The organism is Burkholderia anthina, from assembly GCF_001547525.1.
In the GTDB taxonomy this organism is placed as follows: domain Bacteria; phylum Pseudomonadota; class Gammaproteobacteria; order Burkholderiales; family Burkholderiaceae; genus Burkholderia; species Burkholderia semiarida.
Window position 1 is genome coordinate 2,055,266 of the sequence record NZ_LNJP01000003.1, and the last position, 57,671, is coordinate 2,112,936.

44 protein-coding genes and 2 pseudogenes (2 of these 46 running past the window's edge) are annotated in these 57,671 nt (G+C 65.9%); 26 read left to right on the top strand and 20 right to left on the bottom strand.

Features of this window, described 5'->3' with window-relative positions; genetic code table 11:
- Positions 1–207: the 3' portion of a DUF1488 family protein gene (locus tag WS64_RS29060; RefSeq protein WP_006486743.1), read on the top strand. The gene continues 81 nt to the left of window position 1, outside the view; the window shows 207 of its 288 coding nt (coding positions 82–288); its start codon lies beyond the left edge, outside the window; it ends in the stop codon at positions 205–207.
- Positions 208–447: 240 nt separating this feature from the next.
- Here WS64_RS29060 and WS64_RS29065 read toward each other — a convergent pair whose 3' ends face one another.
- Positions 448–1,749, bottom strand: coding sequence for an NCS2 family permease (locus WS64_RS29065; RefSeq protein WP_060968497.1), 1,302 nt, complete (start codon positions 1,747–1,749; stop codon positions 448–450).
- A gap of 822 nt (positions 1,750–2,571) precedes the next feature.
- On the opposite strand from WS64_RS29065, the gene WS64_RS29070 reads away from it, so the two are divergent.
- The gene (locus WS64_RS29070) at positions 2,572–2,850 is read left to right on the top strand and encodes a hypothetical protein (RefSeq protein ID WP_060968498.1); all 279 of its coding nucleotides are present in this window, start codon (positions 2,572–2,574) and stop codon (positions 2,848–2,850) included.
- 158 nt (positions 2,851–3,008) lie between these two features.
- On the opposite strand, the gene WS64_RS29075 is transcribed toward WS64_RS29070, so the two are convergent.
- The 5 genes from WS64_RS29075 to WS64_RS29095 all read right to left on the bottom strand — a co-directional run bounded on the left by WS64_RS29075 (position 3,009) and on the right by WS64_RS29095 (position 7,663).
- Entirely contained in the window at positions 3,009–3,383 is a 375-nt protein-coding gene (locus tag WS64_RS29075; RefSeq protein ID WP_059585091.1) for a DUF2917 domain-containing protein, read from the bottom strand.
- 250 nt (positions 3,384–3,633) lie between these two features.
- Entirely contained in the window at positions 3,634–3,921 is a 288-nt protein-coding gene (locus WS64_RS29080; RefSeq protein ID WP_059525440.1) for a hypothetical protein, read from the bottom strand.
- A gap of 79 nt (positions 3,922–4,000) precedes the next feature.
- Positions 4,001–4,906 (bottom strand): metal-dependent hydrolase, encoded by a 906-nt coding sequence (locus tag WS64_RS29085; protein WP_060968499.1) that lies wholly within the window; start codon positions 4,904–4,906, stop codon positions 4,001–4,003.
- Positions 4,907–4,935: 29 nt separating this feature from the next.
- Positions 4,936–6,723: an SDR family oxidoreductase gene (locus tag WS64_RS29090; protein WP_060968500.1), complete on the bottom strand. Its 1,788-nt coding sequence runs from the start codon at positions 6,721–6,723 to the stop codon at positions 4,936–4,938.
- 40 nt (positions 6,724–6,763) lie between these two features.
- Entirely contained in the window at positions 6,764–7,663 is a 900-nt protein-coding gene (locus tag WS64_RS29095) for a M24 family metallopeptidase (RefSeq protein ID WP_060968501.1), read from the bottom strand.
- Positions 7,664–8,168: 505 nt separating this feature from the next.
- Between WS64_RS29095 and WS64_RS29100 the strand changes: the two genes are divergently transcribed.
- Complete coding sequence (locus WS64_RS29100) at positions 8,169–9,446, top strand: HAD family hydrolase (RefSeq protein ID WP_059584514.1); 1,278 nt, start codon at positions 8,169–8,171, stop codon at positions 9,444–9,446.
- An 87-nt stretch (positions 9,447–9,533) separates the two neighbouring features.
- On the opposite strand, the gene WS64_RS29105 is transcribed toward WS64_RS29100, so the two are convergent.
- The 3 genes from WS64_RS29105 to WS64_RS29115 all read right to left on the bottom strand — a co-directional run bounded on the left by WS64_RS29105 (position 9,534) and on the right by WS64_RS29115 (position 13,010).
- A complete protein-coding gene (locus WS64_RS29105; protein WP_059584516.1) occupies positions 9,534–10,307 on the bottom strand; it encodes a slipin family protein in 774 nt (257 codons plus the stop codon).
- Positions 10,304–11,854, bottom strand: a complete 1,551-nt coding sequence (locus tag WS64_RS29110) for an NfeD family protein (RefSeq protein WP_060968628.1) — start codon at positions 11,852–11,854, stop codon at positions 10,304–10,306. Before WS64_RS29110 ends, WS64_RS29105 begins: the two co-directional genes overlap by 4 nt.
- Before the next feature lie 121 nt (positions 11,855–11,975).
- Positions 11,976–13,010, bottom strand: coding sequence for an AraC family transcriptional regulator (locus WS64_RS29115; protein ID WP_059584518.1), 1,035 nt, complete (start codon positions 13,008–13,010; stop codon positions 11,976–11,978).
- 137 nt (positions 13,011–13,147) lie between these two features.
- Between WS64_RS29115 and WS64_RS29120 the strand changes: the two genes are divergently transcribed.
- The 6 genes from WS64_RS29120 (at position 13,148) to WS64_RS29145 (ending at position 20,673) form a co-directional block, all read left to right on the top strand.
- Positions 13,148–14,281: an acyl-CoA dehydrogenase family protein gene (locus tag WS64_RS29120; RefSeq protein ID WP_060968502.1), complete on the top strand. Its 1,134-nt coding sequence runs from the start codon at positions 13,148–13,150 to the stop codon at positions 14,279–14,281.
- A gap of 198 nt (positions 14,282–14,479) precedes the next feature.
- Positions 14,480–16,186: an AMP-binding protein gene (locus WS64_RS29125; protein ID WP_060968503.1), complete on the top strand. Its 1,707-nt coding sequence runs from the start codon at positions 14,480–14,482 to the stop codon at positions 16,184–16,186.
- A 112-nt stretch (positions 16,187–16,298) separates the two neighbouring features.
- The gene (locus tag WS64_RS29130) at positions 16,299–17,828 is read left to right on the top strand and encodes a CoA-acylating methylmalonate-semialdehyde dehydrogenase (RefSeq protein WP_060968504.1); all 1,530 of its coding nucleotides are present in this window, start codon (positions 16,299–16,301) and stop codon (positions 17,826–17,828) included.
- Between the two features lie 18 nt (positions 17,829–17,846).
- On the top strand, positions 17,847–18,746 hold the full coding sequence (gene mmsB / locus WS64_RS29135) for a 3-hydroxyisobutyrate dehydrogenase (protein WP_059640845.1): 900 nt from the start codon (positions 17,847–17,849) through the stop codon (positions 18,744–18,746).
- A complete protein-coding gene (locus WS64_RS29140) occupies positions 18,746–19,537 on the top strand; it encodes an enoyl-CoA hydratase (protein ID WP_059584526.1) in 792 nt (263 codons plus the stop codon). The genes mmsB and WS64_RS29140 overlap by 1 nt, the downstream gene beginning before the upstream one ends.
- A complete protein-coding gene (locus WS64_RS29145; protein ID WP_060968505.1) occupies positions 19,534–20,673 on the top strand; it encodes an enoyl-CoA hydratase/isomerase family protein in 1,140 nt (379 codons plus the stop codon). The genes WS64_RS29140 and WS64_RS29145 overlap by 4 nt, the downstream gene beginning before the upstream one ends.
- 52 nt (positions 20,674–20,725) lie before the next feature.
- On the opposite strand, the gene WS64_RS29150 is transcribed toward WS64_RS29145, so the two are convergent.
- Positions 20,726–21,646 (bottom strand): LysR family transcriptional regulator, encoded by a 921-nt coding sequence (locus tag WS64_RS29150; RefSeq protein ID WP_059584529.1) that lies wholly within the window; start codon positions 21,644–21,646, stop codon positions 20,726–20,728.
- 177 nt (positions 21,647–21,823) lie between these two features.
- On the opposite strand from WS64_RS29150, the gene WS64_RS29155 reads away from it, so the two are divergent.
- Positions 21,824–23,362 carry an MFS transporter gene (locus tag WS64_RS29155; RefSeq protein ID WP_060968506.1) on the top strand — a complete coding sequence of 513 codons (1,539 nt, stop codon included), beginning with the start codon at positions 21,824–21,826 and terminating at the stop codon, positions 23,360–23,362.
- Between the two features lie 37 nt (positions 23,363–23,399).
- Here the strand turns inward: WS64_RS29155 and WS64_RS29160 are convergent, their stop codons facing one another.
- From WS64_RS29160 to WS64_RS29185, 6 genes are all read right to left on the bottom strand, one after another.
- A complete protein-coding gene (locus WS64_RS29160) occupies positions 23,400–24,782 on the bottom strand; it encodes an efflux transporter outer membrane subunit (RefSeq protein WP_060968507.1) in 1,383 nt (460 codons plus the stop codon).
- 6 nt (positions 24,783–24,788) lie between these two features.
- A complete protein-coding gene (locus WS64_RS29165) occupies positions 24,789–26,867 on the bottom strand; it encodes a MacB family efflux pump subunit (protein ID WP_208606875.1) in 2,079 nt (692 codons plus the stop codon).
- Positions 26,864–28,060 carry an efflux RND transporter periplasmic adaptor subunit gene (locus WS64_RS29170; protein ID WP_060968630.1) on the bottom strand — a complete coding sequence of 399 codons (1,197 nt, stop codon included), beginning with the start codon at positions 28,058–28,060 and terminating at the stop codon, positions 26,864–26,866. Before WS64_RS29170 ends, WS64_RS29165 begins: the two co-directional genes overlap by 4 nt.
- 278 nt (positions 28,061–28,338) lie before the next feature.
- Positions 28,339–29,067: a class I SAM-dependent methyltransferase gene (locus WS64_RS29175; protein WP_060968508.1), complete on the bottom strand. Its 729-nt coding sequence runs from the start codon at positions 29,065–29,067 to the stop codon at positions 28,339–28,341.
- A 51-nt stretch (positions 29,068–29,118) separates the two neighbouring features.
- Positions 29,119–29,700, bottom strand: coding sequence for an HD domain-containing protein (locus WS64_RS29180; RefSeq protein WP_060968509.1), 582 nt, complete (start codon positions 29,698–29,700; stop codon positions 29,119–29,121).
- A gap of 78 nt (positions 29,701–29,778) precedes the next feature.
- Positions 29,779–30,345, bottom strand: a complete 567-nt coding sequence (locus tag WS64_RS29185; RefSeq protein ID WP_060968510.1) for a helix-turn-helix domain-containing protein — start codon at positions 30,343–30,345, stop codon at positions 29,779–29,781.
- Positions 30,346–30,731: 386 nt separating this feature from the next.
- Between WS64_RS29185 and WS64_RS29190 the strand changes: the two genes are divergently transcribed.
- The 3 genes from WS64_RS29190 to WS64_RS29200 all read left to right on the top strand — a co-directional run bounded on the left by WS64_RS29190 (position 30,732) and on the right by WS64_RS29200 (position 33,662).
- Entirely contained in the window at positions 30,732–32,135 is a 1,404-nt protein-coding gene (locus WS64_RS29190; RefSeq protein WP_060968511.1) for an HdeD family acid-resistance protein, read from the top strand.
- Between the two features lie 96 nt (positions 32,136–32,231).
- Positions 32,232–32,804 (top strand): hypothetical protein, encoded by a 573-nt coding sequence (locus WS64_RS29195; protein ID WP_060968512.1) that lies wholly within the window; start codon positions 32,232–32,234, stop codon positions 32,802–32,804.
- Between the two features lie 126 nt (positions 32,805–32,930).
- A complete protein-coding gene (locus tag WS64_RS29200; protein WP_060968513.1) occupies positions 32,931–33,662 on the top strand; it encodes a ribonuclease T2 in 732 nt (243 codons plus the stop codon).
- Positions 33,663–33,818: 156 nt separating this feature from the next.
- On the opposite strand, the gene WS64_RS29205 is transcribed toward WS64_RS29200, so the two are convergent.
- A complete protein-coding gene (locus tag WS64_RS29205; RefSeq protein ID WP_244166673.1) occupies positions 33,819–35,336 on the bottom strand; it encodes an FAD-dependent monooxygenase in 1,518 nt (505 codons plus the stop codon).
- A 14-nt stretch (positions 35,337–35,350) separates the two neighbouring features.
- Between WS64_RS29205 and WS64_RS29210 the strand changes: the two genes are divergently transcribed.
- Positions 35,351–36,172, top strand: coding sequence for a TetR/AcrR family transcriptional regulator (locus WS64_RS29210; RefSeq protein ID WP_244166674.1), 822 nt, complete (start codon positions 35,351–35,353; stop codon positions 36,170–36,172).
- Positions 36,173–36,219: 47 nt separating this feature from the next.
- Here WS64_RS29210 and WS64_RS29215 read toward each other — a convergent pair whose 3' ends face one another.
- Entirely contained in the window at positions 36,220–36,855 is a 636-nt protein-coding gene (locus WS64_RS29215) for a cysteine hydrolase family protein (protein WP_060968515.1), read from the bottom strand.
- A 712-nt stretch (positions 36,856–37,567) separates the two neighbouring features.
- Here WS64_RS29215 and WS64_RS29220 point away from each other — a divergent pair.
- The 10 genes and pseudogenes from WS64_RS29220 to WS64_RS34695 all read left to right on the top strand — a co-directional run bounded on the left by WS64_RS29220 (position 37,568) and on the right by WS64_RS34695 (position 54,110).
- Positions 37,568–39,277, top strand: coding sequence for a ShlB/FhaC/HecB family hemolysin secretion/activation protein (locus tag WS64_RS29220; RefSeq protein ID WP_060968516.1), 1,710 nt, complete (start codon positions 37,568–37,570; stop codon positions 39,275–39,277).
- A 90-nt stretch (positions 39,278–39,367) separates the two neighbouring features.
- The gene (locus WS64_RS29225; protein WP_060968517.1) at positions 39,368–40,270 is read left to right on the top strand and encodes a hypothetical protein; all 903 of its coding nucleotides are present in this window, start codon (positions 39,368–39,370) and stop codon (positions 40,268–40,270) included.
- A 72-nt stretch (positions 40,271–40,342) separates the two neighbouring features.
- Positions 40,343–49,786 carry a two-partner secretion domain-containing protein gene (locus WS64_RS29230; protein ID WP_081103957.1) on the top strand — a complete coding sequence of 3,148 codons (9,444 nt, stop codon included), beginning with the start codon at positions 40,343–40,345 and terminating at the stop codon, positions 49,784–49,786.
- A 16-nt stretch (positions 49,787–49,802) separates the two neighbouring features.
- On the top strand, positions 49,803–50,240 hold the full coding sequence (locus WS64_RS34685) for a hypothetical protein (RefSeq protein ID WP_155720497.1): 438 nt from the start codon (positions 49,803–49,805) through the stop codon (positions 50,238–50,240).
- A gap of 657 nt (positions 50,241–50,897) precedes the next feature.
- Positions 50,898–51,356 carry a cysteine peptidase family C39 domain-containing protein gene (locus WS64_RS35710; RefSeq protein ID WP_081103958.1) on the top strand — a complete coding sequence of 153 codons (459 nt, stop codon included), beginning with the start codon at positions 50,898–50,900 and terminating at the stop codon, positions 51,354–51,356.
- Between the two features lie 9 nt (positions 51,357–51,365).
- A complete protein-coding gene (locus tag WS64_RS34690; RefSeq protein ID WP_155720498.1) occupies positions 51,366–51,719 on the top strand; it encodes a hypothetical protein in 354 nt (117 codons plus the stop codon).
- A 143-nt stretch (positions 51,720–51,862) separates the two neighbouring features.
- Positions 51,863–52,072 (top strand): annotated as a pseudogene (locus tag WS64_RS35715) (hypothetical protein); the annotation flags it as partial.
- Between the two features lie 114 nt (positions 52,073–52,186).
- The gene (locus tag WS64_RS33915) at positions 52,187–52,429 is read left to right on the top strand and encodes a hypothetical protein (RefSeq protein WP_244166675.1); all 243 of its coding nucleotides are present in this window, start codon (positions 52,187–52,189) and stop codon (positions 52,427–52,429) included.
- A gap of 177 nt (positions 52,430–52,606) precedes the next feature.
- Positions 52,607–53,627, top strand: a pseudogene (locus tag WS64_RS33920) (IS30 family transposase).
- Between the two features lie 66 nt (positions 53,628–53,693).
- Positions 53,694–54,110, top strand: a complete 417-nt coding sequence (locus tag WS64_RS34695) for a hypothetical protein (protein ID WP_155720499.1) — start codon at positions 53,694–53,696, stop codon at positions 54,108–54,110.
- Positions 54,111–54,421: 311 nt separating this feature from the next.
- Here WS64_RS34695 and WS64_RS29240 read toward each other — a convergent pair whose 3' ends face one another.
- Entirely contained in the window at positions 54,422–55,336 is a 915-nt protein-coding gene (locus WS64_RS29240) for a glutaminase (protein WP_059584555.1), read from the bottom strand.
- 220 nt (positions 55,337–55,556) lie between these two features.
- Between WS64_RS29240 and WS64_RS29245 the strand changes: the two genes are divergently transcribed.
- Together WS64_RS29245 and WS64_RS29250 are read left to right on the top strand one after the other, a co-directional pair.
- Positions 55,557–56,267 (top strand): response regulator, encoded by a 711-nt coding sequence (locus tag WS64_RS29245; protein ID WP_059584557.1) that lies wholly within the window; start codon positions 55,557–55,559, stop codon positions 56,265–56,267.
- A 64-nt stretch (positions 56,268–56,331) separates the two neighbouring features.
- Positions 56,332–57,462 carry an ATP-binding protein gene (locus WS64_RS29250; RefSeq protein WP_059584559.1) on the top strand — a complete coding sequence of 377 codons (1,131 nt, stop codon included), beginning with the start codon at positions 56,332–56,334 and terminating at the stop codon, positions 57,460–57,462.
- A 95-nt stretch (positions 57,463–57,557) separates the two neighbouring features.
- On the opposite strand, the gene WS64_RS29255 is transcribed toward WS64_RS29250, so the two are convergent.
- Positions 57,558–57,671 carry the 3' portion of a patatin-like phospholipase family protein gene (locus tag WS64_RS29255; RefSeq protein WP_060968632.1) on the bottom strand. 2,286 nt of this gene lie beyond the right edge of the window, so 114 of the gene's 2,400 nt are visible here — the last part of the coding sequence; its start codon lies off the right edge, out of view — the gene reads right to left on this strand; its stop codon occupies positions 57,558–57,560.

Consider the following 57,671-nt stretch of genomic DNA (forward strand, 5'->3'; position numbering starts at 1 on the left):
GAGCGCGTCCAGTGCCAGATCACCGCCGAGGCGCTGGAAGACCACTTCGGCGCGGCATCGCCGCGCTTCGAGGACATGGTCGGCGCATTCGATCAGCACCGCGAGCGCATCGAGGCGGCCGCACGGCGCCTGCTGTCGGAAACACGTGCGCAATGCGTGACGCTGCGCAGCGGCTACGTGCGCTTCTACGAGGCCAACTGGCGCTGACGACACGACGCCCGTCCGCCGGCGCGCGCAACCGCGCGCGCACGCGAGGACGTTGCCTTCACGCAATGCCGTTCGGCGGGGCCGCGCGGCATTTTCGTATGCGGGCCGTGCGGGATCGCCCGAGCGTCGGCGCGCTCGGGCACGTCGATTCATGAGGATCGCAGAGCAATCGTGCGAAAACGAAAACGCCACCCGAAGGTGGCGTTTTCATCGTGCATTGCGTCGGTGCGCGGTCCGCGATCACTCGCTGCCGAGATAGAAGAAGCGGAACAGGAACACGGCCGCGATGATCCATACGATCGGCTTGACCGTGCGGCCCTGGCCCGTCAGCAGCTTGAGGCCGCCGTACGCGATGAAGCCGAACGCGACGCCGTTCGCGATCGAGTACGTGAACGGCATCAGCAGCGCGGTCAGCGCGGCCGGCACGGCTTCCGTCGCATCGTCCCACGGCACCTCGACCATCTCGCGCAGCATCAGGCACGACACGTAGAGCAGTGCCGGTGCGGTTGCGTAGCCCGGCACGACGCCGGCGAGCGGCGCGATGAACAGGCACGCGAGGAACAGCACCGCGACGGTGATGGCCGTCACGCCGGTGCGGCCGCCCGCCTGCACGCCCGATGCGCTTTCGATGTACGCGGTGGTCGACGACGTGCCGAGCACCGAGCCCGCGACGATCGCGGTGCTGTCGGCGAGCAGCGCCTTGTTCAGCCGGTTCATCTTGCCTTCGACGAGCAGGCCCGCGCGGTTCGCGACGCCCATCAGCGTGCCGGTCGCGTCGAACAGCTCGACGAGGAAGAACACGAGGATCACGTTGATGATGCCGGTCGACAGCGCGGCGCCGATGTCGAGCTTGAACAGCGTCGCGTCGATCGACGGCGGCGCGGAGAACACGCCGTGGAACTGGTTGCCGGCGAAGAAGAACGACAGGATCGTCACGCCGATGATGCCGATCAGGATCGCGCCGCGCACGCGCAGATGGTCCAGCGTGACGATCGCGAAGAAGCCGACGATCGCGAGGATCGTCTCGTGCTTGTGCAGATCGCCGAGCGTGACGAGCGTGGCCGGGTTGCCGACGATCACGCCCGACGTCTTCAGCGAGATGATGCCGAGGAACAGGCCGATGCCGGCGGTAATGGAAATCCGCAGCGATTTCGGAATGCCGTTGACGATCGCCTCGCGCACGCGGAACAGCGTGACGAGCAGGAACAGGCAGCCGGAAACGAACACCGCGCCGAGCGCGGCCTGCCACGTGAATCCCATTCCCTTGACGACCGTGTACGCGAAATATGCGTTCAGGCCCATGCCGGGCGCGCAGGCGATCGGGTAGTTCGCGTACAGCCCCATGATGATCGACGCCAGCGCCGCGACGAGGCAGGTCGCGACGAACACGGATTCCTTCGGCATGCCGGCGTCGCCGAGGATCGCGGGGTTGACGAAGATGATGTAGGCCATCGTCAGGAACGTGGTGACGCCCGCGAGTATTTCGGTGCGGAAATCGGTGCCGGCTTCAGCGAAGCCGAAATACCGCTTGATGGATTCCATGAAGGCGTTTCTCCGGTCGGGTTGTCGTGTTGATTGTTGTGCCGAATTGTTGTACAGGCAGCGCGGCCGGCTAACTGTAACCAGCCACTATTGTCCGGCTATCGGCGGATTGTAATAGCGTGGATAGCTCGGACGATATAGTTGGAGGGCAGGATCGGTTGCCTGCGCGCAAACGGTCCGGCAGCCCGCCGCGCGACGAAGGCGCGCATTTTACCGGTTCGTGCGGCACCGGCCGGCGGAAATGGCCGAAACGGCGGGAACGAAGGAAACGAGCGGAAGGGGCGCCCGGCAGGCGGGCGAAACCAGCCGATGCGTGCGCAACGGCATGCCGGCTGCGTCGCGCGCAGCCGGTGCACGACGACATGCGACTGAAACGGAGCGCCCGCATGCTGCACGAATGCGGTGCAGGCGGCGCGTTCGTGCGAACGCACGTGTGCCGCCGGTGCGGACACACGACCCGGCAACCGCGTGCGGCGGCCATTCGTCTGTCCAGGCGGCGGCAGGGACCGGATTATCGTGCGCCGAAGCCGTCCCGTCCGCAACTGTCATTTCGCGATGCGGGGGCGACTGTGGTTTCTGTGTAAAAGAATGCAAGACCCCATCGCGTAAACCGGCAAGTCTTTCTAGGATAGATACACCGCTCGCACACACGCCGGCCGATCATTGCCGACGCGGGGGAGTCGCAGTCCGTGCAGGCCAGGCGGTGAATGGCGGTCAAGGCCGTTGCGCGTTTGGGCAGGCGCGGCCAGTCACGCACGGCCGGTCAGGCACGGCCGATTGCGATTGCCCGATGCGGGTTCGTCCGTAATCACGGAGGTCAGCATGTTGAACTGGATCAGCCGTTGGGCGATGCGACACGCCCCCACGCCGGAAAAAACCGCCGCGTCGATGCTCGTGACGGCGCGCATGGAACTGTTCGCAGCCGAACAGCGCGTCATCGATGCGAAATTACAGGCGGATTACTGGCGCACACGTGTGTCATTCCTCGAAGAGGTGCAGAAGCAGGGCATCGATCCGTGGGTGACCTCGCAGGCTGCGCAACGCCCCGACCTCGATTCCGCTCCACGAAGCACGGGCCCGCGTCTCGCCGCCAGCACCTGATGCACCTGCGGCATCCTCTCGCTGCGCATGGCGCGCGATCGCTCGCGGCACGCATCGGCGTGCCGCGTTCTTCGATGCGCACCCGCGGCGCATTGCGCCGCGGGTGCGCCCGTTTCCGGTCGCGGCCGTTCCGCGTTTCGCGCGTGTAACGGCGCGCGTCATCCACTCCTTCTCCCTACCTTCACGAGCAAACGTTGCACTTGCGCGAGCGTGCGCCTGACGCGTTCGCCGTGCCGTACGTACGCGGTCGTGATCGATGCCTGCGCCGGTTGGTCGCCGTCGGTGCCGATCCACACGCGTTCGCCGCGTTGCACGCGCAGCACGTCGCCGGAGCGGATCCAGTAATCGTCGACGCTGCCGAGCCGCGTGATCCACAGCGTCGCATCATGCACGCGGATTTCGGCGTCGTGCTGCGCGCGCCACGTCAGCGTCTTGCGCGGCGCGACCGTGAAATGCAACTCGACTCTCGGCAACGAGATCGTATCGGTGCGGCACCGATCGGGGCAAACAACCAGCCGGCTTGCTTGGTCCATCGTCATCTCCATCGTTGAGCCGGGCGGGATGACGCGCACCAAAACAAAAAGGCCTCATCCGTTTCCGGCGAGGCCTCGTGACATGCATGACTGCATCTCGATGCTAATGCACAAGCGCCCCCGGCGATCGCCACGTATGGGCGTTCACTCGTTTTTGATGCGCGATGGCGATGGGCTTGAGCATAGGCATGCGAACGAGTGTGTCGTGGCCGCGGGGCCCTGTCAACGGAAATTTCGAGATACGTGGCAATTACGCGTCGCGTTGCGCGAGGCCGTTCACGAGCAGCTCGGACAGCAGGCCCGTCATCCCTTCCGGGTGCGTGGCCGCGCGTGCCTTCAGCTGTTCGACGAGCTCCGCGTTGAGCTTGCACGCGAACGGCACGAGACCCTGTTCCTGGTCGAGCTTGCGCTGCGCGCGGCGGTCCAGCTTGGCCGCTTCTTCGGCGCCCTTGCCGAAACGCGCGGAGCTCGACTGTTTCATCGCGTGCGTCAGCTTGAGCGCCTTGTTCTTTTCGAGATCGGTTTTCTTCATGGCCATCGCGGCACCTCCGGGAAATTGAAGCCGCGATTGTACGCATTTCGGCGGGCGCCGCCCGCCGAACCGGCCGGCAACCCGGTCACGTGCCTTTCGTCGTGCCCCAGTTGCCGCCGTGCGCGGCCGCCTGCGCGGCCGGCGAGCGGGCGAGATAGGCGAGCGCCTGCTCGGTCGAGCCTTCGTGATGCGGCGTATAGCCTGGCTTGAAATAGCGCAGCGCCGCGCCGATCACCTTCCAGAACGACGGCAGGTGCCCGCGCCGCGAACCCCGCCACCACGCGAGCACGAAGCCCGGGTAGCGGCCGGCGTCCGGATCGCGCCGGTACATGAACTTCGCGCCGGTCGTGATGTAGTGGAGCAGCAGCAGGATCACCAACGCCATGTGCACGCAGCGCTCCGGATAGGTGCCGCCCAGGTGCCGGTAGATGTCGAACGCGACGGTGCGGTGCTCGACTTCCTCGGCGCCATGCCAGCGCAGCAGGTCGACCATCGTCGGGTCCGCATGGCCTTCGTCGAGGCCGTGCGCGTTGAGCACCCAGTTGCCGAGATAGCCGAAGAAATGCTCCAGCGACGCGATCACGGCCAGCTGCTGACGCAGCCAGAAGCGCGTATGGCCGATCTTCAGCCCGAGCGGCCGTTCGCCGAGCACGCGCGTGAACAGCCAGTTGAGCTTTTGCGTGAACGGCTTCGTGTCGATGCCGTGACGATCGTAGTAGTGCTTCAGCACGCCGCCGTGCGAGCGCGAATGCACGGCTTCCTGGCGCAGGAAGCCTTCGGCTTCGTCGCGCAGGCGCGCATCGGCGATCAGCGGCAGCGCCTTGTTGTAGACGCGGCAGAACCACAGCTCGCCTTCCGGGAACAGCAGGTTCAGCGTGTTGATGATGTGCGTGCTGCCCGGATCGTTCGGCACCCAGGTGACCGGCGTGTCGCTGAAGTCGAACTTCACGTGCCGGGCCCTGATCTTGTGGTAGTTGGCGGTATCGGTCATGTCGTCTCCCTGTGCGGCGTCGTGCGCCGTCAATGCGATGCCATGCTGACGCGGGCGATCATCCGGCCCAGCCACGGCATGAAGCGGCCGACGAAGCGCATCGCGTGCGCTTCGCCGCCGACCGCGACGACGGGGCGGTTGCGCAGCACGCCGTCGATCATCGCCTGCGCGACGGTTTCGGGTTTCAGGCCGCGCATCTGGTACAGCCTGGTCGCGCGCTTGCGCAGCCGCGCTTCGTCCTGGGCGCTCGCGCCCGCGTAGTGCGTCGACGCCATGATTCCCGTTTCCGCGAACCCGGGGCACACGGCCGTCACGCCGATGCCTTTCCCCGCGAGTTCCGCGCGCATGCATTCGCTGAGCATCAGCACCGCGGCCTTCGTCGTCGCATACGCGGGCAGGTCGCGCGACGGCCCGAACGCGGCGGCCGACGCGGTGTTGACGATGTGCCCGCCGGCGCCGCGCTCGGCCATCTGCTGCGCGAACAGCCGCGAGCCGTGGATCACGCCCCACAGGTTCACGTGCAGGATGCGTTCCCAGTGCCGCGTGCTCGTGTCGAGGATGCCGCCGGCCATGCCGATGCCTGCGTTGTTGATCACGACGTCCGCGCCGCCGAGTTCGCTGCCGACCCAGGTCGCGAGCGCTTCCATTTCGTCGGCGGACCCGACGTCGACGCGTTTCGCATGCGCGTGCGCACCGGTCAGCCCGATGAGCAGCGCGGTGCGCTCGGCGCTCGCGAGATCGATGTCGCATGCGACGACCGTCGCGCCTTCGCGTGCGAAGGCCAGCGCCGCGCAGCGGCCGATGCCGCTGCCCGCGCCGGTGACGACCGCGACCTTGCCGCTGAAGCGCCCGCTGGTCGCGCGGCGGCGCGCGTTCGCGAGCGCGGGCGGTTCGTTGCCGGATTCGACTGCATCGATCAATTGACCGGCGAGATCCGCGAAGCGCGCGGGATCGGCGAGCGGCAGCCAGTGGCCGGCCGCGACTTCGCGGCGGTAGTAGCGCGGCACCCAGCGCGACAGGTTCTCGGACAGCGCGGGGCTCACGTACTTGTCGCCGAGCGGCACGAGGGTCTGCACCGGCGCATGCGCATAGCGTTCGCGCGGCGCGAACAGGCAGCGGATGAAGTTCGCACGGTAGAGGCGCACGCCGCGCGCGCCGTCGTCGGCCTGCGTCGGGCGCGGCGCGGCGGGCGTTTTCTCGATCCGGCGCAGCAGGCCCGGCCATGCGCGGCCGAGCCACAGCCGCCAGCCGAGTTCGGGGAGGAGCGGCAGGTGGAACAGGTAGACGTACCACGAGCGCACGAGCTGGCCGCCGAGCCTGGCCAGCGACGCGGGCGTCGGGTGCAGCACGCGTTCGCGCAGCCAGAAGCCGACGTGGTCGAGGCACGGGCCCGAGCACGACGTATATGACGCGATACGGCCGGCCAGGCGCGGATCGGTGACGAACTCCCAGCCCTGGATCGCCCCCCAGTCGTGCGCGACGAGGTGCACCGCGCGGCCGGGGCAGAGCGCGTCGATCACCGCGACGAAATCGTCGGTCAGCTTCGCGAGATGGTAGTCGGCCGTGCGCGTCGGCACGCCGGACAGGCCCGCGCCGCGCACGTCGTACGCGATCACGTGGTGTTTGCGCGCAAGCAGCGGCGCGACGTGCCGCCAGACGCTGCTGTCGTCGGGATAGCCGTGCACCAGCACGACCGGCGAGCGGGCCGGGTCGCCCCAGGTGCGCACCGCGAGCGTCAGGTCGCCGGAGGCGACCGCCGTTTCGCTGTGAACCGATTCGAACAGGGCCAGCGGCGCTTCGTCGGAAAGAGGCTGCATCGTGAGTCCGTCGTTCAGGGGGAAGAGGGGCGTGGAGGGGTCAAGCGGCGGCCGGCACGTTCGCCGCGGCCTGCGCGCGCTCGGCCTGGCGGCGCTGCCAGCGGCGCACGTGCGGCAGCTCGTCGTCGAGCCAGTACGCATCGTCGTCGGTGATCACGAGCAGTTCCTCGAATTTCGCGCCGACGCCCGCGAAGCCGAGATGCGGCTCGACGGCCCACAGGCCCGGCACCGGCGCATGCTCGGAGCGGCGATCGATCGACCACAGCGGCGACCAGCCCTGCTGCTTCGCCGCGCGGCCCTGGTCGAGCAGCAGGTTGCGCGTCGCGTTCAGCCCGAAGCGCGCGACGAAGCGCGGCTTCGACAGCTTGTGGATCTTCGCGACACGATGCGCGAGCACCTTGAACGGATAGGCCTTGTGGCGCGGGTCGACGCCCTGGCGGCGGCACAGCGCGTCGACTTCCTGCGCGACTTCCGCCATCGACCGGCGCGCCTTCACGAGCCGCACGATCATGTCGCGGTGGTCCATCAGGTCGTCCTGCAACTGCTCGAGGATCGGGTTGCGGCCGACGCAGTGCGCATAGCCGACATCGGCGACGATGCCGTCGAGCACGGGTGCGACGTCGAGGATCACCGGCATGTCGGCTTCGAGCTGACGGTTGCTCGGGAAGAACGCGAGATTGAAGCCGCCCATGTGCTTGAGGCCCGAGAAGCCGTCGAACGCGGTGCGGTCGCCGAACCACGCGAACGGCTTGTGCAGCCAGTCGTGCACGCCGTGGTCCTGCAGCCATTCGGTCAGCAGGCGCGCCGCTTCCTTCTCGGTGATGCCGGGGTAGAGCATCGCGCCGACGGTCTCGACGCAGCGGTAGGCCAGTTGCTGGACCGCGCGGAATTGCGGCAGCTCGTCGAGGTGGACTTCCGGCAGCGGGTGGTGGGCGGTCATGATGCGTCTCCATGTGTCGGCCCGCGTTTGGGTGTCGGCGCGATGCGGGTCCTTGTGCAAGGCTGGGCGCTGATCCGGATCGCTTCCGCCGGTGATTCGGAGGCGGATTATTCAGTCAGCATTTAATGTGCCATTGTGTGATGTAACGATAATAGCCGGTTCGACGTCGCGCGCCAGCCCCCGGAGATGAGGGCTTCTCCTAATGAAGGGCCGAAATGGAGGGGTTGCTCTAGGTTTCCGGCGGTGGGGGCCGGATGGCCATCGCTGCGCACGTGTTTCGAAGGGCGGGAGCCGGCCGGGGAGCGCCGCGCGGGGTTTCGCGCGGGCCCAGGATGTCGCGCCGGATCAACTCTCCGTCGCGTCGCGGCGCGACGCTGTCAAATTGCCGAAATAATTTCGTCACATCACCCGCCCGATCCGACGCCTTGGCGGCTTCGCGGGGCCGGTGTGTCGCGCGTCGCGCGGGGCGATCGAAGCGCATTCGACATTTCCACGGAGAGAGACCATGCAGCGCCGCCGGTTCATGAACACCCTTGCCGCGGCGACCGCCGCGACGCCGCTGATGCTCAAGGCCGGCACGTCCGGCGCGAAGAGCGTAGCCGCGCCGGACGCGCTGGACCCGGGCCGCTGGTCGCCGTTCAACGCCGCGCGCCTGCAGGCGGTGCTCGACCGGCATGGTGTCGCGAGCGCGCACTACGACGGAAAGCGCCGCCCGTATGCGGTGTTCGACTGGGACAACACGTGCATCATGAACGACTGTGAAGAGGCGTTGCTGATGTACCAGATCAACCATCTGCAGTACAAGCTGACGCCGGATGAATTCGTCGGCGTGATGTGGAAGGACGTGCCGAAGGGCGCGTTCATGAAGGACTACACGACCCTCGACGGCAAGCCGGTGACGATGGAGGACCTCGCCGCCGACGTCGAGTCCGATTACCGCTGGCTCCATGCGAACTACAAGGGCCTCGGCGGCGACAAGAGCCTCGACGAGATCCGCGAGACCGACCAGTTCAAGGATTTTCGCGCGAAGCTGTACTTCATGTACGACGCGATCTGCGACACGCATCCGCTCGAAGTCGGCTACAAGTGGATCATCTACTTCTACAAGAACATGACGACCGCCGAGCTGCAGGCGATGGCGGAAGCGTCGAACAACTACGGTATCGGCGACGCGCTGCGCAAGGTCCGCTACGAAAGCCCGAAGACGCTGCCGGGCAAGGCCGGCGTGGTCGCGGACACGCATTTCCACGGCATCCGCATTCACGAGGAAATCCGCGCGGTGATGCATACGCTGCGCGCGAACGGCATCGACGTGTACGTGAGCACCGCGTCGCTCGACGACGTCGTGCGCGTATTTGCCGGCAATCCGAACTACGGCTACGGCGTGCCGCCCGAGAACGTGATCGGCCTGCGTCTCGACATGCAGGACGGCAAGTACACGAGCACCTATCCGGCCGGCTGGCATTTCAACTGGGGGCCCGGCAAGACGGTGGGCATTCGCAACGTCCTCGCGTCGAAGAAGGGCTACGGCCCGCTGCTGGTGTTCGGCGACAGCGACGGCGACGCGTGGATGCTGCGCGATTTCAAGGACACCGCGGCCGGCGTGATCGTCAACCGGATGAAGAAGGGCGAGATCGGCGCGGACAGCAAGCTCGCGGCCGAACAGATCGGCAACCCGGACGCACGCTTCCTGCTGCAGGGCCGCGACGAGCACACGGGCCTGATGATTCCGGACGAGAAGTCGATCAAGTACGGCAAGGCCGAGCGCAAGCTGCTGGCCTGACGCGGGCGGGGCGCCGGGCGGCGGGGCGTCGGCCCCCGCGCCCATCGGCACCGGCCGCGGCGTCATGTGGCCCGGCACGCGCGCGTCTCAACGCTCGCGCGCGGGGCCCAACCGATCCAGCAACGCCCCCAGCAGATCGACCGGCAACGGAAACACGATCGTGGAGTTCTTGTCCGCCGCGATCGTCGTCAGCGTCTGCAGGTAGCGCAACTGCATCGCCTGCGGCTGCAGCGCAAGCCGCTGCGCGGCCTGCAGCAGCTTTTCCGACGCCTGCAATTCGCCTTCCGCGTGAATCACCTTCGCGCGCCGCTCGCGCTCGGCTTCGGCCTGCCGCGCGATCGCGCGGATCATCGTCTCGTTCAGGTCGACATGCTTGATCTCGACCGTCGACACCTTGATCCCCCACGCATCCGTCTGTGCATCGAGCGTCTTCTGGATGTCCGCGTTCAGTTGTTCGCGCTCGGCGAGCAGCGCGTCGAGTTCGTGCTTGCCGAGCACCGCGCGCAGCGTCGTCTGCGCGAGCTGGCTCGTCGCCTCGAAGAAGCGCGCGACCTGGATCACGGCCTTCTCAGGATCGACGACGCGGAAATACACGACCGCATTGACCTTCACCGACACGTTGTCGCGCGTGATCACGTCCTGCGCGGGCACGTCGAACACGACGGTGCGCAGGTCGATCCGCACGACCTGCTGGACGATCGGGATGATCAGCACGAGCCCCGGCCCTTTCACTTTCCAGAACCGGCCGAGCATGAACACGACCCCGCGTTCGTACTCGCGAAAGATGCGGATCGACGATGCGACGAGCACCACGACGAAGACGATGAGGACGCTGCTGAAGCCGAACGTGTAACCGATCATGAAGGTTCTCCCTGGGGATGGACCGGCGCGGGCACGTCGTAGAGCGGCGCGACCGTCAGCGTCAGCCCGTGGCGGCCGGTCACGCGCACGCGGCAGCCGGCGGCCAGCGGCATGCTGCTCGCCACGCGCCAGCGCTCGCCATGCACGCGCGCCCAGCCGGCGGCCGACGGCGCGGCGCCGGCCGCGCCCGGCGGCTGGTCCGGCTGCAGGCCGTCGTCGAGCACTTCGCCGATGCTGCCGAGCAGCGCCTCGGCACCCGTCACGACCGGGCGGCGCCGCGCGCGCAGCGCGACGCCCGACACACCCGCGACGAGCAGCCCGCCGCCGAGCGCGAGGCTCGCGATCACGGGCCACGGAATCCCGTAGCCGGGCACGTCGGTGTCGATCAGCATCAGCGCGCCGATCGTGAACGCGACGATTCCGCCGAACCCGAGCACGCCGAAGGTCGGCAGGAACGCCTCCGCGACGAGGCAGCCGAGCCCGAGCAGCACGAGGCCGAGGCCCGCATAGCTGACCGGCAGCAACTGCATCGCGAACAGCCCGACCAGCAGGCAGATCGTGCCGGCCACGCCCGGCAGCACGAAACCGGGGTTCGCGAATTCGAAGAAGAGGCCGTAGATGCCGATCGTCAGCAGGATCAGCGCGACGTTCGGATCGGCGATGATCGCGAGGAAGCGGCTGCGCCAGTCGGGCGCGAGCGCGACGAGCGGCGCGTGCGCGGTCGCCAGACGCAGCGTGCCGGCGGTGGTCGTCACCGCGCGGCCGTCGAGCTGGCGCGCGAGATCGGCCGCGTCCTGCGCGATCAGGTCGACGACGTGCTGCGCGCGCGCCTCGTTCGCCGACAGGCTCACGGCCTCGCGCACCGCGCGCTCGGCCCATTCGGCATTGCGTCCGCGCAACTGCGCGAGGCCGCGGATGTACGCTGAAGCGTCCTGCATCGCCTTGCGGATCTCGGTCGATTGCGTATCGGTCGGCAGCGCGGCCGGCGTGGCGGACGCACCCGATGCACCTGACGCAGCGGCGGGATGGGGCGCGGCGGGGGGCGCGCCCGGCGGCGCGGCGCCGCCGATGCCCAACTGCACGGGCGACGCCGCGCCGAGATTGGTGCCGGGCGCCATCGCCGCGAAGTGGCTCGCATAGACGATGTAGGTGCCCGCGCTCGCCGCGCGCGCGCCGCCCGGCGCGACGAACGCGGCGACCGGCACCGGCGAGCCGAGGATGGCCTTGATGATCTGCCGCATCGACGTATCGAGGCCGCCGGGCGTGTCGAGCTGGAGGATCGCGAGCGGCGCGTGCTCGCGGGCGGCGCGCGCGAGCGAACGGACGATGAAATCGGCGCTGGCGGGGCCGATCGCGCCGTTGACGGGAATCACGACGACCGGATGCGCGGCGGGCGCGTCGGCCGATGGCGGCGCGGCGACCGCGGCGCACACGACGAGCAGCGCCGCGAACAGCGCGGCGCGCGCGACCCGCGCGGACAGCGGGTGACGGGGGCGGCCGTCGGGCGCGGCAGGCGCCGGCGGCGGCCCATGACGGTGAAAGCGCATCGGGACGTCCGGGCGGCGCACGGCCGCGTGCCGTCCGGCTCGCGAAAAGGGCGTGGGCCCGATGCTTGAAGATTAGGCGGTTTCGGCCGAAAGCGCGAAGGTGCGGCCGCACCGGCCGGCGTCAGCTTGCGCCGCCGCCGCGCGCGAGCACTTCGTCGCGATAGTCGGCCGGGCTGCGTCCGCTCCATTTGCGGAACGCGCGGTAGAACGCGCTCGGCTCCGCGAAGCCGGTCGCGGCCGCGACGTCCGCGATCGTGCGGGCGGGGTCGGCCAGCGCCTCGAACGCGAGATCGCGCCGCAGCGTGTCCTTGATCGACTGGTACGCGTGACCTTCCTGGTGCAGCTTGCGGCGCAGCGTGGCCTCGGCCACGTGCAGCCGCGCGGCCATCCCGCCCGCGCCCGGCCACGCGGCGGGCGGCATTCCGCGCAGCACCGCGCGCACGCGCTGCGCGAGCGCGTTCGGGTTGCGGTACTTGACGATGAAGCTGGCCGGCGCGTTGCGTAGAAACGTTTTCAGCGTCTTCGCGTTCTGCACGACCGGCAGCGTCGCGAATTCGGGATCGAAATCGACATACGAATCGGGCTCGTTGAAGCGCATGTCGTCGCAGAACATCGACGGGTATTCGTGGTCGGCGGGCGGCGTGTCGCAGCGGAAGCTCGCATGCAGCAGCGGGATGCGCCGCCCGATCAGCCAGCAGGTGAGCCCGTACACGATGATGAAATAGGTCGCGTACGTGAACATCGCGGGCGTCGCGCCGTTGTTGCGGTGCACGAAGCGCAGCCGCACGCGCTGCGGGTTCGCGTCGAGCTCCGCGTGCAGGTCGTCGAGCACGCAGTGCATGAAGTTCACCGCGCGCGCCATCGCGTGCAGCCCGTCGCGCGCGGATAGCGCCGCCTGGCTCATCGCGATGAAGCTGCCGCTGCGCATCGGGTGGCTGTCCTGCCCGAAGAACTCGTCGTCGAGCGTGCGGGCGATCGCGTTCCACAGCGCGCCGTATTGCTGCGCGGACACGCGTGCGCGCGGCTGACCGAGCAGCGCCGGGGCGATGCCCGCTTGCGCGAGCAGCGGCTCGGCCGCGACGCCGCGCCGCGTGGCCAGCGCGACGCTGTACGCGACGAGGCTGATCGCGACGGTTCCCTTGTCTTCCTGCTTCATCGGTGTCGCCGGTATGGCAAAAACGCTCAGTGTAAATGAGCGGCGCGAGCATCGAACAGTCGCGCGTGCTTGCCTACACTTGTTGCATCGAAACGCAAGGACGGTCGCGCCCGGCGGCCGCGGGAGACAGCAGCACCATGGACGAGCTTTACACCGAAGACCAGCGGATGATCCGCGACGCCGCGCGCGCGTTCGCCACCGAGATGCTGGCGCCGAACGCGGCGCAGTGGGACCACGACGCGCACCTGCCCGACGCGATCGTCGCGCAGCTCGGCGAGCTCGGGCTGCTCGGGATGATCGTGCCGCAGGAACTGGGCGGCTCGTATACGGATTACGTCGCCTATGCGCTGGCGATGGAGGAAGTCGCGGCCGGCGACGCCGCGTGCGCGACGATGATGAGCGTGCACAACTCGGTCGGCTGCGGGCCGATCCTCGGCTTCGGCACGCCCGCGCAGAAGGATCGCTGGCTGGCCGACATGGCGGCCGGCCGCGTGATCGGCGCATTCTGCCTGACCGAGCCGCAGGCCGGTTCCGAGGCGAACAACCTGCGCACGCGGGCCGAATTGCGCGACGGCAAATGGGTGCTGAACGGCGCGAAGCAGTTCGTCACCAACGGCCAGCGCGCGGGCGTGGCGATCGTTTTTGCCATGACCGATCCGGAAGCGGGCAAGCGCGGCATTTCCGCGTTCCTGGTGCCGACCGACACACCGGGCTTCATCGTCGGCAAGCCCGAGAAGAAGATGGGCATCCGCGCGTCGGATACGTGCCCGATCACGTTCGAGAACTGCGCGATTCCCGAAGAGAACCTGCTCGGCAATCGCGGCGAAGGGCTGAAGATCGCGTTGTCGAACCTCGAAGGCGGCCGCATCGGCATCGCCGCGCAGGCGCTCGGCATCGCGCGCGCCGCGTTCGACAAGGCGCGCCGCTATGCGGGCGAGCGCGTGCAGTTCGGCAAGCCGATCGCCGAGCACCAGGCGATCCAGCAGAAGCTCGCCGACATGGCCGTGCAGATCAACGCCGCGCGCCTGCTCGTGCATCACGCGGCGAAGCTGCGCACGGCCGGGCTGCCGTGCCTGTCCGAAGCGTCGCAGGCGAAGCTGTTCGCGTCCGAGATGGCCGAGCGCGTGTGCTCGGATGCGATCCAGATCCACGGCGGCTACGGTTATCTCGCCGATTACGAAGTCGAGCGCCACTATCGCGACGCGCGCATCACGCAGATTTACGAAGGCACCAGCGAAGTGCAGCGGATGGTGATCGCGCGGCAGCTGTGAGTCGCGGCGCGCGCCCATCCGGCATCACGCAATCCAACAAACGGTCGAACGAGCAGGCATACAACGCAGGCACGAGGGCAGCGCGGCAAACGCGGCACGCAGCGACGTGACCGTGCGCCGGGCGACACGGAACCGGGCAGGTGCTGCAGCACCTGCGCCGGTTGACCGCTGGGCATGGAGACTGGACGGAGACGACACATGACGGTACAGGCATTCCTCGACGCGCGCGACTTTCTGCTGCGCCATCGCACCGACTACGACACCGCGTATCGCGATTTCGCATGGCCGGTGCTCGACGCGTTCAACTGGGCGCTCGACTATTTCGACCCGATGGCGCGCGGCAACGACCAGCCCGCGCTGTGGATCGTCGATGCGGCAACCGGCACGGGCGATCCGTATTCGTTCGCGCAGATGTCCGAGCGTTCGTCGCGGATCGCGAACTGGCTGCGCTCGATCGGCGTCGTGCGCGGCGACCGCATTCTGCTGATGCTGCCGAACCGTGTGGAGCTGTGGGACGCGATGCTCGCGGCGATGAAGCTCGGCGCGATCGTGCTGCCCGCCACCACGCAACTGTCGCCCGACGACGTGCGCGACCGCGTGCAGATCGGCGGCGCGACTTACGCGATCGTCGACGAGAACGAAACCGCGAAGTTCGAACAGGCCGGCCTCGGTCTCAAGCAGAAGATCGTCGCCGGCGCGCCGCGCGAAGGCTGGCTCGCGATGAACGACGGCTATACGGCGAGCGCCGCGTTCGAGCCGGACGCCGTCACGCACGCGAACGATCCGATGCTGCTGTACTTCACGTCGGGTACGACGTCGAAGCCGAAGCTCGTCGAGCATACGCACCGCACCTATCCGGTCGGGCACCTGTCGACGATGTACTGGGTCGGCTTGCTGCCGGGCGACATCCACTGGAACATCAGCTCGCCGGGCTGGGCGAAGCACGCGTGGAGCTGCTTTTTCGCGCCGTGGAATGCGCAGGCGTGCGTGTTCGTATTCAACTACGCGCGCTTCGAGCCGAAGGCCGTGCTCGATGCGCTCGTCAAATATCAGGTGACCACGCTGTGCGCGCCGCCGACCGTGTGGCGCATGCTCGTGCAGCAGCCGCTCGCGTCGTTCGACGTGAAGCTGCGCGAGATCGTCGGCGCGGGCGAGCCGCTGAATCCCGAGATCATCGAGCGCGTGAAGAACGCGTGGGGCATCACGATTCGCGACGGCTACGGCCAGACCGAGACGACCTGCCTGATCGGCAACTCGCCGGGCCAGCCGGTGGTCGCGGGCTCGATGGGCCGGCCGCTGCCCGGCTACCGGATCGCGTTGCTCGACCCGGACGGCGCGCCGGTGACCGAAGGCGAGGTCGCGCTGCCGATCGGCGATGGCGTCGCGCGCCCGGTCGGGCTGATGAAGGGCTACGCGAACAATCCCGACGCGACGGCCCATGCGATGCGCGACGGCCACTACCGCACGTCGGACATCGCGATGCGTCGCGACGACGGCTACTACGTGTACATCGGCCGCGCGGACGACGTGTTCAAGTCGTCCGACTACCGGCTGAGCCCGTTCGAGCTGGAGAGCGTGCTGATCGAGCACCCGGCGATCGCCGAGGCGGCCGTCGTGCCGAGCCCGGATCCGGTGCGGCTGTCGGTGCCGAAGACGTTCGTCACGCTGCGCGAGGGCTATGAAGAAAGCCCCGCGCTCGCGCTGGAGATCTTTCGCTACTCGCGCGAGAAGCTCGCGCCGTACAAGCGCATTCGCCGCCTGCAATTCGCGGAGCTGCCGAAGACGATCTCGGGGAAGATCCGCCGCGTCGAGCTGCGCCGCCGCGAGATCGAGCGCGGCGACGACGCGAGCGCGCGCATGCCCGGCGAATACTGGGAAGAAGATTTCGCCGCCGAACTGAAATGACCGGCCGCGGGCCGCGCGCGCCGCATGCCGCGGCGGCCGCCCGCAGCCGAATTGAAACGGTCGCGCGGCGGCATGCCGTTACGTCGCGACCCATTGCAAGGAGATTGCACTGATGAACGCGAATCCGACGCCCCGTACGGGGCAAGACGTGCCGACGGTCAAGCTGCTGATCGACGGCGCCTTCGTCGAGTCCGCCACGAGCGAGTGGCGCGACATCGTCAACCCGGCGACGCAACAGGTGCTCGCGCGCGTGCCGTTCGCGACCGTCGCGGAAGTCGACGCGGCCGTGCAGGCCGCGCACGCCGCGTTTGCGACGTGGAGGAACACGCCGATTTCCGCGCGCATGCGCATCATGCTGAAGTTCCAGGATCTGGTGCGCGCGAACCAGCAGCGCATCGCCAGGACGCTGACGGCCGAGCAGGGCAAGACGATTCCCGATGCAGAAGGCGACATCTTCCGCGGCCTCGAAGTGGTCGAGCACGCGTGCTCGATCGGCACGCTGCAGCTCGGCGAATTCGCGGAGAACGTCGCGGGCGGCGTCGACACCTACACGCTGCGCCAGCCGCTCGGCGTGTGCGCGGGCATCACGCCGTTCAATTTCCCCGCGATGATTCCGCTGTGGATGTTCCCGATGGCGATCGTGTGCGGCAACACGTTCGTGCTGAAGCCGTCGGAGCAGGACCCGATGTCGACGATGGAGCTCGTCGAGCTCGCGCTCGAAGCCGGCATACCGAAAGGCGTGCTGAACGTCGTGCACGGCGGCAAGGACGTCGTCGACGCGATCTGCACGCATCCGCTCGTGAAGGCGATCTCGTTCGTCGGTTCGACCACGGTCGGCACGCACGTGTACAACCTCGGCAGCGCGCAGGGCAAGCGCGTGCAGTCGATGATGGGCGCGAAGAACCACGCGGTCGTGCTGCCCGACGCGAACCGCGAACAGGCGATCAACGCGCTCGTCGGCGCGGGTTTCGGCGCGGCCGGCCAGCGCTGCATGGCGACGTCCGTCGCGGTGCTGGTGGGCAAGGCGCGCGAATGGCTGCCGGACATCGTCGCGAAGGCGAAGACGCTGAAGGTCAACGCGGGCTCGGAAGCGGGCACCGACGTCGGGCCGGTCGTGTCGCGCGGCGCGAAGGCGCGCATCCTGTCGCTGATCGACATGGGCATCAAGGAAGGCGCGAAGCTCGAGCTCGACGGCCGCGACGTGAAGGTGCCCGGTTTCGAGGAAGGCAACTTCATCGGGCCGACGATTTTCTCCGGCGTGACGACCGACATGACGATCTACACGCATGAAATCTTCGGGCCGGTGCTGGTCGTGATGGAAGTCGACACGCTCGACGAGGCGATCGCGCTCGTCAACGCGAACCCGATGGGCAACGGCGTGGGCATCTTCACGCAGAGCGGCGCGGCCGCGCGCCGGTTCCAGAGCGAGATCGACGTCGGCCAGGTCGGCATCAACATCCCGATCCCGGTGCCGGTGCCGTTCTTCAGCTTCACCGGTTCGCGCGGCTCGAAGCTCGGCGATCTCGGCCCGTACGGCAAGCAGGTCGTGCAGTTCTATACGCAGACCAAGACGGTCACCGCGCGCTGGTTCGACGACGATACGACGGCCGGCCCGGTGAACACGACGATCCGGCTGCATTGAGCGGCGGAGGACACCACCATGAAAATCGGATTTATCGGCCTCGGCCACATGGGCGCGCCGATGGCGCTGAACCTGCTGAAAGCCGGCCACGAAGTGCACGCGTTCGACCTGAGCGCCGACGCATTGCGCGCACTGCAGGACGCCGGCGCGCAGGTGGCCGCGTCGCCGCGCGATGCGGCGTCGGGCGCGACGTTCGTGATCACGATGCTGCCGGCCGCGCCGCACGTGCGCTCGGTGCTCACCGGCGAGAACGGCGTGCTGGCCGGCCTCGGCGCCGGCGCGACGGTGATCGATTCGAGCACGATCGACCCGGCGAGCGCGCAGGCATTCGGCGCGCTGGTGCGCGAGCACGGCGGCGCGTTCGTCGACGCGCCGGTGTCGGGCGGCACCGGCGGCGCGGCGGCAGGCACGTTGACCTTCATGGTCGGCGGCAGCGACGCGGATTTCGAGCGCGTGAAACCGGTGCTCGCCGGGATGGGCAAGAACATCGTCCACTGCGGCGCGACGGGCATGGGGCAGGTCGCGAAGGTCTGCAACAACCTCGTGCTCGGCATCTCGATGGCGGCGGTGTCGGAGGCGATGTCGCTCGGCGTCGCGCTCGGCATCGACCCGAAGGTGCTGGCCGGCATCGTCAACACGTCGACGGGCCGCTGCTGGAGCTCGGACACGTACAACCCGTATCCGGGCGTGATCGAGACCGCGCCGTCGTCGCGCGGCTACTCGGGCGGCTTCGGCACCGACCTGATGCTGAAGGATCTCGGCCTCGCGAACGACGCGGCGAAGCAGGCGCGCCAGCCCGTCTATCTCGGTGCGCTCGCGCAGCAGCTGTATCAGACGATGAGCAGCCGCGGCGACGGCCAGCTCGATTTCTCGGCGGTGATCCGCCTGTACCAACCGGCCACGAAGAAGGACGCGTGATGATCGAACTCGACTACGTCGACGACGGCGCGATCGCGTGCGCGACGCTCAAGCGTCCGCCCGCGAACGCCTTTACCGCCGACGGGCTGCGGCAACTGCAGCAAACCGTCGCCGAACTGAATGCGGACCCGCGCGTGCGCGCGCTGGTGATCACCGGCGACGGCCCGAAGTTCTTCAGCGCGGGCGCCGACCTCAACACGTTCGCCGACGGCGATCGCGCGGTCGCGCGTGCGATGGCGTCGCGCTTCGGCGCGGCGTTCGAGGCGCTGCACGACGCACGCGTCGTGACGATCGCGGCGATCAACGGCTATGCAATGGGCGGCGGCCTCGAATGCGCGCTCGCGTGCGACCTGCGGATCGCGGAGACGCATGCGCAGATGGCGCTGCCCGAGCCGTCGGTCGGGCTGCTGCCGTGCGGGCTCGGCACGCAGACGCTGCCCTGGCTCGTCGGCGAGGGCTGGGCGAAGAAGATCATCCTGACCGGTGCGCGCGTCGATGCGGCCACCGCACTGCGGATCGGCCTCGTCGAGGACGTGGTCGAAAGCGGCGCCGCGCGCGAGGCGGCACTCGTGCTGGCTCGCAACGTCGCGCGGCAAAGCCCGCATGCCGTGGCCTACAGCAAGGAACTGATCGGCCTCGCGCGCCGCGGCGTGCCGCGCGGCGCGGCGCTCGCGGTCGAGCGCGAACGCTTCGTCGATTTGTTCGACACGGCCGATCCGCGCGAAGGCGTGGCGGCGTTCCTGGGCAAGCGCGCGCCGCAGTGGCGCACCGATGGAGAGCCGCAACGATGAGCACGCCGGTGACGAATCACGATGCATTCGCGGAGCATGCGCCCGAGGTGCTGTTTCGCGTGGTGAACCGCGTGGCGCTGATCACGCTGAACCGGCCGGCCGCGCTCAACGCGCTGTCGTACGCGATGATCGGCGAGCTGGCCGCGCTGTTCGAGCGTTGCCGCCGCGACGACCGGATCGTCGCGGTCGTGCTGCGCGGCGCGGGCGAGAAGGGCTTCTGCGCGGGCGGCGACGTGCGCGCGTTGTACAAGATGGTCGCGCTGCGCGAAACCTGGCTGCCGTTCTTCGTCGACGAATACCGGCTCGACTACGCGATCCACACGTTCCCGAAGCCGGTCGTCGCGCTGATGGACGGCATCACGATGGGCGGCGGCATGGGCCTCGCGCAGGGCGCGGCGCTGCGCGTCGCGACCGAGCGCAGCAAGATCGCGATGCCCGAAACGCGCATCGGCCTCGTGCCCGACGTGGGCGCGACGCATTTCCTGTCGCGCATGCCGGCCGAACTCGAACTGTACGTGGGACTGACCGGCGCGATGCTGTCGGGCGCCGACGCGCTCGCCGCGAAGCTCGCGGACCTCTGCGTGCCGTCCGCGTGGCTCGACACGTTCGAGACGCGCATCGAAAGCGTCAAGTGGGACGGCGATGTGCTGCCGCTGCTGCGCAAGGTGTTCGAGCCGCCGTGCAACGTCGTGCCGCATGCGGCGCTCGACAGCCAGATGCCGTGGATCGTCCGCCACTTCGACAAGCGTTCGACCGTCGAGCGGATCGTCGCGACGCTCACGCAGGATCTGGCGCGCGACGAACTCGCGCGCGAGCACCGCCAATGGCTGCAGGCGACGCTCGACGCGCTCGCGAGCCATTCGCCGACGATGCTCGCGGTGACGCGCGAGGCGCTGCTGCGCGGCCGGCAGATGACGCTCGCGGAATCGTTCCGGATGGAGCTCGGCATCGTCGCGCGCGCGATCGAGGAAGGCGATTTCTGCGAAGGCGTGCGCGCGCATCTCGTCGACAAGGATCGCAAGCCGCGCTGGGCGCCCGCGTCGCTCGTCGAGCTGCGCGCCGAACGCGTGCGGCATTTCCTGACGTCGCCGTGGAAGCTGTTCGCGCATCCGCTCGCCGATCTCGGCGCGGCGTGATCCTTGCGTGATGGTCCGGCGCGCCCGTGCGGCGCGTCGGTTCCCTTTCATCTCATCGCGGTTCGTCCGCGCGCTCGATCATCGGCGGAATCGCCTGCGCGAGCGCGTCGATCACGCAGCGCGTCTTGCGCGGCAGGTAGCGCGTCTTCGGCCAGATCGCGTGAATGTCGCCTTCGCAGACGAAGCAGCGATCGAGCACGACCACCATCTCCCCGCGCTTCACGTATTGATCGAGCAGCCAGCTCGGCACCCACGCAATCCCGAACCCGGCCGCGCCGGCCGCGGCGATCGCCTGCACGTCGTCGAAACTGAGTTGATGCGGCATGTCGACCCGCACTGTCGAGCCGTCCGGCGCGCGCAAATCCCACGGCTGCACCACGCCCGAACGCGAATACGCGATCGTGCGGTGGTGCTTCAGATCGTCGAGCGTCTTCGGCACACCATGGCGCGCGAGATACGACGGCGCCGCGCCGAGGCTGCCGTACTGCGTGCCGAGCCGCCGTACCGCGAGGCTCGTGCTGTCCGCGAGCGTGCCGATCCGCACCGCGAGGTCGATCCCTTCCTCGACGAGATCGACGAAGCGGTCGGTGATCGACACGTCGATGCGCAGGTGCGGATAGCTGCGTGCGAGATCGAGCACGATCGGCGTCACGCAGTGGTGCCCGAATGCGAGCGGCACGCTCAGCCGCAGCTTGCCGCGCGCCTCGTGGCGGCCGCAGTCGAGATCGGCTTCCGCCGCTTCCAGTTCCGCGAGCGCGCGTACGCAGCGGTCGTAGTACGCCTGGCCGTCGTCGGTCAGGCTCTGGCTGCGCGTCGTGCGCTGCAGCAGCCGTGCGCCGAGCCGCTTCTCGAGCCGCGCGATCGCCTTGCCGACCGCCGAGCGCGTCATGTCGAGCCGCTCCGCGGCCAGCGCGAAGCTGCCTGATTCCACCACCTGGACGAAGGTCGTTACGCCGTCGAGTCTGTCGGTCATCGCGTTGCGTCGATTGGGTCCGTAAATTCCCCAGTGCGTGGAAATGCGTGCGTCAATGGGGAGGCGAATTCTCACTATAGTACCGATTCCCGCCCAGCGTGCGTCGCCGGCCGCGCGCGGCGGATCCTACTGACCTGGAGGCGCGCGGCCCGTTGCCGGGCCGCCGCGCAAATACGCATGACGCTATCCGACTCCCGCAGGAATGCGGTCGCGCTCGCGGCCGTCTGTCTCACGTCGCTGATGTTCGGCCTCGAGATCTCGAGCGTGCCGGTGATCCTGCCGACGCTCGAACACGTGCTGCATGGCGATTTCAACGGCATGCAGTGGATCATGAACGCGTACACGATCGCATGTACGACGGTGCTGATGGCGGCCGGCACGCTCGCGGACCGGTTCGGCCGCAAACGCGTGTACGTGATCGGCACCGTGCTGTTCGGCGCGACGTCGCTGCTGTGCGGGCTCGCGCCGAACGTGCCGGTCCTCGTCGCGGGCCGGCTGCTGCAGGGCGCGAGCGGCGGCGCGATGCTGATCTGCCAGATCGCCTTGCTGTCGCACCAGTTCCGCGAAGGGCGCGAGCGCGGCCGCGCATTCGGGATCTGGGGGATCGTGTTCGGCATCGGGCTCGGTTTCGGGCCGATCGTCGGCGGCGCGATCGTCGCGCTCGCGAGCTGGCCGTGGGTGTTTCTCGTTCATGCGCCGCTCGCGGCCGTCGCGCTCGTGCTGATCGGCGGCGCGGTGCGGGAATCGCGCGATCCGCATGCGGGCACGCTCGACGTCGCGGGCATCGTCACGCTGTCGCTCGCGGTGCTCGGCCTTGCCTTCTACATCACCCAGAGCGCCGAACTCGGGCTCGCGAGCGCGGCCGGCCTCGGCGTGCTCGGCGCGACCGTGCTCGCGCTGATCGGTTTCTTCATCGCGGAGCGCGCCAGCGCGCGGCCGATGTTCGACTTCTCGGTGTTCCGGATCCGCGCGTTCACCGGCGCGATCTTCGGCTCGATGGGGATGAATTTCAGCTTCTGGCCGTTCATGATCTACCTGCCGATCTGGTTCCAGGTCGCGCTCGGCTACGACAGCGTGACGGCCGGCCTCGCGTTGCTCGCGTACACGTTGCCGACGCTGATCGCGCCGCCGTTCGGCGAACGGCTTGCGCTGCGCTACGGGCCCGGCGTCGTGATTCCGGGCGGCCTGTTCACGATCGCGGCCGGTTTCGTGCTGATGCGGCTCGGCAGCGCGGCCGTTCACGCAAGCTGGCTGACGATGCTGCCGGGCTGCATGATCGCCGGCATCGGGCTCGGGCTGACCAACACGCCCGTCACCAACACGACGACGGGCGCGGTGCCGAGTGCGCGCGCCGGCATGGCGTCGGGCATCGACATGAGCGCGCGGATGATCTCGCTCGCGCTGAACATCGCGACGATGGGCTTCGTGCTGGTGGCGGGGATCGTCGCGAGCCTGCAGGGCGGGTCGGCCGGCGCGATCGGCGACGCGGCGCTGCGCCGGCTCGCGCAGGAGATCGCAGCGGGCCGCACCGACGGGCTGCAGGCGATCGCGCCGGCGCTCGCGCAGGCCGATCCGAGCGGCGCGGCGCTGCATGCGGCGCTCGTGCACGGCTTCGGCTGGGTGATGCTGTACGGCGCGGCGGGCGTGGCCGTGCTCGCGACCGCGAGCGCGGTGGCGTTCGCGCCGGTGCGGCGCGGGGCGGCCGTGTGCGAATGACGCGGGCGGCGCGCGGCGTATGACGCGTGAGGGCCGGTCAGGAGGTCCCGCCGCCGAGCGCGCGGTAGAGCTTCATCTGGTTGTTGAGCCGGTTCAGGCGCGTCAGTTCGTCGGCGCTCTGCGCGCTCCTCAGCACCTGCTGCTGGTCGAGCCACGGCTGCACGGCGGTCGCGCCGGCCGCGAAGCGCGCGGCGGCCAGCCGTTCGGCGCGCTGCGCCTGGGCCAGCGACAGCGCGCGCTGTTCGGCTTCGCGTTCGAGCTGCACGCGTGCCGACAGCGCGTTCTCGACTTCCGCGAGCGCCGTGTAGAGCCGCTGGCGGAACCCGACCACCGCTTCCTCGTACTGCGACTTCGACACCCGGATCTGCAACTGCATCGTGTTCCACTGGATGAACGGCAGCGCGAGGCCGAGCCCGAGCGTGCCGACCGGATTCGTCAGCACGCGCTCGAGGCTCGTGCTCGTCGTGCCGGCGCTGCCGGTCAGCGTGAAGGTCGGGTAGAAGCTCGTACGCGTCGCATCGACCTGCGCGAGCGACTCGCGCAGCCGGAATTCCGCCGCACGCAGGTCGGGGCGCCGGCCGAGCAGGCTCGCGGGCAGGCCGGCCGCGACCTCGGGCGGCGCCGCGTCGGGCAGCGCCGACGGTTCGGCCGCGCGCTGCTGCGGCGGCCGGTCGAACAGGATCGCGAGCGCGTGGCGGTTCTCGGTGCGCTGCTGGATCAGTTGCGTCTGCGCCGCGCGTTGCGCGGCGAGGCTTTGTTCGGCCTGCGCGAGATCGAGCCCCGACACGGCGCCGGCCGCGTGCCGCGACCGGACGAGCGCGAGCGTGCGTTGCGCATACGCGATGTTCGCGTCGCCGAGCGCGATCTGCCGGTTCAGATAGCCGATCTGCCAGTACAGCGCCGCGGTCGTGCCGATCAGCGACAGCCGCGCGGCTTCCAGATCGGCGGCCGTCGCGTCGGCTTCCCAGCGCGCGGCATCGCGCAGCGCGGCGAGCCGGCCCCACAGGTCGATTTCGTAGCTGAGCGAACCGTTGAGGCCGCTCGAGCGGCTCATCCGGTGCGTATCGAGCGTGCGCGACACGGCGCCGTTCGCGCCGAGCGTCACGCTGGGCGTCAGGTTCGTATCGACGAGCCCGGCCTGCAACTGCGCGCGATACACGCGGATCGCCGCGATCGCGAGGTCGTTGTTGGCGCGCAGCGCGTCGTCGATCAACGCGTCGAGTTGCGGATCGCCGAAGCTGCGCCACCAGTCGCGCGTGGCGGCCGGCGCGTCGGCCGCGACCGGCGCGGCCCAGTTCGCGGGCATCGCGACGGCCGGCGGCGGTGTGTGGCGCGCACCCGCGCAGCCGGCGAGCAGCGCGGCCGCGCACGCGAATGCGCCGAGACGGTGAAGCGGGGAGGCGTGCGTGATGATGGCCATGTTTCGTCAGTCGCGCGCGAGCGCATCGATCGGGTCGAGCCGCGACGCGTTGCGCGCGGGCATGAACCCGAAAATCACACCGGTGAGCGTCGAGCACACGAACGCGGTCACGATCGCGCCGGCCGAGAACACCATCTTCCACTGCGTGACGAACATCGAGAACAGCGCGCCGAGCCCGAACGACAGCGCGATGCCGATCGTGCCGCCGAGCAGGCACACGAGCACGGCCTCGACGAGGAACTGCTGCAGGATGTCCGACTGGCGCGCGCCGACCGCCATCCGGATGCCGATCTCGCGCGTGCGCTCGGTGACCGACACCAGCATGATGTTCATCACGCCGATCCCGCCGACGACGAGCGAGATCACCGCGATCAGCGACAGCAGCAGCGTCAGCGACTGGCCGGTCTTCTCGACGGTCTTGACCACGCTGTCCATGTTGTACGTGAAGAAGTCCTTGCGGCCGTGGCGCTGGATCATCAGCTTCTCGAGGCTTTTCTCGGCCGCGGCGCTCGGCTGCCCGTCGCGCACGCGCACGGTGATGCTGTCGAGATAGCGCTGGCCGAACAGGCGCCCGCTCGCGGTGGTGTACGGCACCCACACGTTCAGGCTCTTCACGCTGCCGAACGCGCTTTTCTTGTCGGCGGTCACGCCGATCACGACGCACGGCACGTTGTCGACCAGGATCACTTCGCCGACCGGATTGCGCGTCGCGCCGAACAGCTTGCGGCGCGTGTTCTGATCGATCACGGCCACCTGCGCCTGGCGGCGCACGGCATCGTCGTCGAACGCGACACCGAGCGCGAAGCGCATCCCGCGCGCCTGAAAATAGCGATCGCCGACGCCGCTCACGAGCGCGTTGACGTCGATGTTGCGGTAGCGCAGCAGCAGCGTGCGCGACGTTTCGGGCGTCGCGCTGTCGACGTACGGCTGCTCCGCGAGCGCGGCGACGTCGGCGGGCACGAGCGTCTGGATCGTGTCCGCGCGGCTGTCGCCCCAGTCGGTGCCCGGATAGACGTTGATCGTGTTGGTGCCGATGCTGCCGATCTCTTCGAGCATGTAGCGCTTCGCGCCTTCGCCGACCGCGACGATCGATACCACCGACGTGATGCCGATGATGATGCCGAGCATCGTCAGCAGCGTGCGCAGCCGATGCGACACGAGCGCGATCCACGCCATCCGGCACGCCTCGGCGAAGCGGCCGGTGCCTGCCGCGAAGCGGCGGGCGGGTGGCGCGGGATCGGCATTGGCGACGGGATCGGCGCCGACGGGCGGCCGTGCATCGTCAGCGGCGGGCGCGGACGGCGTACTCGCGGCCGCGTCGGCGCCCACTTCCGCGAGCGCTTCGGCAGGCGCTTCCGCGAGCGCTTCGGCAAACGCCTCCGCGTAGTGGCGGTTCGGCCGGTCGGCGATGATCTCGCCGTCACTGATCTCGATGATGCGCCGCGCATGGCGCGCCACGGCCTTGTCGTGCGTGACGATCACGATCGTATGGCCGAGCGCGTTCAGTTCGTGCAGGATCCGGATCACGTCCTGGCCGCTTTTCGTGTCGAGCGCGCCGGTCGGTTCGTCCGCGAGGATCACTTGGCCGCCGTTCATCAGCGCGCGCGCGATGCTCACGCGCTGCTGCTGGCCGCCGGACAGTTGCCCGGGCCGGTGATGCGCGCGATCCGCGAGGCCGAGGCGCGCGAGCAACGCGCGGGCGCGGGCGTGCCGCTCGGCGCGCGGCGTACCCGCGTAGATCGCCGGCATTTCGAGGTTCGCCACCGCGTCGACGTGCGGCAGCAGGTGATAGCGCTGGAACACGAAGCCGAAGTGCTCGCGGCGCAGTTGCGCGAGCTCGTCGCTGTCGAGCATGTGCGTGTCGCGCCCGCCGACCGTGTACGTGCCTTCGCTCGGATGATCGAGGCAGCCGAGGATGTTCATCAGCGTCGACTTGCCGGAGCCCGACGCGCCGACGATCGCGACGATCTCGCCCGCGTCGATCGACAGGTTCACGTTGTTCAGGACGACGACGTCCTTGTCGCCGGCCGGAAAGCGTCGCGTGACGGCGGCGAGTTTGAGCAGGGGCTGGCTTCTCATCGTCATACCGCGTCCGCCAGCGGCGCGCGCTCGTCCGGCGACGCCTCGCCGATCACGACGCGTTCGCCGTCCTTCAGGCCGGCCAGCACTTCGACGCGCACGTTGTTGTTGATGCCGATGCGCACGTGGCGCGTTTCCGTGCCGCCGTCGGCGCGCAGCACGCGCACCGCGTAGGTGCCGTCCTTGCGTTTGTCGCCGAGCGCGGCGGCCGGAATGCTGAGCGCGTTGCGCGCGTTGCCGAGCACGATGTTGACCTGCGCGGTCATCGCGATGCGCAGCCGATGACCGGGATTCGGCACGTCGAACAGCGCGTTGTAGAACACCGCGCCGTTCGGCTTCGTGCTGCCGCCGCTACCCCCGCCGCCGAGCGCGCTCTGCACCTCCGCGTAGTTCTGCGGCGCCGGTTCGATCGCGCGCAGCTTGCCGTAGTGGCGCTTGTCCGGTTCGCCGAGGATCGTGAAATACGCGGTCTGGCCGGCGCTCACGCGGATCACGTCGGCTTCCGACACCTGCGCCTTCACCGTCATCGTGTCGAGATTCGCGAGCTTCAGGATCACCGGCGCCTGCTGCTGGGCGATCACGGTCTGGCCTTCCTGCGTGACGATCGCGACGACTTCCCCGTCGATCGGCGCGACGATGCGCGTGTAGCCGAGGTTGGCCTGCGCGGTCTCGATCTGGATGCGGGCCGACCGGATCTGCGCGGCGAGCGACGCGAGCGTCGCGCGCTGCACGTCGAGCGTCGCCTTCGCGGCCTCGAACGATTCGCGCGACGTCGCGTCGTCGGGCAGCATCGCCTGCTGGCGGCGAAACGCGAGTTCGGCCTGCGTGAGCTGCGCGGCGGTCGACTGCTGCTGCGCGCGCAGGCTTTCCTCGCTGGCGCGCGCCTGGCGCAGCGCATTTTCCGAAATCACCGGGTCGATCTCGGCGAGCCACTGGCCCTTCGTGACCTTGTCGCCGAGCTTGACCTTCAGCGTCTTCAACTGCCCCGACACCTGCGCGCCGACGTCGACCTGCCTGAACGCCTGCAGCGCGCCGGTCGCGAGCACCGCGTTCTCGAGGTTGCCGCGCGTGACCGGCGCGGACAGGTACTGCGGATGCTTGTCGGGCGCGCAGGCCTTCAGCGTGACGCCGGCGGCGATCGCGACGACGGCGAGGGTGGCCAGCACGATGCGCCGGCGGCGATGGGTCTTCTGGGTCATGAGCATGCAGCGAGGATGAAGCGGGCGCCGGCGATGCGCGCGGCCGGGCGGAACGATCCGGTAGGCGTCGCGTGCCGGGCGTGTTGTCCGCGACGGGTTCCGCGCACGCATCGCGCGGGCGTGCCGAATCGAATCAGGCGCTCATGGTAAGCGAGGAATTCGCGCCAAATCGTGTGGAAATTGTGCTGAATTGTGTGGACGCCGCACCATCGGGCGGGCGAAACGGCGAGTTTGTCGCGATTCGTGGAACGGGCCCGCCGCGCGTGCGGCGCCCGGTGCTAGCGCTGCGCGGCGACGATCGCCATCATCGGCCGGTCGCGTTCCTCGTCGAGCGCGGGCTGTGCGACGACCTGTTCGGGCGTCGGCCCCCATTCGTCCAGATGCGTGAGCGCGAAGCCGCTGCCGATCAGCAGGTTCACGAGCGTGCCGAGCGTGCGATGCTGCTTGACGACGCCCGGCGCGAGCCAGTCGGTCACGCGCTCGCCTTCGCGCTGATAGCCGTCGAGCGGCCACGAGCGGCGGCCCTGCGCATCGACGACGAAACCGGGCCGGCGCGGCGCCGTATAGATCGGATGCTCGATCGAGAACACGAGCCGGCCGCCCGGCACGAGCGCGCGATGGATCGTACGCAGCAGCGTGTCGAGGTGAACGATGTAGTGGAACGCGAGCGAACTGTACGCGAGATCGAACGCCGCATCGGGCAGCGCGAGTGTTTCGAGGTCGGCGCGACGGTACGCGATCGCCGGATGCGCGGCGCTCGATGCCGCGCGTTCGAGCATCCGCTCGGACACGTCGATGCCGAGCACGCTCGCCGCGCCCTGGTCGGCGGCCCAGCGGCTGAACCAGCCGTAGCCGCAGCCGAGATCGAGCACGCGGCTGCCGCACAGGTCCGGCAGCAGCGCGCGCAGCGCCGGCCATTCGGGGGCGCCGTCGAGCCCGTGAATCGAGCGGTTCAGGCGGCTGTAGCCTTCGAAGAAGGCGGGGTCGTCGTAGATGTTCTGAGTCATGCGGCGGCTTTCGTGCGGGGGCGGGCCGGCCGGCTGCCCGATCCCGCCAGCTTACGCGCGCTGGCCGCTCGCGTCGATCCGGCGTTGCGTATCGGCGTCGACGATCGCGCGGATCGCGCTGAACAGCGGTTGCGCGTCGGTGTAGCGTCGCCCGTAGCGGAGGTTGAACGCGTAGTCGAAATCGGGCGGATTGCGGCCCTGGTTGTGTTGCAGGATCGTTTCGAGCTTGTCGAGTGCCTTCGCCGCGCGGGCTTCCGGCGACGCGGCTGCCTCGTATTCGTCCCACAGTGCGACGATTTCGTCGCGCATCGTGCGGTCGAGCGACGCGGTCAGCGTCAGCAGGTCGTCGCGTTCGTGCGTGCTCTTGTCGGGGTGCGCGGCCTGCTCGATCGCCGGGATGTCGCCATGCAGCGCCTCGCCGAGGTCGTGGACGACGCACAGTTTCAGCAGCTTCAGCGCGTCGACGCCGGGCAGCGCGTCGGCGAACACGAGCGCCATCAGGCACAGCCGCCAGCTGTGCTCCGCCGTGCTTTCCGCACGGCCGGCCGACGTATGGCCGCTGCGCAGCACGTCCTTCAGGCGCTCGGCTTCGCGCAGGAAAGCGAGCCGCGCGTGGATCGTATCGGGATTCATGATCGGCGTCCTTGCGATGAACCGCCAAGCGTACGCCGGCCGGACGCGCGTCGTCCACGCATGAAATATGCGCGTGCGTCAGCGCGCGCCGAGCGTTTCCACGAGCCGCACGGCCGAGCCGTCCGACAGCGTCATCCGCGTCCACCGGCACCGGCTGCCGCGAATCGGCACGACGCGCGACGCATTCGCGCCGGTGTCGAACTCGACGCTCGGCGGCCCCGCGCGGTCGTGCCAGCCGAGCGGATCGAGCGCGGCTTCCATGCGGACGATTTCCGGCGTCGCGTAGCGCCACAGCGACGTGCCGAGCAGTGCCGAAAGCGGCTGCGAGAATTCGGCCGCGCGCGCCGGCGAGCTGGCCAGCAGACGGTGCGTGAGGTCGCACACGAGATGCATGCGGCCCGCGCTGCCGGCGATCAGCCGCGCGAGCGCGTGGTCGCCCGCGGAGTCGAGGCGCGCGGCGAGCAGCCGTTCGGCCGTTGCGCGCTCGTCGGGCGACATCTGCTGAAGGCCGGCCTCCCAGCGCGAGATCGTCGATTGCGCGACGCCGAACAGTTCGGCTGCGTGGCTTTGCTTCACGCGGTGCAGCGCGCGCCAGCGCCTGAGTTGCGGGCCGAGCGGTGGGGGATGAAGCGGGGAGGCGGGCATGGTGGTGCTCCGGTCGATGCTGCCGTCGCGCGGCGCACGCGTCGCGACGGCTACGCCGTCCGTGCGGTTCGCTTCAGTTCAGTGGCTTTCGCCCTCGGAAGCCGGATTCTCGCGTATCCGCCGCACGTTGTCGAACCGGAAGTCTGCCGCGGCAGCGGGCGCCCGCGTGCGTTCGCGCCCGTCGAAAACGTTTTCGCGGCGCTTTCACCCGGCTCCGTCATATCTTATTATTCGGCCAGAGCGGCGCGTGCCGGCCGCCATCGGTCATGTCGACGGCATGACGCGCCGGCAACGATGACCGCCATCCGGCAGGCGCGTCGCACCATGCGCGGCCGAAACGACAGGGAACGCGAGGCCGCGCGTATCCCGAAAAAAACGAGGGCGCAATGGTACGACTGGTGTTGCTGCTGCTGGGCATCGAATATCTGCGAACCCGCTGGCGCGGGCTGACCGTGCTCGGCTGGCTGTGGGTGGCCGCGGGCGTCGGCATTTTCATCGACGCGCTCGACGGCGCGCTGCATTTCCCGATCGAGCTGTTCGCGTGGCTGTTCCTGATCGAAGGGCTCGCGACGCTTGCGGTGGCCGGCAGCGGGGTCGGCGGGCAGCGCATCCTGCGCTACGTGAAGGGCGTCGCGGTCGTGGTGGCCGCGGGGCTCGTGTTCGCCGGCCATCATCACGGCCACTTCCTGCTGTCGATGATCTTCGGCACGCTGTTTCTTGTCGACGGGCTGCTGCAGTGCACGTCCGCGTGGATGGTGCGCTATCGCCGCTGGCACGTCGCGTTCGCGTGGGGCGTCGTCGAGATCCTGCTGGCGATCTTCTTCTTCCAGCCGTACCCGACGCACTACGCGGGCACCGTGCCGTACTGCCTCGGCCTGCTGCTGATGTTCGGCGGAATGCAGATGCTGAGCCTCGCCGCACGCGTGCGCCGGCTGACGCGCAACCCGGCGTTCGCGACGTCGCCCGCGCCGGCGCTCGCGCCGGATCTCGACGATGCGCAGGGCCTGCCGCAGTTCGCGCAATCTGAATGGGACGGCCCGCCGGCCGACGGCGAGCGGGCGCTCACCGTGCACGTATGGACGCCGACCGGCACGTCGAAGGCCGAAGCGCAGCGCTATCCGGTAATCGACCGCTACATCGCGGCGGTGGACGTCAACGGCGTGATCTCGACCGGCCATGCGGCGCTGGAATCGCCGGAGGGCATCTACATCAGCCTGTATCCGGGCGTCGAAATCGATCGTTCTCCGGACGAATTCACGCGCATCCTGCGTGCGACGCGCGAGAACGACGTGCCCGGCCTGTTCCAGCCCGACTATGCGACCGAGTCGAAAGCGTGGTGCCCGTCGACCGTGCGCGTGCGCATCCGCAACTACGATCCGGCCAAGCTCGACGCGTTCTGGTCGTCGTACCGGCAGAACACGACGTACAACCTCACGCACCGCAACTGCTCGAGTACCGTGTCGAATGCGCTCGAGGCCGCGCTCGACGGGGCGGTGTGGCGGCTGAAGGGCGAGCGGGCCGGTTGGGGCGCGTTCGTGCGGCTGCTGCTCACGCCCGAGCTGTGGGTGGCCGCGCAGATCCGCAAGCGCGCGGTGACGATGGCGTGGACGCCCGGCCTCACGCTCGACTATGCACGCGCGCTCAGCATGCTCGCCGATCCGCGCCCGTTCGCATGGTGGAAGGTCGCGCGCTCGGCGGTGAGCGCGATCATGGCGTCGCGCCGCGCGTGGCGCGAGCAGGACAGCGCGGCGTTGTCGCCTGGCGGATCGGAGGCGGCGTCGATGAAGTGAAACGCGTGGCGCCGGCCGCGGGCCCGGCATCACAAGGGGCGCTTGCGCACGGCCCGGCGAGATTGTCCGCCATCAGCACCCACGGATGACACAACCATGAACGAGACGAGGGCGTTCCGCATCCTGATTCCGACCGCGCTGGCGCTGGCGAGCGCGGGCCTCGCGCAGGCGGACACGGACGAAGTGCTGCGCATGAGCGACGACGTGTACCGGACGTCGGTGTCGTTCTGCTCGAACGTCGCGGCCGCCGAGAAGATCGCATGCCAGGGCGACATGATCGCCGCGGGCAGCCGGATCGTCGCGGCGATGGGCGGCCTGCCGCCGGCTTCCGCCGCGGCGATCGACGAAGGCGCGCGCAACAGGCTGCCGCTGGAAGAGCGCAACGGGCTCGCGCCCGTCGAGCCGGGTGCGATCGACAAGGACGACGATCTGGCCGGCCTCGCCGGCATGGTGCGCCTGTGCGACGTGTACGAGCCCGAACCGGCGTCGCGCGCGCGGCACCATGCGGCGCTGAAGCAGAAGGCGCCCGATGCCGCGCCGCGCGTCGAGGCGTTGCTGGCCGACGCGTCGACGGCGGCGCGCCAGCGCGTCAGCATCGGCGTGTGGCAGATTCTCGCGCTCGAAGGCCCGCAAGCATCGGCGCGGGCGTGCACGCAGCTCGGCGCCTGAGCGATCCCGCATTCTTTCGTGCACCTTCACATTCGTGCCACGTTGCGGCAGCAACAATCGCGAGCAGACATTCGACAACCTTGCGGCGCATCCCGCGCCCGCAAGCCTTTTCCGAGGAAACACGCCATGCTGAAGACGCTCGCCCGCGCCGCTGCCGCACTCGCCGTCGCTTCCGTTTCACTGCACGCCGCCGCGCAGACCAGCTACGACTACCTGTTGCTCGCCGCATCGTGGGAGCCGGGCTTCTGCGCGTCGCACGACACGCCGGAATGCACGAGCCTCGCCGGCTCGTATGCGGCGACGAGCCTGTCGCTGCACGGGCTGTGGCCGAACCGCTACGACGGCAACCAGCCGTTCTACTGCGGCGTGCCGCAGAACGACGTCGATCTCGACAACGCGCACCAGTGGTGCAGCATGGACGCGTACCCGATCAGCAGCGCGACCCGCAACACGCTGTCGACGTACATGCCGGGCGTTGCGTCGTGTCTCGACAAGCACGAATGGTTCAAGCACGGCACCTGTTCGAATTCGGCGACGCCCGATACTTACTGGAACCAGGCGTCGGGCATGATCAGCCGGTTGGGCAACACGTCGTTCAACGCGTTCCTGCAGGCGAACGCGGGCAAGACGGTCACGCGTAACCAGCTGCTGTCGGCCTTCGAAGGCGCGTTCGGCAGCAACACGCGCAGCGCGGTGTCGCTGAAGTGCACGAAGACGAACGGCGTGAGCTATTTCACCGAAGCGTGGATCGCCGTGAAGACGAATGCGACCGCGCAGTTTCCGAGTGCGGCGTCGCTCGTGACGGATGGCAATACGCAGGGCACGTGCCCGACGTCGGGGGTGTTTATCGCGAAGTGAGGCGGCCGCGGCCGACGTGCGCGATGTCGCGCACGTCGCGGGCGGTCCGGGCTGCGGCAGGGTGGATCGCGTGGGCGTTCGAGAATGTCGGGCGTGCCGTCGATGGCGCGCATGGAGATTTGTCGGTCGGCAGCTTCCTGCGTCGGGCGGCGGCGCTCAATGTGCCGCGCGCGGCGTGCCGAACCATCGTGTGAGCGCATGCGTGGCGGCGTCGATGTCCGCGTCCACGTCGTCATCGCAGGCCCAGGCGACGAAACCGTCGGGGCGCACGAGCACCGCGCGCAATCCGAGCCGGTCTTTCGCGTCGCTCGCGATATAGGCGATGCGGTCGCGCCAGCGGTTTGCCGTCGCGTGAAGTGGCCGGCCGACATCGAAGTCCAGCAGCACACCCTTGCCATGCCTCGCGCGTTCGCCGAGCCGCGTGCCATCAGTCAGTTCGAAGTCCGGAACGCTGCGGCCCACGAGCGGATGGCCGCCGCCGAGATCGTACGCGAGCGACACGCCCCACAGGCGTTCGGCGAAGTACGTCGCGCCGTCGCGCGTATCGACGAGATCGCGCATGATCGCCGCGAGCGCGCGCGAACCCGAGGACGGCCGCATCAGCGCGACCTGCGCACGCGACCAGTCGAGCACGCGCGCGCCCACCGGATGCCGTTCGTCCGTGTAGCTGTCGAGCAGGCCCGCCGGCGCGTCGCCGCGGATCGTCGCGGCGAGTTTCCAGCCGAGATTCATCGCATCGCCGAGCCCGAGATTGAGCCCCTGGCCGCCGAGCGGCGAGTGGATGTGCGCGGCATCGCCCGCGAGCAGCACGCGTCCGTTGCGGTACGTCGACGCCTGGTACGCGCGATCGGTCCACGTGGCGGCGAGCCGAAGCGTGGTCAACGTGACGCTGGCGCCGGACACGCGACGCAGCACGGCCTGCGCATGCTCGAGCGTCACCGGCGCGCTGCGATGGAACGCACCGCCGTCGAACTCCACCAGCGCGACGGTACCGGGCGGCGTGTACGTGTACATGCCCGCTGGCGTGTAGTGACGGCCCGGCGGCAGCGCGCGCGGATCGGCGAACCCGGCTTCGATCGAATAGCCGGTGAATTCGGCGTCGGTGCCGGTGAACGCGAAGCCGCCGGCTTTGCGGACCGCGCTGCGGCCGCCGTCGCAGCCGACGAGCCAGCGTGCGCGGAAAGTCTCGCCGCCTGCGTACAGCGTGACGCCATCGTCCGACTGATCGAAGCGCTCGACGGCAAGACCGCGCCGAATCTGGACGCCCGTTGCGCCCGCACGGGCGGTCAGCACGGATTCGACGCGCGCCATGTCGGTCGCCATGTGCATGCCGGCCGGGCCGGGCAGGTGGTACGGCCACCGCGACGCATCGATGTCGTCGTGGAAGAACTGGATGCCGGCGAAATGGCCGGCCGGACGACGTGCTTGCTGCATCCAGTGCGCGGTGTCCTTTGCGTGGGCCGGCAGTGCGATGCCGTCGAGCAGGCCGCGACGGTAGAGCGCGTCGATGGTCGGCGCGGACAGGCCGCGCATGCCGAACGGCAGACGCTTCAGCGGAGATTCGGAATCGTCCGTCTGCTCGACCACCAGCACGGATACACCGGCGAGGCGCAGCTCGCATGCGAGAAACAGGCCGACAGGGCCGGCTCCGGCAATCACGACATCATGGGTCATGGGCGGATTCATCGGTGGCTCGGTTTCAGGCCAGGGCGGCCCGGTGTGATCGAGAAGGCGGTACCCCCCGGCTTCGCGCCCGCTTCGGAAAAGTAATGGAACGATGTTCCATCGGCGCGATATTGGAACGATGTTCCAGATGTGTCAAGCTGACGCGCATGAAAACCAGCAACCGGACCGAGCGGCGCGCGGATGCGTTGTCGAAAGAGCGGATCGTCGAGGCCGCGATCGGGATACTCGACCATGCAGGCGAGGGCGCGCTGACGTTTCGCTCGCTCGCGGCACACCTGGCGACCGGAAGCGGCGCGATCTACTGGCACGTCGCCGACAAGGACGACCTGCTCGCGGCGGCCGCGGATCAAGTGATCGCGGCTGCGCTGACGGACGTGCCGACGGAGCATGACGGCGATGCGGCGCACGCGCTCCGGCGCATCGCGCTGCGTCTGTTCGACGCGTTCAGCGCGCATCCGTGGGTGGGGGCGCAGTTGTTCCGCGAACCGTGGCAGCACGCGGTGCTGCGGATCCTGGAGCGCGTTGGCGGGCAGCTTCAGGCGCTGGGCGTGCCGGAATCCGCGCAATTCGACGCCGCGTCCGCGCTGATGCACTACATCTTCGGGCTGGCCGGCCAGTACGCGGCCGGCGCGCGGCTGCATCCGCGCGAAACGGGGCAGCCGGAGATCGTCGCGGCCGTTGCCCGGCGGTGGGGGCAGCTCGATCCGGCGCAGTACCCGTTCGTGCACAAGGTGGCGGCGCAATTGGCCGCGCACGACGAGTGCGCGCAGTTCCTGGCTGGCATCGATCTCATTCTGGCGGGAATCGGGGCGGCGGCTCGGTAAGCGGCGTCCGGCGGACGGTTCCGAACGGCGGTGCCACGAGTCCGTCGTTACGCCAGCAGCCGCAGCGCATCCGCGAGCGACAGCACCGTCGTGCGCGATTCGAACGCGGTGGCGAACAGATGCTCGTGGACCACCGGGTCCGGGTCGTAGCAGCAATCCTTGACCGTGTAGAGGCGGAAATCGGCGTCGCTCGCGTGAGCGATCGACGACAGCATCACGCCGGTCGACGCGATGCCGACCATGATCAGCGTATCGATGCCTCGTGCGATCAGCCGCGCTTGCAGATCGGTGCCGAAGAAGACGCTCGCGCGGTGGGCGATGATCAGCGGTTCGTCGGGTTGCCGGGCCAGTTCGGGACACGGGCCGTCGTCGATGAACAGGCCGAGTTGCTTGATGCCCTGGCCGTTCTTGTTCAGCGGGCTGACTTCCGGATAGCCGGGGCTGAAGCGGAGGTTTGCGAACCAGACGCCGACGCCGGCCGCTCGTGCGGCGTCGCATAGCTTGCGCGTATTGGAGAGCAACTCGGGCGCGACCGACGGGAAGAGGCCGAGGATGTCGGTCTGGTAATGCATGACGAGCAGCGCGGTTCTGGATGGCGCGACGGCCGGGATCGACGCGGATGCGCCGCTGCCGGCGTGTACGGGGGAAGAAGCGACGAGTTCCGATGCGTTGTCTTGATCCATGCGTGGCGTTCTCCGGTAATCGCTGCGGAAGGTCGGACACCCAAAACCGATTCGGCCCGCTCGGCCTTGAACAGTACATCGGCGGAGCGGCCGCAGCTGGCCGTGTTCGGGAAAGTGATATGTGTCTCAAAAATTCTACATTCCGGAGCCAAACAGGGCGTGTGGCGAAAATCGTGTTGCAAATTGGAGACGTTTAGTATCGCACGGACGTCTACTGTCACTTGTCGATGATCCGTGGATTAACGGCGGTGAGGAATGTCAATCGTCCAGATTTTGATATTTCCTATCTCAGTATTAAGGGTGGTTTTTGGGATCTTCGTGAGAACGATGAAGTCTCGCAGGGCGATTCCACGGAGATGTGCTCGGTACTCCTTGTTGATTTGCGAGTGGTCTAAATAAATCAATGATTTATTGAGTTGATGTGGGGGCGATGGCGCCTCTTTTGCCTGACGGTCTCCCTAGGGGAACTGCTCTGTTTTTGATGCGTGATTTTTTATTGGATAACCTTTTCGAAGTGTCAATTTTTTTACTTTTTAGAGGGATGGACCTGTGCATATCTGATTGGAGTACGCCGCGATCGCCGATCATGCAGCCACGGCGGGTGAACATTCACGGCTGAGGATATTGGTACGGCATTGCAATTTCTGACACTGTGCTTTCGAGTGTTTTGATAAATTGCGGCGCGAGAGACCAATCATTACGCGGCTAACAAGTGAAGAAACGAGAAACTTCGGCAGCGTTGATTTCGGCGTTGGCGAGCGTTTCTACATTCGCGCAAGGCGTTCCGCCGTCCGAGATCACGTCTGGCCCGCAAATCCAGCGTTTGCAACAACAGCAACTGGACGCGACGAAGGAATTGAATCCTCGTCCGACCGTCCTGACGCCGACGGAAGGCGAGAAGGCATCGACAACCGGCGTCGACAACTTGCCGCTCGATAATCCGTGCTTTCCGATCAAGGCAATCGCACTGGAAGACAATGCGTTCGCATGGCTTGCGCGTTTTCTGCAACCGGTCGTCGGCCAGTGCGTCGGCAAGGCCGCGCTCAAGCAGATTCAGGACGCGGCCAATAACGCACTGATCGACCGTGGCTACGTGACGTCGCGCGTGCTCGTGCCAGGGCAATCGCTGCAATCCGGAACGCTGACGCTTCGTGTGGTTCCGGGGCGGATCAGCGACATCCGCGCCGGCAAACCGACGATCGGCTGGACGCGCGCGGCATTGCCGGCATCGGCCGGTGCGTTGCTGAATCAGCGCGACATCGATCAGGGGCTCGAGAACGTGCGTCGTCTCCAGTCACAGTCCGATGCGACGTTCGACATCGCACCCGGCATGAATCCGGGCGACTCGGAGCTGGTGTTCCATCCGGGCACCGGCAAGCGCTGGCATGCCGTCATCGGCGCGGACAACGCAGGTCTCGATTCGACCGGCAAGTACGAGCTGTCGGGCTCGTTCACCTTCGATTCCCCGTTTCACTTGTACGATCAACTGCAGATCGCAGGCACGACGAACGCAAACATTGGCGCATCCGGGAAGGGGAATCAGTCCGTCTCCGCGAACTACAGCGTGCCGATCGGTTACGCGATGCTGACGCTGAACGCGAGCCGCTCGCGGTACAAGCAGACGGTCGCGGGTTTTGACGAGCCGATCGAATACAGCGGTGTTCAGTCTCAACTCCAGGCCGGGTTGTCCGGCGTGATCTATCGGAACGCGCACGCGCGCACCGAAATTCACGGCAACCTGTTCCACAAGATCAGCCGCAACGCGATCGACGGTGTCGACATTCCGGTGCAGCATCGCGACATCATCGGTTACGAACTGGGTATCGCGCATCGCCAGTACATCGGCAATGTCGTGCTCGACGGCTCATTCGCGTGGCGCGCATCGTTGCCGGGCCTCTCCAGCCATTCGGGCACGGTGGTCGGCACTCCCGACTTCGACGGCAAGACGCAGGTCGAACTGGCAAGCCTCGGCGCTCAAGTTCCTTTCAGGATCGGCAGTCAGGCGTTCTCGTACCAGTTCGGCTGGAACATGCAGAACGCACGTACGCCGCTGACCCCTTCCGACTATTTCACGATCGGCACGCGTTACGCGGTGCGCGGCTTCGATCAGCAACTGACGCTCGCCGCCGAGAGCGGCTGGGTGGTTTCCAACGAACTCGACTGGTACGTGCCGACGCCTGTCGGTACGCAGGCACTCTATGCCGGCATCGATGCCGGGCGCGTGCGGGGACCGGCCGCGCAATACCTGCTCGGCGAAACGCTGGTCGGCGCCGTCGTCGGCATGCGCGGCAATCTCGCACCGAAGAACGTGCTCGGCGCCGCGCTGAACTACGACGTATCGCTCGGCTTCCCGTTGTCGAAGCCGGAAGGATTCAAGACGGGGTCGCCGACGTTGCTGTTCCAGGTCAGCACGTTGTTCTAAGCGTAGCGGGGCGGGCCGAGCGGGGTGTCGATCTCGACTCGGTGTCCTGTTGATCGTCAATCAGATCGTCAATCAGAAGAAGGAGTAACCATGCAGCACCGGTACGAGAAGCATCGGCTTTTGCAAGCCGCGACGGCAACGTTTGCGGTGGTGGCGGCGCTTGGCCTGAGCGCATGTGGCGGCGGTGACGACGGGGGTGGCGGTGGCAGCGCGGTATCGAGTGGCGCGTCGTCGAACGGAGCGCCGTCGGGTAGTGCGTCGTCTTCGACGGGGATTCGCGTGGAAGGGCAATCCCAATCGATCTCGAGCCAGGTTTCGACGGTCCGCATTCTGATGCCGCCCGCATCGTGGAACGGTGGACAGATGCCGAACGGGAATTACACGCTCAGAGCCCTGTCCCAGCCGACCGCGTCGCTCAAGGAGCAGGCGCCAGGCGCCTATGTCGCGATTCCCTACGACTCGTCGGGCACGATCAAGACCCTGACCAAAGGCACCGTGACGGATCTCGCCGGCAATGGGGACATCGCCATCGGCCGCTGGGCGGACGGCGCCGATTCGGCGGGCGCGACGTACAACGCCAATCAGGGGCAAGTATGGGCAATCGGTGTGCCGGTTGCGATCGATACGACGTCGCCCGTGCAAATGCAATGCTCGCTGGCCTTCGCAACGCGTCCGACGTCGACGGACGGCAATACGGCGCCGGGTTCGCTGAATGGCGCCACGGCGACGCTGACGAGCGGTACCGACACCTTTGGTCATCCGGCCATCAACTACACGCTGAATCTGCAGTACTCGATCGGCAGCGACCAGAACCAGTCGTTCGTTGGAACCTCCGCGATTGGTCTGGCGGAGCTCAGCTCGAAAACCAGATCGGCGCTGATGAGCACGGTCATGGGCACGGACGCGAAGCAGCCGTATCTGGTGGTGTCGTACGGCATCCCGGCCGCGACGACGGGCAATATCAACGGTCTGGCGGCACTGAGCTGCAAGTAACGTGAGTAGCGGCCGGTCATTCTCGCGATGCGTGGACGGCCGGCTCGACATGCATTCAAGAATAAGACGATCATGAATTCCGGAATCTTTCGCTTGGTCTTCAGTGCCGTGCGCGGCATGCTGGTAGCGGTTGACGAATACGCATCGGCGCACGGGGGCGGTGAACGCGCTCGCGCGCGGCCAGCCACTCGCCCCGTGTCGATGGATTCCGGAATCTCGATCTGGTTTGCGGCACGCGCAACCGCGTTCGCCGCACTGTGTACGTTCGGCATGCAGCCGCTCGTTGCCGAAGCGCAGGCAACGCTGCCGATCACGCCCGATCGAAGCGGTCCGACCCATCCGGTCGTCGGAGTGTCGGCATCGGGCGTACCGCTCGTCAACATTACCGCACCGAAGAACGGCGTCTCGCTGAACAATTTTACGCAGTACAACGTCGGCACGAAGGGGGCCGTGCTGGTCAACAGCGGCCGGGATTCGCGGACGCAACTCGCCGGCTGGGTGCAAGGCAATCCATTCCTGGGTAACAACGCCGCGCGCGTGATCGTCAACCAGGTCACGTCGGGCAACCCCAGTCAACTGCTCGGGCCCACCGAGATCGCCGGCAATCGCGCGAATCTCGTGATCGCGAATCCGGCAGGCATCACCTGTGCGGGTTGCGGCTTTCTGAATGTTCCGCGTGTCACGCTGACGACCGGCGTGCCGACTTTCAATCCGGATGGCACGTTGGCAGGTTTCAACGTGACGCAGGGGCAGATCGGCATCGCCGGTGCGGGGCTCGACGCGCATGGCAGCGCGATCGACCTGATCGCACGCGCGATGACGATCAACGGCCAGGTGTGGGCGGATTCGATCACCGCGGTGGCGGGGGCGAACCGGGTCGACTATGCGAGCAACACCGCGCAGGCGCGGAACGGTACCGATGCCGCGCCGGGCGTCGCGATCGACGTGCAGGCGTTGGGAAGCATGTTCGCCAATAGCGTCCGGATGATCGGGACCGAGGCCGGCGTGGGTGTGCGAGATGCCGGTTCCATCACGTCACTGACTGGCGATATTCAAGTCTCGAACAACGGCGATGTGACGATTGCGCCGACGGCGCGTCTTCAGTCGGCCGCGAACACCCGGATCGATGGCGCCAACGTCGCTCACCAAGGCACGATTGTCAGTACGCAGGCCACCGATCTGAACGCGTCTCGGGCGCTGTCGAACGCCGGAACGATTTCGTCGGCCGGCAACACGAACCTGACAGCCGCCACGTCGTTCAACAATAGCGGGCAGGCATACGCGGGCGCGGATTCCGCAGGCAATCTCGTCGGCGGTGGCTCCGTCACGGCGCGCGCCGCGAACGTGACGAGCAGCGGCACACTGGCAGCGGGCGACAACGTCAATCTGTTCGCCAACGACGTCACGCTCGACCACGGAACCGTGAACGCGGCCAGCGCGGTCAACGTCACCACGAGTGGTACGTTGTCGAATGTCGCCGGCACGATGAGCGGACAGAACGTGACGCTGAGTGCGGCGCAACTGGTCAACGACTCCGGCACCATCAGTTCGCACAGCCTCGCGAACGTTACCGCGCAATCGGTTTCGAACCGGTCGGGGACGTTGGCGGCGGACGCACTGTCCCTGAACTCGGCCGGCGCGCTAGACAATACGCAGGGGCACATGACTGCGCGCACGGCGCAGATCGCGGCAACCGACCTCACGAACGTGACCGGCGAGATCGGCACCTCGACGGGCGCGTTGACATTGACGGCGACCGGGAACGTGTCGAACGACAACGGGAAGATCGCGGGCGGCAATGGTCTCACGCTGACGGCGAATGCGGTTTCCAACGCACAGGGCCAGATCGGCTCCGTCGCGGGCGATACCTCGCTCGACGTCACGCAATCGCTGAACAACGCAAACGGCAAGCTCGCGTCCGGAAACGATCTGTCGATTCACACGGCCCATCTCGACAACTCGGCTGGATCGGTGAGCGCACACGCCGCACGGATTACCGCGACCGATGTCGTCAATACGGGCGGCAAGATCGGCACCACCGATATGCTGACCGTGACAGCGACGGGCGCGGTCTCGAATGAGTCCGGCGCGATAGTCGGCGGCAATGGTCTGTCGGTGACGGCAAACAGCGTTGGCAATGCGGCGGGCACGATCGGATCGGCCGCCGGCGACACGACACTGCGTGCGACGAAGTCTCTGACGAACGTTGGCGGTACGGTAAGTTCGGCCAATGCGCTCGTCGTTGCAAGCGACACGATCGACAACTCGAGCGGCAGTATGACGGCCGTGCGCGGCGTACAGGTCCAGGCGGGGGATCTCGTCAATGCGGGCGGTCAGATCGGGTCATCGTCTGATGCGTTGTCGTTGACCGCAACCCGCACGGTGTCGAACGATAGCGGCAAGCTGGTGGGGGCGAGCGGGCTGTCCGCGACAGCCGGCATCCTCAGTAACCGTGCAGGCCAGATCGGCGCGTCCAACGGCGACATGACGCTGATCGTCTCGCAGGTACTCGACAATACCCAAGGCAAGATTACCGCTGCCGGCGCGCTGAACACGCAGGCCGGCACGTTCGACAATTCGCAAGGCGCGGTTTCAGCGGATGCAGCGAAGCTCAATGTTGCAGGCGCATTGACGAATGCAGCCGGTACGATCGCGACGACACACGACACCACCGTGGTGGCGCAGACCGTGACGAACCGCGGTGGCACCATCGGCTCCGTCTCGGGCGCATTGTCGGTGGCGACATCCGGTACGACGGACAATGCGGGCGGCAAGCTGCTGGCCTCGGGGGACACGACGCTCACCAATTCCGGCTTGCTGAACTCGGGCGGTACGATCACGGGGGCGAACGTCACGCTCGCGTCCGGACAAGGTGCGATCGACAACACGCTCGGCAACGTGGCGGCGAGCCAATCGCTGACGAGCCGTTCGGGGGCGTTCGATAACCGGTCGGGATTGGTGCAGGCGACGGGATCGGTCGATCTCGATACGCACGGCCAGACGTTCGACAACGGCATACTGACAGGGCAATCCACGGGTGGTCAGGTTCTCGGCAATGGCGTCACGCTGACAACGGGAGCGCTGAGCAACGCAGGTGGTGCGATTTCGTCGAGCGGTGCGGCAACCGTCAACGCTGCTTCCGTGACGAACGATGCGGGTTCGCTCGTGGCGGACGGCGTACTGACGGTGCGAAGCGCCGGTACGGTGTCGAACGTGGCCGGCCAGATCGGCGGCAACAGCGATGTCACGGTGTCCGGTACGACGGTCGATAACACGCGCGGTGCCATGCATGCGCGCGGCGCGCTGTGGGTGACGGGCGATACGATTCGCAATGCGCAGACTGCCAATTCAACGCTGCCGACCACCGCAGGCGTGCCGGGGTTGACTGCCGGGATGGAAGGCGCAAGCGTCACCCTTGATGCGAATCAGGCGATCGACAATACGTCCGGCTCGATTCGAGCGGACAGGAATGCGAAGCTGACCGCACCGATCATCGACAACACGTCGGGCAGCATCCAGTCGAAAGGCTCTGCAACGTTGACGGCAGCGAATACGCTGGTCAACAGCCAGGGCGACATCAATGGTGGTCAGAAACTGACGGTCTCGACCGGGACTTTGAGCAACGACGGCAAGCTCCAATCATCGGGCGACGTCGACGTAACGGCGCAAGGCGATCTGACCAACGCCGGCCAGATCGTGGCCGGTCATGATCTGACGACCACGGCCGGCGGCACGCTGGACAACAGCGGCACGCTGTCGGCGGGCAATGTCGCCAATGTGAGCGCCAATTCGATCCGGAACCGTGCGACCGGTGAGATTATCGGTGGCAACGCGACCAACATTCACGCGAACCAGTCGATCACGAACGAAGGTCTGATCGATGGCGGCACAACGACGGTGACGGCCGGGGACACGATCACGAATGCCGGTGGCCGGATTTACGGCGACACGGTCGCAGTGGGCGCGAACACGGTTGTCAACGACCGGAATGCCGAGGGTGTCGGTGGTGTGATTGCTTCTCGCGGTGACCTCGACATCGGGGCGCAGACGCTCATGAACCAGAACAACGCGCTGATGTACGCGAGCAACGACATTCGTGTCGGCGGCGCGCTGGACGCGAACCATCAGGCAACCGGTGCCGCGCAGACCGTGACGAACAACGGCGCGCAGATCGACGCCGGTCGCGACGTCACGATCGGCGCAAACCGGTTCGAGAACCTGAATTCGAACTTCCAGACCACGACCGTCACGACCGACAGCGGGAATCAGCTTTGGTATCAGGTGCCGGGCTCGACGGAGAAGATCGACCCGTCGACGGTCTACCTGTACCAGAAGAACAGCCAGGAAATCCATCCGGGCACGGATTACCAGTGGGCGCTGGACGACGATCAGAAATTCATTCTGCTGCCATCGACGAAATATCCGTTTGCCGAGTATGCGAAGTACACGATGAACGGGGTGGCGGGCAAGATCGATAACACGGCGTATGCCGCAATCAACTTTGGTGGGGGCGGCGCAGCTACACAAACTGGTGCGTATCGGACGGTCCCGGCTGACATCTGGGCGACGTTCGGCGTAGCGCCGCCGCCGGACGCGAATCCGGCATGGATGACGTCGGGGCCATTCGCCATGACTGCGGGTGCTGGACTGGTTACTGGCAGACGCGGCGTTGGCAGCGATTGGTTCGCCATCAAGCCCCCTACTGAAGCTGATGTGACGGGCGCAAAACCGCCTCCCTTCAGCCCACCGAGCCCTTCATGTCTGACCTCGACAAACGCGGCATGCGCACCGTTCCAACAGTGGTACAAGGCCACCGTCGCGGCCTACCAAAATCTGAATCAGGCGCTCGTTGGGTATAACGGGGATGTCGCGAGCCGGCTCGTCCAGACCTATACCGTCTACACGGTAGACGTGAAATCGACCAGGGACGTGGTAACGGCTTCGCAACCCGGCACGGTTACCGCTGGCCGTCATATCACGATCAACACGCCGTCCGGCGTCAACGACAAGAGCCAGATCGTGGCCGGCGACGGCAACCATCCGAGGAACGTGCAGAACATCGGCGCGACCGGTACTGAAACGTTCACGGGCTCGGGCAAGGCGATCTATACCTGGGTGCAGTCCGGCGGGGCCTTCAGCGGTGACGAGCGCGCGACCTCGACGACCAACTACTCGCCGGCTATTCCGTCACAAACGATCGATCTGCCGGTGGTGCTGGCCGATCCGGGCAAACCGTCCGATCCGATCAAGAGCGTGGCGGCGGCGACATCCGCTGCGCAGGGTGCAAGCGGTACGGGCGTGACGCCAGTAGCGGGCAAGGAAGTTGGTGGGCATGTGTTGGTCGGCTCGGGTGTGTCGGACGTCGGCGTCGGGACCGTATCGGCCGTGAAGGCCAGTGTCGGCGATGTAGTCGTGCGCACGGTCACGCCGAATACGCGCCTGCCGAACAACGCGCTGTATCGGGTGACGAGCGACCCGGGCAGCCACTTCCTGATCGAGACGGACCCGCGCTTTACCGATTACAGGAAGTGGTTGTCCAGCGACACGATGCTGGATGCGCTCAAGGTCGATCCCAATACGGTCCTCAAGCGCATCGGCGATGGCTTCTACGAGCAGCAACTGATTCAGCAACAGATCATCCAGACCACCGGCCAGCGGTTCATCGGTGACTATACGGACAATCAGAAGGAATACGAAGCGCTGATGGCGAACGGCGTGAAGGCGTCGCAGCAGTTCGGGCTGAATGTCGGCACGGCGCTGACCGATGCGCAGATGGCTGCGCTGACGAGCGACATCGTGTGGCTCGTGAATCAGACTGTGACATTGCCGAACGGCAGTCAGCAGACGGTGCTGGTGCCGCAGGTATATCTGCGCGCGAACGCGGCGGACGTGACTGGCGAAGGCACGATCATCTCCGGCAAGAACGTCACGGTCGATGCCAATGGCGCGTACAAGAACTCCGGCACGATCGCCAGCCGCAACGTCACGATCATTCATGCCGATTCGATCGACAACAGCGGCACGATGTCGGGTGGAACCGTGCTCGCAAGCGCGAACCAGGACCTCAATAATCTCGGCGGGTTGATTCAAGGCAACACTGTAGCGCTGTCGGCTGGCCGCGACCTCAATCTGACGAGCACGACCAGCTCGGCGAAGGCTGCGAATGGCAGCGCGACCGGCATCGACCGTATATCGACGGTCAATGCAGGTACGCTTCAAGCTGTCGCCGGCCGGGATCTGAACGCCAATGCGGCGGTGATTGCGACGACCGGCGATGCCGTGCTCGCAGCGAACAACGACGTCAATTTGAATGCGGTTCGCCAGAGCAGCCAGGATGCGGTGAAGTGGGATGCGCGCAATCATGCCGAGCATTCAGCGTCGATCGACACGGGCACGCAGATCGCGACGGGCGGCAATCTGGCGATCGTGGCGGGCCATGACGTGAATGCGACGGCCGCGTATGCGAATGCGCAGGGTGCGATTGGCGTGAGCGCCGGGCATGATGTGAATCTGAATGCCGGTGAACAAAGCGCGAGCGCGAACGACGAGCACTATCACAAGGAAAACGGCTTCCTGTCGTCGAAGTCGACGCACACGATCGATTCGAGCAGTTACACCAATGCGGTGGGCACGACGTTGTCGGGTAACAGTGTGGCGGTGCAGGCAGGCAATGACCTGACGGCGAAGGCCGCGACGATTGCGGCAACCAACGATGTGAGTCTTTCTGCGGGTCACGACCTGACGGTTACGACAGGGGACACGGCCTCGAGCGAATATCACTACAAGGACGTGAAGAAGTCGGGCCTCGGCAGTGCGGGCGCGGGGATTTCGTACGGCACGAACCAGACCATCGATACCAGCCGCGACACGGTGAAGGGTTCGCAGGGCAGCCTGGTCGGCAGCACCGACGGCAGCGTGTCGATGGTAGCGGGCAACAAACTCCACGTGACGGGCTCCGACATTGTTGCGGGCAAGGACGTGACGGGCATCGCGAAGGAAGTGACGATCGATGCGTCGCAGACCGACCGCCATCACGAAGAAACGCACGAGGTGAAGAGTTCGGGTTTCACGCTGGCGGTGAAGTCGCCCGTCATCGATGCGATCCAGAACGTGAATCAGCAGGCGCAGGGTGCGGGCGGCAGCCAGGACGGACGTGCCGCCGCGCTGCATGCGATTGCGGCGGCCGGCGGCATGGCCGACCTGGTCGGCGCGACGGGCAATATGACCAAGGCGCTGAGCGATCCGAACGGCAAGCCGGAGGCGAAGATCGAACTGAGTTTCGGTTCTTCGCACAGCAAGACGACATTCACCGAGGACAGCAGGCAGAACAACGGCAGCAGCGTGAAGGCGGGCGGCACGGCAGCGTTCGTCGCGACGGGCGACAAGAACGCGGGCCAAGGGAACGTGACGATCCAGGGATCGGACGTGAACGCGAAGGACGTGCTGCTGCAGGCGACGAACAAGGTCAATCTGGTCAACAGCACGGATACCGACAGTACGCGCAGTACGAACGAATCGAAGAGCGCGAGCGTGGGGGTGTCGTATGGCACCGGCGGATTCGGTGTCTCGGCGTCGATGTCGCGTGCGCACGGCGATGCGAATTCGGATGCGGCGACGCAGAACAATACACACATCAGCGCGAGCAATACGGCGACGATCATCAGCGGCGGCGATACCAATATCGTTGGGGCCAACGTCAACGCCAACAAGGTGATTGCGGATGTGGGTGGCAACCTGAATCTCGCGTCGGTGCAGGATACGAGCCGCAGCGAGGCCCACCAGAGTAGTTCGGGCGGCGGGTTCAGTGTCAGCCAGGGTGGTGCGAGCGCCAGCGTCAGCATGCAGAACGGCCATGCGAGCGGTAACTATGCGGGTGTGAACGAGCAGGCGGGGATTCGGGCCGGGGACGGTGGCTTTGACATCAACGTGAAGGGCAATACGGACCTGAAGGGGGCGTATATCACCAGCACGGCGACGCCGGACAAGAATCAGCTGACGACGGGGACGTTGTCGTTCTCGGATATTCAGAACAGTTCGAGCTACAACGCGAGTAGCTTCGGGCTCAGTGCCGGTGGTGGTGTCGGTGATGGGGGCAACAATTATGCGACGCACGGGCCGACGAGCGGGAAGAATACGGGTGGCGGTCAGCCGTTGTATGTGAGCGAGAGCGACAGTAGCAGTGCGAGCACGAAGAGCGCGATCAGTGCCGGTACCATCACGATTACGGATCAGGCCAACCAGAAGCAGGATGTGGCGACGCTCAATCGTGAGACGTCGAATCTGAATGGGACGGTTGGCAAGACGCCGGATTTGCAGCAGGTGTTGAGCAATCAGTCGGATTTGATCAACGCGGCGCAGGCGGCGGCGGAGACAATTGCGAAGCAGATTGGGAGCTATGCCGATAAGAAGCGGGAGGAGGCACAGACGCACGCAAACAACACGACTGATCCGACGCTCAAGGCACAGTACCAGCAGGAGGCCAACAGTTGGGCCGAGGGTGGTGACAATCGTGTTGCGCTACACATTGCCGGCGGTGCGCTGACGGGTGGGTTGACCGGCGGTGGCTTGGGTGCGGTTGGTGGCGCTGCCGGTGCTGGTGTGTCGGCGAAGCTCGCTCCGCAACTGAATGAGATTGCGCAGTCGATCAAGGATTCAGGGCCGACTGGTAACGCGAACGTCGATGAGCTCCTGGGGAACTTGACATCGAATGTGCTGGCTGGTGGAGCTGGGGCGTTGGTCGGTGGCGGGACTGGGGCGTTGACCGGGGCGAGTGCTGATCGGTTTAATCGGCAGTTGAATCAGGACGAAAAGCAGGTTATCAAGGATTTGGCAAATGGTGACTCTACCAGGCAGCATAAACTGGAGGCGGCCGGATGCGCACTAGTCCATTGTTCTGCCGAGTACACCACGGGCACACCGGAGTACAACAAGTATGCGGCATTGGAGCAGGAGGGGCGTGGTTATGCTGCAGAGCAGGCACAACTGCAGAATTACGCAACTACTTTCCTCTCGGCAGGAATGTACGGCGGTATGGTAAAAGCAGTATCTTCAAACAGTTTGTTCCAATATAGCAGCCAAGACGCCAACGCTGATTCCACAACACTTCAGTCTGGCTTGTCGGTAACTCGTTCCGGATCATTTGATTACCTGTCCGTGCAGGGCGCAGCATTAGGTTTGGCTGGATCATTCACTATTAATTTGCATAATGGAAACGCATATCTGTCCGTCGGTGGCTCGGTGCCGGTTGTGCCGGGGTTGTCGATTGCAACTGGGATGGTTACATCAAATGCAGGGTTGCCGGGCAGTCAGCAAGGAAAAAATACCGATGAGTTCTTGAGTGGCCCGTCGATTTCGGCTGGAGGATGTATGTTTGGGGTTTGTACCGGATTCAATCACGCAATTGGAGGCGATACGGCTTTTGAGGTCGGCGTTGGTGCCGGAGGCGTGACGAAAATGCCAAGCGTGGGTGGTGCTCTTGGGGTTGGGTACGGAGGAAAGATTGGAAAGGTTCGATAATTAAGGGTAATTGCTGATGAGATTGCTAAAGATTTTGATTGTTAGTGTGTTGCTGTTGGGGATGGCTTATATTTTTTTTGCGAGGGTGCTGATTAATATCCCAACGGATACTGTTGAAAAATATCAGCAGATGAAGTCTGATATGAATGGAATTATTGGGCAAGGTGGATCGGTTATATTTTCTAAAGAAAGCGAGCGAGGTAGTGCTGCACTGATTGTGATGAGTGTGGATTCCCGGTCGGTGGATGGAAATTTGCTGGCCGCTTATCGAGATACTTTTGCTTCTCAAGGATGGCGTGTCATTGGATCAAGTTCGCAAAAAACATTGTATTGCAAAGAAGGGGTGCTGGCAACGCTGAATCTCGTTCCGGAATGGTTTCCGGGAAAGCGAGTGAACGTTTATGGTTTGACCATGGAGTATAACTCGGGAACGACGGCGGACTGTAAGCAGTGAATTTCGAAATTCGGTATTGAGGATTATACGGGAAGGATGATTAAGAAACCTGACGAGCACGATCCGCTCGGCGAAGGCTGCGAATGGCAGCGCGACCGGCATCGACCGTGTATCGACGGTCTATGCGGGTACGCTTCAAGCTGTCGCCGGTCGGGACCTGAACGCCAATGCGGCGGTGATTGCGACGAACGGCGATGCCGTGCTCGTGGCGAACAACGACGTCAATTTGAATGCGGTTCGCCAGAGTAGTCAGGATGCGGTTCGCCAGAGTAGTCAGGATGCGGTGAGGTGGGACGCCCGTAATCACGCCGGTACCATCACGATTGCGGATCAGGCGAACCAGAGGCAGGATGTGTTCAGCAAGAAAAGGTTCTCTATCAGGACGATCTAATTAAGACGCAGCAGCTTGAGTCGAAAGAGATTAAGCTACTTAATAGCATCACGAGCGCTGAATGGAAGCAGGCTAGACTTGCGGAAGCTGATGCATCAACACTAGGGGAAGTGCTTGGCTTTGTCGGGGCGCCAACCCTCGTGAGGGATATAGCCGGCGCACTTGCACGATCCCGGGCTGTCGGCTCGAAGGCAGTGGTCTCGGTTGGCCAAGGAGCAAGTTCCGATGGTGGAAGTGCGGGCGGGTTGGCGTCCGAGACGAATTCAATGGGGCGCAATGGAGATCGCGTTGTTATCGATCAGAGGTATATTTCGAATGTTGGCGATGTCGCCTGCGGCCCTACTGCTTGTGCGATGGTGATGAATGACCGAGGACAATGGGTCAACATTTCTCAAATAGCTAAAGACGCAAACCTTGTGCCGGGATGGGGCACGGACGTTGTCGGGCTGTCGAGCGCGCTGCAGAAAAATGGGTTGAGTTCGGCTAGATGGGCTGTCGGTGCGTCTGTTGACGACTTGGCTGCAGCTACGTCGCGAGGAAATGCTGCAATTGCGCACGTTGACTTGGATGTCGGCGGAGGGCACTTTGTTGTGGTGGACGGAGTGACGACACGGTTGGGAAACTCCGTTGTTGCAGTCAGAGACCCTGGGACCGGGACGCAGTACTTTGTTCCCGTTAAAGAATTCTCTAAGAAATTCACGGGGCAAGTTGTTTATACGCACTAGGTGATAGACGTGAAAACTATGGAAATTATCGAACTCAACGAAAGAGCCGATGCCATCGCTTTTGGCACGGAAGTGGTTTTGAAAGGTTTCTTTGTCATGGATGGGCAGGATGGATATTTTGTCGAATCAGATGCAAAAATTCGGGAAAAGAATCACGCTGTTTTGGTGCGCCATGGTGATTTGAAAAAGAAGCTTCTTTCGAGCGTTCCTGCTTTCGGGGGGGGCGAATATTTGTACGGCGATCAAGCTGAAATTACCGGCATCTTGTCAAAATCAAGTGATGGACGATTCCTTTGTGAAATAACCGATGTAAGGGAGTTTTTAATTTTTAAGCATGATCAGACTATGTCGGTTCGATTGTGATGTGTATCAGTATCCGACCTAGGGCCGTGAAGGCAGATGATGGCTTAATTTCGACACGGAAAATACTACGTCGCGTAGCGTCGTAATCGGAGTGCCATCGAGTCCGTGTTTTTGGGTTCAAGGTCGACGGTGGGTCGATGGCTATTCATGCCGGGGACGGTGGTTTCGACATCAACGTGAAGGGCAATACGGACCTGAAGGGAGCGTATATCGCGAGTACGGCGACGCCGGACAAGAATCAGCTGACGACGGGGACGTTGTCGTTCTCGGATATTCAGAACAGTTCGAGCTACAACGCGAATAGCTTCGGGATCAGTGCTGGTGGTGGTGTTGGTGATGGCGGAGTGCAATATATCCTCCCGGGTGGTATCGGTAGATTTGTAAATCAGTTCATACAATTCTCGTTGGGGCCGATACAGTCGGCAATTGAGGCTGCTAAAAATAAACCAACCGATAAGTGAGTGAGAATGAATCTGACAGACAAGAAGAGAACCTTGTTTAGACGTTTCGCTATAGGTTATGCATCGCTGCTTTCCTTGCCGCTAATAGCATTGGTCTTCTCTTTGGGTAAAGGAGCCGGCTGGAAACCTGTCATTGTTGGGTTGCCGGCTTTCTTGACCCTTCTGATTGCAGCTACCTACCAATTTATAAAAGAGTTGCGTGCGTTGAATCGAGAGGGGGAAGGGGAGTCTCTCTCTGATGGAGAATAGTCGTGTCGAACGCGGCTGTTGCCGGGTTCGTGGCGTAGTCGTCATGGGACGGCTGGCGTACCGGAGATGCAATGCAGACGGTCGGGCGAGATGGTGATCGTGATGGGGATAGTCGACGGAGAAGAGGCTTAGACTCTAGTTTCAAGTGCAACACTGTTGATGAGGTAGGGTGTTGCAATGACGAAATACCAGCATCTGAGCGCCGAAGAGCGCGCGGCGATCATGATCGAGAAGGCCGGAAACACGAGCGTCAGGGCGATTGCAAGGCTGCTTGGTCGCAGCGCGTCGACGATCACGCGAGAGCTGGCACGCAATCGTACGGAATCGTCTCGCTGTTATGACGCCACGAGCGCGGCCAGAGCCTACCGGGCGCGCCGCGAGCGAAGTCGGCGTCAGGTGAAGCTGGCAACAGGAAGCGCGCTGTACTGGCAAGTGCATCACGATCTGGTTTATCGGCGCTGGTCGCCGCAGCAAATTGCTGCCAGACTTCGCGAGATGCATCGAGATAATCCCGAGCAACGCGTCAGTCATGAAACGATCTACGCGGCGATTTATACCCATCCCCGCGGCGGCTTGAAGCAGGCGACGATCGAGGCCTTGCGCCAGGAGAAGCCGGTGCGCGGCAACGCCCGCAAGACGTTGGCCCGCAAGAGCTTTGTCCCGGAAGAACTGCGCATCATCCATCGACCCGAGGCAATCGAAACGCGCCAATGGCCCGGTCATTGGGAAGGCGATCTCATCAAAGGCGCCTTCAATCGCTCCTGCGTCGGTACCTTGGTCGAGCGCAAGACGCGGTTCGTCGTGCTGTGCCGCATGGATGGCTGTACGGCCCAGGACGCACTGGAGGGGTTCACGCGCCAGATGAAGAAGCTCCCGGCCATTCTGCGTGAGAGCCTGACGTACGATCGTGGATCGGAAATGACTTGCCATGTCGAGTTGGCTGAACGACTGAATCTGGGACACCCGGCTCGCAGATCCCTACGCCCCTTGGCAACGGGGCAGCAACGAAAATACCAACGGCCTGCTGCGCCAGTTTCTGCCCAAGGGGGCCGACCTGTCAGGCGTCACCCAGATGCAATTGAACGACATTGCCAAACTGATGAACGGCCGCCCTCGCCAAACCCTCAACTGGAAAACCCCTGAAGAGGCTATGGCGATGGAATTGGCTGCCGCCGGATTGGCTAAACGTTGCACTTGATTCTTGAGACCGCCGGGTGGCTCACACTCACACGTTCGACTTTTAAGGTACCTAGGTAAAAACGTTATGGCAAACAGCATGTACGTTCCATTGGCAGTGATGCCAAATAGCCTGCAGGAGTTGCGAGGGATTCTGGCTCGTGCATGTGACGAGTTTGGAGTGACTCTCGGTGACGTCAAATTTGCAGGGCGACCCGATGGCAATGAGGGTCTTTTGAATGATTTTGTTCTGTTGGAAGGTGGTGACGGAGCGCAATGCTGGATTTCATTCAACCGATGCGTGACAGAACTTAGCGGGCGAGAGGGCTACGGCTACATAGCCAATGTGCAGACGCGTGTCGCATGGGATTTTGCCGGGATCGTCGCTTACGGTCTTTGCTTGTTCTCTGGCTACGTTGTGTTCAATGATGCAGGCGAGCTGGGTGGTAGTGAAGAATATACGGCTGAGACCCTTCGGCAGATTCTCCATGGTCGAAAGAAGTGAGGGTGAGAAAACGAACGCGTTTGGGTGCTTGTCAGCCCTCGTCGCAATGAATTTTGCAACGGTAAGCGCTCCGGCTGCCGCTGCTGAATGCCCGTTGGATTTATCACTAAAGCTAGGAACGGATGCATTCCTTAATCAACTGAAGAGTTTGCCTTCGGCCAGCACCGAGCTGAGCGTCGAGCCGTCCGCTCTCTCCTGTTCGAAAATCAATTCACACAGGCGCGCGGATAACCCGCTGTCCAACCCCTTCGCCCACAAAAACGCGCACAGGTCCGGCCTGATGGAAGGCGAAAAAACGAGGGAAGCACACCTCAAAAAATCGACCGCCCCGAATACGTAGTCAACCATTCCAAAGCCCTGGTCCCCGCCAACGAATTCCCGTTCGCATCCAACCCCGGCGCCCACACGCACACCGCCATCTCCCCGGGCAGCACGGCGACGATCCCGCCGCCGACGCCGCTTTTCGCCGGCAGCCCGACGCGATACACGAAATCGCCAGCCGCATCATAGGTGCCGCAAGTCAGCATCAGCGCCGACAGCCGCTTCGCGGAACTCGAATCGACGATCCGCTCGCCGGTCGCCGGCGCGACGCCGCCGTTCGCAAGAAACAGCGCGGCGCTGGCGAGCTCGACGCAGTTCATCTCGATCGCACACTGCCGGCAATACGCGTCGATCACCGTATCGGGCGGCATCTGCATGTTGCCGAAGCTCGCCATGAAGTGTGCCATCGCGCGATTGCGCTCCGCGTGCTGCAACTCCGAGGTCGCGACGCGCGAGTCGTAGTCGATGTCGTTCGCGCCGATCAGCCGCCGCACGAATTCGACGAGCGCCGTCTCGGCTTTCACGAAGCGGCGGCACAGCACGTCGGTGACGACCAGCGCGCCCGCATTGATGAACGGATTGCGCGGCTTGCCGCGTTCGCTTTCGAGCTGGACCAGCGAATTGAACGCGGTGCCGGACGGCTCACGGCCGACCCGTTCCCACAGCGCGTCGCCCAGCAACTGGAACGCGAGCGTGCACGCGAACAGCTTCGAGATGCTCTGGATCGAGAAGCGCTCGTGCGCATCGCCGACCGTGTAAACGTTTCCGTCGAGCGTCACGACCGCCATCCCGAACTTGTCGGCAGGTACTTTCGCGAGTTCGGGAATGTAGTCGGCCACCCGTCCTTGGCCGATCCAGGGGGCGAGTTCGGTGTGGATGCGTTCAAGAATCGTCTGGTAATTCATCGCGTCAGGCAGGATGGAAGCAGGGCCGGGATTCCGGCGAGCCCGTATGGAACCGTCCCGGCGCCGATTCGTCAAGCGCGGCCCGAGTCGCGCCCTTATTTTCGAGACAGCCAAACAGGCAAGCGGCGGGCGCAGTATCATGCGGTACGTTTCGGCCGATGGCCGGCGTCCGGCACCGGCCGGCGCCGCCGCGGCTTCCCCGATGACCCGACCGCTGCCCATGTCTTTTCGCATCCTGCTCGTCGAAGACGACACCCGTCTGTCCACGCTGATCGCCGGCTACCTGCGCAAGAACGACTATGAAGTCGACACTGTGCTGCATGGTGACGCCGCGGTGCCGGCGATCCTGTCCATTCGTCCCGATCTCGTCATCCTCGACGTGAATCTGCCCGGCAAGGACGGCTTCGAAATCTGCCGCGAGGCGCGCAAGCAGTACGACGGCGTGATCATCATGGTGACGGCGCGCGACGAGCCGTTCGACGAGCTGCTCGGCCTCGAATTCGGCGCGGACGACTACGTGCACAAGCCGGTCGAGCCGCGCATCCTGCTCGCGCGGATCAAGGCGCAACTGCGCCGCGCGCCCGCGCGCGTGGCCGAAGGCACCGCGCCGCAGCCGGAGCGCTACGCGTTCGGGAAGTTCTCGATCGACCGCACCGACCGCACCGTCGTGCTGCCCGACGGCAGCACGCCCGATCTGACGTCGGCCGAATTCGACCTGCTGTGGGCGCTCGTGTGTCACGCGGGCGAAGTCGTCAGCCGCGACGATCTGATGCTGCAGTTGCGCGGTGTCGAATTCGACGGCCTCGACCGCACGATCGACGGGCGTATCTCGAAGCTGCGCCGCAAGCTGCGCGACGACGCGAGCAACCCGCAGCGGATCAAGACGATCCGCAGCAAGGGTTATCAATTCAGCAAGCACGCGTGGGAATGAGGCCGCCTTCGTGCGACGCCGCCACGTTCCGCGCGGGCATGCCGCCCGCCGGCCGGGAGCCGCGATGATCCGACGAACCCGTTCGCACCCCGATGCACCGCCGCTGCCGACGCTGCGCTACGTCAAATGGCGCTGGCTGCACTTCCGCCGCGCGTGGACCGACACGCGCGCCGACCGCATTCCGAGCTGGTCGCGCCTGTACCTGCGCACCTACCTCCATCTGCTCGGCCTCGTCCTGCTGACCGCGCTGGTGCCCGCGCTCGCGCTGTGCGTCGAATTGTCGCCGCAGGTCGTGTGGCATGCGTTCGATTCGCTGCCGGGCGATATCTGGATCGTGCTCGCGTTCGTGTTCACCGCGCCGGCGCTCGCCGCGTATCGGTGGATGCGGCCGGTCTGGTCGGATCTCGTGATGGTGCGCGAGCGGGCGATCGACTTCACCGGCGGGCGCTTCAACACGCGTGCGCGCGAATCGCACAGCGTGATCATCGGCCCGCTCGCGCGCACGCTCAATGCGCTCGCGATGCGCATGGAGCGGCTGATCGCCGCGCAGCGCGACCTGACGAACGGGATCTCGCACGAACTGCGCACGCCGCTCGCGCGCGTGCGCTTCGCGCTCGAAATGCTGCGCGAACCGGGTTCGGCGGCCGAATACCAGGGCGCGCTCGAGAGCATCGCGCAGGACGTGACCGAGCTCGAGGAGCTGATCGACATGAGCCTCACGTATGCACGGCTCGAATACAGCTCGCTGCAGTCGAACCTCGAGATGACCGCGCCGGTCGCGTGGTTCGAGCATCAGGTGAGCGACGCGCAACTGCTGTATCCGGACCGTGCGATCGAGTCGCGCATCGCGATCGGGTCGGATCTGCGCGTGAAGATGGACCGGCGGCTGATGTCGTATGCGATGCGCAACCTGCTGCGCAACGCGAGCAAGTACGCGCAATCGCGGATCGTCGTCGGGATCTCGCTCGTGCACGGCAACATCGGGATCTTCGTCGAGGACGACGGCCCCGGCGTGCCCGAGAGCGAGCGCGAACGGATCTTCGACGCATTCGTGCGCCTGGACCGCCGTACCGGCGGCTACGGGCTCGGCCTGTCGATCACGCGACAGGTGCTCCACGCCCACAACGGCCGCATCGCGGTCGTCGATCCGGTCGAACTCGGCGGCGCGCGGTTCGAGATCAGCTGGCCAGTCTAGGGCCACGCCGCGAGGCCGATCCGCGGCAACCGTGAAGTCGATGGCCGCCGTCGAGACGGCGCCGCGGATACCGCCGCAGCGGCATCCGCGCATGCTCAATAAGTACGGCCGAGCTGCAGGTAGAAGTTGCGTCGCCCGCCGGGGGCGAGCGCGACGCCGATATAGACGGGCCCGAACGCGGTCGACAGGCTCGTGAAGAACGTATAGCT

What these genes read in the sequence shown, in the direction of transcription:
- WS64_RS29165 (WP_208606875.1), bottom strand. Translation starts at nt 26,867, where the DNA reads ATGACGATGAGAAGCCAGCCCCTGCTCAAACTCGCCGCCGTCACGCGA.
- WS64_RS29190 (WP_060968511.1), top strand. Translation starts at nt 30,732, where the DNA reads ATGGTACGACTGGTGTTGCTGCTGCTGGGCATCGAATATCTGCGAACC.
- WS64_RS29155 (WP_060968506.1), top strand. Translation starts at nt 21,824, where the DNA reads ATGACGCTATCCGACTCCCGCAGGAATGCGGTCGCGCTCGCGGCCGTC.
- WS64_RS35710 (WP_081103958.1), top strand. Translation starts at nt 50,898, where the DNA reads ATGGGGCGCAATGGAGATCGCGTTGTTATCGATCAGAGGTATATTTCG.
- WS64_RS29150 (WP_059584529.1), bottom strand. Translation starts at nt 21,646, where the DNA reads ATGACCGACAGACTCGACGGCGTAACGACCTTCGTCCAGGTGGTGGAA.
- WS64_RS34685 (WP_155720497.1), top strand. Translation starts at nt 49,803, where the DNA reads ATGAGATTGCTAAAGATTTTGATTGTTAGTGTGTTGCTGTTGGGGATG.
- WS64_RS29080 (WP_059525440.1), bottom strand. Translation starts at nt 3,921, where the DNA reads ATGGCCATGAAGAAAACCGATCTCGAAAAGAACAAGGCGCTCAAGCTG.
- WS64_RS29170 (WP_060968630.1), bottom strand. Translation starts at nt 28,060, where the DNA reads ATGACCCAGAAGACCCATCGCCGCCGGCGCATCGTGCTGGCCACCCTC.
- WS64_RS29180 (WP_060968509.1), bottom strand. Translation starts at nt 29,700, where the DNA reads ATGAATCCCGATACGATCCACGCGCGGCTCGCTTTCCTGCGCGAAGCC.
- WS64_RS29175 (WP_060968508.1), bottom strand. Translation starts at nt 29,067, where the DNA reads ATGACTCAGAACATCTACGACGACCCCGCCTTCTTCGAAGGCTACAGC.
- WS64_RS29130 (WP_060968504.1), top strand. Translation starts at nt 16,299, where the DNA reads ATGAACGCGAATCCGACGCCCCGTACGGGGCAAGACGTGCCGACGGTC.
- WS64_RS29115 (WP_059584518.1), bottom strand. Translation starts at nt 13,010, where the DNA reads ATGAAGCAGGAAGACAAGGGAACCGTCGCGATCAGCCTCGTCGCGTAC.
- WS64_RS29120 (WP_060968502.1), top strand. Translation starts at nt 13,148, where the DNA reads ATGGACGAGCTTTACACCGAAGACCAGCGGATGATCCGCGACGCCGCG.
- WS64_RS29250 (WP_059584559.1), top strand. Translation starts at nt 56,332, where the DNA reads ATGATCCGACGAACCCGTTCGCACCCCGATGCACCGCCGCTGCCGACG.
- WS64_RS29245 (WP_059584557.1), top strand. Translation starts at nt 55,557, where the DNA reads ATGTCTTTTCGCATCCTGCTCGTCGAAGACGACACCCGTCTGTCCACG.
- WS64_RS29070 (WP_060968498.1), top strand. Translation starts at nt 2,572, where the DNA reads ATGTTGAACTGGATCAGCCGTTGGGCGATGCGACACGCCCCCACGCCG.
- WS64_RS29230 (WP_081103957.1), top strand. Translation starts at nt 40,343, where the DNA reads ATGAATTCCGGAATCTTTCGCTTGGTCTTCAGTGCCGTGCGCGGCATG.
- WS64_RS29185 (WP_060968510.1), bottom strand. Translation starts at nt 30,345, where the DNA reads ATGCCCGCCTCCCCGCTTCATCCCCCACCGCTCGGCCCGCAACTCAGG.
- WS64_RS29195 (WP_060968512.1), top strand. Translation starts at nt 32,232, where the DNA reads ATGAACGAGACGAGGGCGTTCCGCATCCTGATTCCGACCGCGCTGGCG.
- WS64_RS29200 (WP_060968513.1), top strand. Translation starts at nt 32,931, where the DNA reads ATGCTGAAGACGCTCGCCCGCGCCGCTGCCGCACTCGCCGTCGCTTCC.
- WS64_RS29075 (WP_059585091.1), bottom strand. Translation starts at nt 3,383, where the DNA reads ATGGACCAAGCAAGCCGGCTGGTTGTTTGCCCCGATCGGTGCCGCACC.
- WS64_RS29215 (WP_060968515.1), bottom strand. Translation starts at nt 36,855, where the DNA reads ATGGATCAAGACAACGCATCGGAACTCGTCGCTTCTTCCCCCGTACAC.
- WS64_RS29205 (WP_244166673.1), bottom strand. Translation starts at nt 35,336, where the DNA reads ATGACCCATGATGTCGTGATTGCCGGAGCCGGCCCTGTCGGCCTGTTT.
- WS64_RS29240 (WP_059584555.1), bottom strand. Translation starts at nt 55,336, where the DNA reads ATGAATTACCAGACGATTCTTGAACGCATCCACACCGAACTCGCCCCC.
- WS64_RS29110 (WP_060968628.1), bottom strand. Translation starts at nt 11,854, where the DNA reads ATGCGCTTTCACCGTCATGGGCCGCCGCCGGCGCCTGCCGCGCCCGAC.
- WS64_RS29140 (WP_059584526.1), top strand. Translation starts at nt 18,746, where the DNA reads ATGATCGAACTCGACTACGTCGACGACGGCGCGATCGCGTGCGCGACG.
- WS64_RS29085 (WP_060968499.1), bottom strand. Translation starts at nt 4,906, where the DNA reads ATGACCGATACCGCCAACTACCACAAGATCAGGGCCCGGCACGTGAAG.
- WS64_RS29105 (WP_059584516.1), bottom strand. Translation starts at nt 10,307, where the DNA reads ATGATCGGTTACACGTTCGGCTTCAGCAGCGTCCTCATCGTCTTCGTC.
- WS64_RS29065 (WP_060968497.1), bottom strand. Translation starts at nt 1,749, where the DNA reads ATGGAATCCATCAAGCGGTATTTCGGCTTCGCTGAAGCCGGCACCGAT.
- WS64_RS33915 (WP_244166675.1), top strand. Translation starts at nt 52,187, where the DNA reads ATGAATCTGACAGACAAGAAGAGAACCTTGTTTAGACGTTTCGCTATA.
- WS64_RS29225 (WP_060968517.1), top strand. Translation starts at nt 39,368, where the DNA reads ATGCAGCACCGGTACGAGAAGCATCGGCTTTTGCAAGCCGCGACGGCA.
- WS64_RS34695 (WP_155720499.1), top strand. Translation starts at nt 53,694, where the DNA reads ATGGCAAACAGCATGTACGTTCCATTGGCAGTGATGCCAAATAGCCTG.
- WS64_RS29095 (WP_060968501.1), bottom strand. Translation starts at nt 7,663, where the DNA reads ATGACCGCCCACCACCCGCTGCCGGAAGTCCACCTCGACGAGCTGCCG.
- WS64_RS29090 (WP_060968500.1), bottom strand. Translation starts at nt 6,723, where the DNA reads ATGCAGCCTCTTTCCGACGAAGCGCCGCTGGCCCTGTTCGAATCGGTT.
- WS64_RS29145 (WP_060968505.1), top strand. Translation starts at nt 19,534, where the DNA reads ATGAGCACGCCGGTGACGAATCACGATGCATTCGCGGAGCATGCGCCC.
- mmsB (WP_059640845.1), top strand. Translation starts at nt 17,847, where the DNA reads ATGAAAATCGGATTTATCGGCCTCGGCCACATGGGCGCGCCGATGGCG.
- WS64_RS29160 (WP_060968507.1), bottom strand. Translation starts at nt 24,782, where the DNA reads ATGGCCATCATCACGCACGCCTCCCCGCTTCACCGTCTCGGCGCATTC.
- WS64_RS29125 (WP_060968503.1), top strand. Translation starts at nt 14,480, where the DNA reads ATGACGGTACAGGCATTCCTCGACGCGCGCGACTTTCTGCTGCGCCAT.
- WS64_RS29100 (WP_059584514.1), top strand. Translation starts at nt 8,169, where the DNA reads ATGCAGCGCCGCCGGTTCATGAACACCCTTGCCGCGGCGACCGCCGCG.